This is a genomic window from Bacillus mesophilum (genome assembly GCF_008923265.1).
Lineage (GTDB): Bacteria > Bacillota > Bacilli > Bacillales > Cytobacillaceae > Cytobacillus > Cytobacillus mesophilum.
Genome location: NZ_WBOT01000006.1, coordinates 1 through 57,671 on the forward strand (window position 1 = coordinate 1; position 57,671 = coordinate 57,671).

Below are 57,671 nucleotides of genomic sequence, written 5' to 3' on the forward strand. Positions count from 1 at the left end.
AGGGAACTGTTATGACAACTCGGTAATGGAGAATTTCTTCGGAATTATGAAATCAGAATTCCTCTATCTAAAGGAGTTTGAGAGTGTAGAACATTTTAAAATAGAATTAGAAAAATACATTGAATACTACAATACAAAAAGAATTAAGGCGAAATTAAAAATGAGTCCGGTACAATACCGAACTCATTTTACCCAAGCTGCCTAATGAAATAACCGTGTCTAACTTTTAGGGGTCACTTCAAAATTCATCGAAGGTTTTTTTATTAATTCACTCTTGATCCATGCTCAATCTCCCATAATTTTTCAAAGAATGGCTGTCCTTTTATTAAATTTTCACAGAATCTTTCATGCTTTTTTGACCAGCCATATTTGCTCTCTTCAAAAAGATGATCCCATGCATGTTCAAAATTCATGGCTTGAATGTCAGAATAAATTTCCGGTCTCCATTCGGTATACCAATATCGAATTTCTGCTTCGTTTTTGGAGGAGTGCAGCTGATCCAGCGCCATAAACAATAGCTGCTTAAGCTGTCTTTCTTTTCTTGTTAGCCCCGCCATTAATTCAGGTGATGGTGAAAGGATGTGAAAACCCTTTCCAGCTGATGGTGAAAAAGAGTATGAAATTGTATCTTGATCCGCAATCATTTCATATGCAAGCTGTTCCTGTCTTGGAATAAGACGGCTTTTTCGGATTGGTATACTGTATCCTATTGTATCAACGGCAAGAATGCCTGTCCCATCTGTGACTACAAAGCAATATTCCAATTGAACGCGCTCATGATTCTTTCTCAAATACGCTTTTTGATAAATTTCATCAAGAAGCTGCTGTGGAATGTCTGCGAGATCATTTTCAATATAATTGAATAATACAGAGTCAACCTTCAGCAATGGAACTTGATCCAGAAGCTCAACACCATCGTCCTTACGCCATTCATGAAAATGGCATACATTATATCCGTTCTCTTCTCCTTCAAACCAATTCACCCAAACATCATGAAGATATAACATATACTTACCCCCACTTCACTAACTATTTGTCACTCAGTATGGGCATGTAATAGTAAATTTATTCCTACAATAAATATAGCCATTATAGATTTAACTCAATTTAATTTAATATATTCTGTTGAATTATCTTCTATGACATAACATTGCATATTCTCCTTATCCCTCAGTTAAGATCCTTTTAATCCTATGTATAGGACGTTAATCTTTCCAAATCCCTCCATATGATTATTCTAAGCAAAATCGAAAAGCCCTTTTCAAACAAAAAAACCACTGACATAACACTGTCAGTGGTTTTGATTGCCTATTCTAATGTTTTAGGATCGAGTGCATCTCTCAATCCATCACCGATAAAGTTAACACTTAGTACTGTTAACAGAATCAAGAATCCCGGGAAGAATGGATACCATGGAGCTGTTAGCATTACTGTATAGTTCTGAGCATCCTGAAGCATGTTCCCCCAGCTTGCAGTTGGAGGCTGTATTCCCAATCCTAAATAACTGAGAGCTGCTTCTGATAATATTACCCCTCCAACAAGCAAGGTAGCTGCAACTATGATTGGCCCCATTGCGTTTGGAAGAATATGTGTAAAGATGATTTTATATGATTTAGTTCCTATTGTTTTAGATGCAAGAACAAACTCTCTTGATCTTAAAGATAAAAACTCTCCTCGGACAAGCCTTGCCGTCCCTGTCCAACTGGTTAATGCAAATACAATGATAAGATTTTGTAAGCTAGATCCGAAGATTGTTACAATTGTAATTAGTAGGAAGATACTTGGGATAGAGATGATTACATCTACAAAGCGCATAAGAATGGCATCAACAATTCCTCCAAAATAGCCCGCTAACGCTCCCACTGTAATTCCAATAATAATGGCTCCTAATACCGAACCAAATGCTACTAGAAGAGATACTCTTCCTCCATAAATTAATCTTGTAAAGATATCTCTTCCATAACGGTCAGTTCCAAGCCAGTAATCCGCACTTGGAGGCTGTAGTTTAGCAAGCAAATTTTGCTGATCATATGGGTGCGGAGAAATGATTGGTGCCAGAATTGATATTAAAACGATGGCGAGCAAAAAGATTGCTCCAATTACCGCCAATCTATTTTTCATAAACTTTCTAATAAAGATTTTTGTTAATGTATCAGGTTTTTCCATTAAATTGGGGTTCAGTTCTAACTCTTTTTGTGATATTTCTGGATTAACTTGTGACACTGTAACCCCTCCTTAATACTCTATTCGCGGATCAAAGACCGCGTATAATATGTCTGCTAATAAGTTCCCAATTACAACAAATACTGCTGAAATAACTGTTAATGCCATAATGACTGGATAATCCCTCTGGAAGGCTGATTCAATGAATAAAAGCCCAATCCCTGGCCATGCGAATACTCTCTCCGTAATCGCAGCTCCGCCAATAAAGGAAGGAAGCATCAGACCAAAAATTGTAATGATTGGGATCATCCCGTTTCTAAGACCATGTTTTAAAACTACTTTTTTCTCTTTAAAACCTTTTGACATTGCAGTTCGGATATAATCCTGTTTCAATACATCCATCATTGAAGAACGTGTGTACCTAGTTAGTGCAGCCATATCTGCTACTGCTAACACAAAAGCCGGAAGAATTAAGTGATGAATTCGATCCCATAAACTAAAGTCGGCGTTTAATGTCGCTACCCCACCCGTTGGAAACCAGCCTAATGTTACGGATAAGAACATGATTAACATTAATCCGAGCCAGAAATTCGGTGTTGCAACTCCTAAGAAAGAAGTTACAGTGACTGTATAGTCCAGCTTGGTATAAGGCCTCATGGCCGAATATATTCCAAAAGGTATAGCAATTAAAATTGCCAGAATAGTTGAAACCAGCATCAGTAATAAAGTGTTTGGCAGCCTGTTCATGATTAATTCACTTACAGGAGTTCCCCGCTTAATGATTGAATCTCCAAAATCACCCTGCGCCATATTTCCAAGCCACGTAATATATTGGATATGGATGGGTTCATCTAGTCCATATCTTTCTCGAAACGCTTCTTTATCTGAAGGTTTCATGGATGGATCCATCATTAATGATGTTGGATCTCCTGGTGCAGCTTGAATGATTGCAAATGATAGGATGGTAATTCCAAATAGCAAGGGAATAGCCATTATTGTTCGCCGAATAATATATGAGACCATCGCCTATTCTCCTTCTCTTAATTAATTATTATTTATCCTAAATACAGTTATCACATATAACCTGTAGGGTTTTCAGTATTTAAAAAGCTTGTCCGCATGTTTAAATTAGCAGCTAAATTTTTTTATTTTCCTTTACTCAAAGATAAAGAAAGGGAAGGGTATTTCCATTCCCTTTCTTCAGTAAAACGAATTACTCTTGCTCTAACCACCATTTGTTAATTTTGTAAAGTTGGTTTTTCGCATGGAATTCATAACCTTGTAAGTTTGCAGGCAATGCACGGAATTCTTCAGGGTAGTATAAGAATGTGTATGCTTGATCTTCTGCAAGACCTTGCTGAACTTGACCGATTTGTTCTTTACGCTTTTCTTTATCTAGTTCTTGTAGAGATTGGTCCATAAGAACATCTAGATCAGGATTAGAGTATGCTGTAAAGTTTAATCCTGCTTCAATTTCTTTCGTATGGAAGATTCCGCTTGGATCTGGATCAGTTCCAAGGCTCCATCCTAATACAATTCCTTCAAAGTTCCAAACGCCTGGGTCGATATCAGCGATTAATGAGCTGAATTCAACTATTTGAGGAACGATTTCAATTCCTACTTCTTTTAATTGCTGCTGAAGAATAACAACGATATCTTCACGCACTTTATTACCTTGGTTTGTTTTTACTTCAAAAGAGAATCTTTCGCCGTCTTTTTCTAAGATACCGTCATCGCCAGGAGTCCAGCCAGCATCTGCAAGCATTTGCTTCGCTTTTTCTACATCATATTCAAACTTCGGTACATCTGGATTGTAAGCCCAGCTTAATGGACTTTCAGGTACGTGTGCTACTTCACCATATCCAGCCATAACTGATTCAACAATTGCTTCACGATCGATTGCATGTGTAATTGCTTGACGAACTGATACATCTTGGAACATTTCCATACGCTGGTTAAGTCCTAAGAATGTGTAAGAAAGAGCAAGGCCGCTTTCTAAACGGATACCTGCAGCATCTGCAAAGCTTTCAACAGTTGGTACGTCAGGCTGTGCTACACCAGCATAATAATGAATATCACCAGCTTGAAGCTGTGCTAAAATAGCATTTGCATCTGGAACAATTTTGTATGTTACTGAATCTAAATAAGGACGTCCATCCCAATAATCTTCATTAGCTACAACTTTAACGTATTCTCCATCTCTCCACTCTTCAAACTTGAATGGACCAGAACCGATTGGGTTCTTTGTATTAAATTCATGCTCACCAAGATCAGGAATTGGAACATCACCTAAGATGTGCTCAGGAAGGATACCGAAACCAAGACCAACAACTGGGAATTGAGCATCTACTTTGCTCATGTTGAACTGAACAGTGTAATCATCAATTTTCTCTACAGATTCTACTGCCTCAAAATAAGATTTACGAGGGCCATCATATTCATCGCTTAATGGAATGTTGTATGTGAAAACAACATCATCTGCATTTAATGCTTCACCATCATGGAATGTTGCGCCTTCTTTAAGTTTGATTGTATAAGTTAAACCGTCTTCTGCAGCGTCAACTTCTTCAGCAAGACCGCCGTCAGTTACTGGATTGAACTCTAGATCAGATCCAACTAGAGAATCAAAGATCATACCTTCAATATCAGAGCTTGATGCATCACTTGAATATAATCCGTTAAACATTGTTGGTGCACCAGATGAACCAATGATTAAATCGCCGCCTTGTACAGGCTCACCGCTTGGTTCTGCCGGAGCTTCCGGCTCTTCTTCTGGTTCAGCATCTGCTGCATCATTGCCTCCTCCAGAACATGCCGCAAGAAACATTGATAATACTAAAAGAAAACTAAGTAACCATGCTTGCTTTTTCATTCATCTTCCCCCTAAATATTATTTGTGAATATTGCAAATCTTTCGAAACGGAGTATGCTATTGCAGCAACGCCCCCTTTCAAATATTTTTGAAAACTTATGTTTATTTCCCTAAATAGCGGGAAAATAACTATAGATATTGCGTTCTAAGTAAATTAATACAAATGACATGCAACAAAATGATCTTTTTTCACTTCTCTAAATTCAGGTACTTTCTCTGAGCACATTGCTGTTGCTGCAGGACAGCGTGTATGGAATACACAGCCTGTAGGAGGATTTGCCGGACTAGGCAGATCACCTTTTAAGATAATGCGCTCCCTCGGTGCAGCGCCCTTCTTTCTCGGAGTTGGTACTGCTGATAATAGAGCTTGAGTGTATGGGTGAAGCGGCTCTTCATAAATATCCTTCTTCGGAGCAAACTCCATTATCTTTCCTAAGTACATAACTCCAACACGATCACTAATATGACGGACGACACTTAAATCATGGGAGATAAATACATAGGTTAGTCCCATTTCTTCCTGCAGATCTTTCATCAGGTTAATAATTTGAGCTTGAATCGACACGTCAAGAGCAGATACAGCTTCATCAGCGATAATTAAGTCTGGATTTAGTGTTAATGCCCTGGCAATCCCAATTCTTTGCCTTTGTCCCCCGGAAAACTCATGAGGGTATCGGTTAATGAACAATGGATTAAAACCAACCCGGTCTAATAGTTCATCAAGTTTATCCTCACGTTCTTTTCCCTTATACATGTTATGAGTTTTCATTGGTTCTAATAAAATTGATTTTAATGTCTTCCTTGGATTTAATGATGCATAAGGATCCTGGAAGACCATTTGAATATCTTTACGGACCGTTCTGCGCAATTCAGATTCACTCATTTTACTGATGTTTCTGCCTTTGAAAAAGATATCACCAGCTGTCGGCTCGTATAGTCTGATTAGTGTCCGGCCTGCAGTAGATTTTCCACAGCCAGATTCACCTACAATCCCAATGGTTTCCCCTTTTTTAACCTTGAATGACAATCCATCAACCGCTTTTACAGAACCCACATTACGCTGAAGAATTCCCGCTTTAACAGGGAAGTGTTTTTTAAGATCATTCACTTCTAAAATATAGTCTGAATCTGTAATAATGCTAGAATTAGAATCTTTTTTTGTTAATGTACTCATGAAGTAGCCTCCTTCTCTCCGTGCAAGAAACAACGTACCTTCCGTGAGCCGCCTTCAACATCCATTAATGCTGGAAGTGCGCTTCTGCATTTATCAAATGCATGCGGACAGCGTGGAGCAAATCGGCAGCCTTGTGGAAAATGCTCGGGTGGCGGCACATTTCCTTCAATAGATTGCAGTCTGTCTAAATCATCATCTAATGAAGGGATGGAACCCATTAAGCCTATTGTATATGGGTGTAGAGGTTCATCAAAAAGATCTTCTACCATTGCTTCCTCTACTACCTGTCCACAATACATAACGACTACTTTATCAGCCACCTCTGATACGACACCAAGGTCATGTGTGATCAGCAAAATGGAAGTATCGTATTTTTTGCTCAAATCCTTCATTAAGTCTAAAATTTGCGCTTGAATTGTTACATCCAATGCAGTCGTAGGTTCGTCAGCAATTAGAAGTTTCGGGTTACAGCTCATCGCAATTGCGATCATCACCCTCTGCCTCATCCCTCCACTCAGTCTGTGAGGATATTCGTCGACAAGTGCTTTTGCTCTTGAAAAGCCTACAAGTTCCAGCATTTCCACAGCTTTTGTCCTTGCTTGGCTTTTATTTAATTTCTGGTGATACATTAGCACTTCTATAATCTGTTCCCCGATCGTTAAAACCGGATTTAACGATGTCATTGGCTCCTGAAAGATCATTGAAATGTCATTTCCGCGGATTTTACACATCTGATCGTCTGTAAGTGTAACTAAATCCTGACCATTGAATAGAATTTGACCATCAACAATTTTACCTGGAGGACTAGGAATGAGCCGCATAATGGAAAGAGATGTAATACTTTTCCCTGAACCGGATTCTCCAACGAGTGCTACTGTTTCTCCTTTTTGGATTGTTAAATCAACACCATCAACGGCTGGAATATTGGCCTTTTTTTTCATAAAGTGTGTCTTTAAATTTTTGAGTTCTAATAGTGCTGTCATAATATCCCCCGTCCATCTTAAAAAAATAGACTCCGATAAATATATTAAAATAGCTTTTTTCTATTTTTTCGAATATATTAATTTCGGAAATTTTCAGATTAATTATCTGTATATTATTACAAAAACATTACGAGTTCAAGAAGTTTTTTAAAAATTCTTCTTTTTTCATTAATTTAAAATAAATTTATTATTAAATACATTGCGAATAGACCAATAATGACAACGCTTTCCAAATTAATTGAAAAAAAGGAGAACTTTTTCATTCTCCTTTTTTGTATATTACTCAAATGCTTCTGTATCAGCATTCCAAGCAGTTATAAATTCATCAGCAGGTTTTGTTAGAGAATCTGACAAGGTTATTTGATGATTTTCTGCATATTTGGAAATAATCACATAACCTGCTGCATAACCAAGCATGTCAGGTACGTTTCTTTTACCGAATAATACTTGATCGTGAAGTCTTTCTGTTTTCTTCTTCGTTAAATATGGTTTAATAAACTGTTTCCAGAATGTTTCAATTTCTTTTTCCGTATAATAAGTACACCATGCAGAAAGATAATCTTCCCCGCAGCAGTTCCTTACTGTGTATTCTGCCAAACCTTCCAACACAATTGAATCCAGCAGGGTATACTCGGAAACTGCTTTTTTTAATTTATTCATTCTGCAGACATGATGGTATTCATGCACGAATAAAGCTTCAAGTTCTTTGGGGTCTTCAGCAGGCGATAAAAAAAGAAAAACTTTATCTTTAAAAGAAACGCCTGACTTTCCAAGCTGATGTCTCACAAATAGGGATTGCCTTGCTTCAACTGGAAAAATATAAATGGGGATATCAGGTCCATTCCATTTCCTTTTATATATTTTAAAAAGCTCTTTCACCTGAAGCCATATATCCTGTTTTTGCAATTTCTTAAAATAATCATGGGTTTTGCGGTTAGGGGTATACATGCCAAAGCTCTTTAAGTACTGATATAGCTTTTCAGGCTCATCTTCATGGAAAAGCGGCATAACCTTTTTAATGATGTCTAATGGTTTATCAAAATGCTGTTCCAGCCATTCGTTGGTGTTTATAATCCCAAGTCAATCGTCTCCTTTTCTTTCCTTATTCAATAGGTTATGAAAGAGAGAATGTCTTAGTTCATGTGTACCAATTATGCAAAAAAGCTGACACCCATTTTCAATGGCGTCAGCTTTCGTGTATTTTTAATTGAATTTCTTAAAGACGATGGTTGCGTTATGGCCGCCAAAGCCTAGTGAATTGCTCATAGCTGCTTTAATTTCTTTTTCTCTTGCCTGGTTTGGCACATAATCTAAATCACACTCTGGGTCTGGTGTTTCGTAATTAATGGTTGGAGGAAGAATGTTTTCCTTCATTGCCATCAATGTAAAAATAGCTTCAACACCGCCAGCGGCCCCTAATAAGTGACCAGTCATTGATTTGGTGGAACTTACAGCCAATTTATAAGCATGTTCTCCAAACACTTCCTTAATGGCCAATGTTTCAAACTTATCATTATAGTCTGTACTTGTTCCGTGTGCATTAATATAATCAATATCTTCCGGACTTAAGCCACCATCATTGATTGCCATTTTCATTGCGCGAGCTCCGCCTTCACCGCCTGGTGCTGGTGCTGTTATATGATATGCGTCGCCAGTTGCGCCATATCCAACAATTTCTGCATAAATTTCCGCACCGCGTGCTAATGCATGCTCCAGTTCCTCCAGAACTATAATTCCTGCACCTTCCCCGATAACAAAACCATCACGATTTTTATCAAAAGGTCTGCTCGCAGTCTGCGGATCCGGATTAGTGGACAATGCCGTATTTGCACAGAAGCCCGCAACAGACATTCTAGTAATCGGCGCTTCTGCACCTCCAGTAATCATGGCATCAGCATCTCCGCGCTGTATAACCTTAAAGGCATCTCCAATTGAATTTGTACCTGTTGCACATGCTGTTACGGTACACGAGTTAAAGCCTTTTGCACCTAATGTAATAGAAACCTGTCCTGTTGCCATATCTGGAATCATCATTGGTACAAAGAACGGGCTTACTCTGCGGTATCCGCGATTTAAAAAGGTTTCAAATTGATTCTCAAATGTTTCCATTCCGCCAATCCCTGAACCAATCCATACCCCAATTCGTTCCGCATTCTGATCATTGATGTCAAGCTTAGCATCCTCTACTGCCATTAATGAAGCTGCAATCGCATAATGGGTAAACCTATCCATTTTACGTGCATCTTTACGATCTATATATTCTTCAGCATTAAAATCTTTTACTTCTGCTGCTACCTTTGCGGGATATTCATCTGCATTTAACCTTGTTAATGGTCCGACACCTGATTTACCTTCTTTAACATTGCCCCAAGATGTCTGTGCATTATTCCCGAGTGGTGTTACAGCACCAATTCCCGTAACGACAACTCTCCTCTTGTTCATAAATAATACCGCCCCTTTAAATGTTATTGTGATTAAAATTTATCTTCCCCAGCGAAGTGCAATTGCACCCCATGTTAGACCGCCGCCAAAACCGACCATAACAATCAGATCGTCATCTTTAATTTTTCCGGCCTCCAGCTCTTCTACCATTGCAATAGGAATAGAAGAAGCAGAAGTGTTTCCGTATTTTTCAACGGTCATTGACATTTTTTCAACTGGCAGGTCAAGTCGCTGACGAGCAGCTTCCATAATTCTTATATTAGCCTGATGAGGGATTAAAAAGTCAACATCTTCCTTTGATAATCCTGCTTTTTCTAAGACATTAATACAGCTTTCGCCCATTTGCCTTACTGCAAATTTGAACACCTCACGACCATTCATAACAATATTCTCATCTTGGTAAAGATGCTTTCCGCCAGAACCGTCAGCTCCCAATTCAAAAGATAAAATTCCTCTTCCTTCTGAGACAGGTCCCATTACTGCTGCACCTGCTCCATCTCCAAATAAAACAGCTGTATTTCTGTCATCCCAATCTGTAATTTTTGAAAGTTTCTCTACACCTACAACTAGGACGTATTTATAGGCGTTAGTCTTAATGAATTGCTGCGCTGTGATCATGCCATACATAAACCCAGCACATGCTGCACTAAGATCCATAGCTGCAGCTTTTTTTGCACCCAGACGTTCCTGCAGCATGCATGCTACACTCGGAAAAGGCTGATCTGGTGTTACTGTTGCTACAAGAATCAAGTCAACTTCTTCTGCTGTTATATTCGCATTTTTTAATGCTTCTACTGCAGATTGGTAAGCTAAATCAGACGTATCTGTCTGGTCATCAGCGATCCTTCTTTCACGAATACCTGTGCGTGTTCGGATCCACTCATCGGATGTATCTACCATCTTTTCAAGATCACTATTTGTTAAAATTTTTTCAGGTAATGCTCTGCCGAGACCTAGTACACCTGCATTCATATTTTCCACTCCCAACATAATGGTCATTGCAATTCAATATTTATTATTATTATCAATTATTATGACTTGGTACTAATTTTATCAAAAATGGGACCACTTTTGCAACTAATTGATATGAATGTCCATACACTTTGGAATTAAACACATATACTATGACTAAAAGAATATCTGTATGCAGAATTCTTTAAAACCTTTATATATTTGTAGTGTGTGCTGTTTTCGATTATTTCAGACTTATGGCTAGTAAAAAGCAATGAGTATAGGCGGGGGGAGACTCAAGTGAGTGATAAAGACAAAGAATTTAGACAGGACCCTTTCTCTCAGTTAATGTTTGGGAGCAATATACAAGAGCGTTCTGTAAAGCAGGACTGGATTTTAGGCAGAAGAAAAGTTGAAGACATAGTGGATGAGGAAAAAGAGGATAAGGACGTTAATAGCGCTGCACAGCAAAAGATCGAACAGATCCTTGAAAATGTTGATTTGGATGGGTTAATGAATAATCTTGGCACATTGATGTCATCTGTTGGTGAATTGAAGCCATTGATGAAAAAAGCCGGGCCGCTACTGCAGAAATTATTAAATAAAAAAGACTAATTAAATTAAATTTCTCCTAAAGTAAATTAGAAACCTTAAAAGCAAATATACATCGTTGTAGATTGGCCAGTGCCGGTTATTCTCCAGCAGCAAAAAACCGGCATCAGCCGGTTTTAGTCTTCTTTTAATGCATCTTCTTTTCCTAGCTCGTACGCCTCATTCATAACTTTTGTAAATAACGACATGAATGGCTGAATCATTTCCATAGAAAGCTCTACTCCAGCCTCTTCAAGCTGCTGTTTTGCTTCTGGTAAGTACTTCATTGCGATTGACATAAATTCCATCGTTTTATCATTTGCTTGCATAGTTTAATCCTCCGTTTTACTGCTGCTCATTATTTGGCAGCTTTCCTGTGCTTTTATACTGATCGATTGCTTGGTTTATTTCTTCTTTAAAAACTTGATCCACCACTGGACTAAACTTACCTAATGAAATGACATCATCTTGAAAATCAAAAGATAAATTCCCCGATGGCAGCTCTCCTTTGTTAAACTTATCAGCAACAAGCTCATATAAGACATCGACATGCTGAATGGTACTTGTTAACACCGTCGATTCACCAAGATCACTCTGATCCGAGATATAACCGATCGCGTATTGCCCGTTTTCTTTTATTTTTTCAATTATCGGGACATTGTAGCCATCTCCAGCAGGGTAAATAACATCAGCACCAGTATTATTTAGCTTTCCCAGCATGATATTGGCTGTTTCATGATCGTCCCAGCCTCCAACGTATTCTATTTTAACATTAACATCTTTATTTTGAAATTTTGCGCCTTCAACAAACCCCTTTATTTCAGGCTGCCATTCAAAAGCTGCCAACACACCAATTGTATTTGTTTTTGTCATATGACCGGCAACCATTCCCCCGAAAAAACCCATTGCGTATCCTTCAAATCCCAGGCTTGTCGTATTTTTGTTTCTTGCATCTCCATTAAAGCTGACAAACTGTATATGAGGATAGTCTTCAGAAAAATCATTAAAATATTCTGCATACTCATTTCCATGCCCAAAAATAAGGTTGACACCTTTTTGATCAAATTCCTCTACTGCGCGCTGGACGATCGCTGCCGAGTTCATCCCCTCTTTATAATAAACCTCAATATTATAATGAGATTGAATCTTTAGCATTCCTTTATAGCCTTTTGTTCCCCATACTTGATCATTCACAGTGTCAGGCACTAATAAACCAGCCTTCTGCAATGTGCCTGGCGACATAGCCTGTCCGCATGAAGATAAAAAAATAAGGCACAAAAGAAGGAACCCGAATTTCTTGAATAAAAGATGCATCTCTTCTTTCTCCGCCTCTCATTTGGAAAGCTGCAAAACTTTCAATCTAGGTGAAATTTTCCTGCACTAGTCCTATTTTACCTTGATATGACGCTGTTTGAAAAGAATTTTTTCCAATATCACTCATACAGGCTTCTTTAAACTTGATTTTTCACTGCAGAGTATGCACAGCTATATACCGTTGAATAAAAGATGTTGCTGCTGTTTTTTTATGCCCTCACATTTTTCTTCATCGGATTCGATTTCATAAATGTGCAGGTGTTCTGGAAGCTTTGCTTCTATCTCCGTAAGTCGAATGTATTCTTTTTCAATCTCTAAGAGTGCAGCACAGTGCTGCCATTGCCCAGCAATCTTATTTCGAACGAACCAATCTCCTAATGATCCTTTTTCCAAGATATCCAATATCGCCTTAATGGTATACTGAATATAAATCGCATCCTCTTGCCATTCACGGTCACTGATCGTTAAAGTGCCAGCTTGATCCGCTTTTTTTAAACATGCCTGTTGAAAGGCAAATTCTTCAGGCTGCCATTCACCATAAATAGTCGGCAAAAAGATTAAACATATTTTATTTTCATGGTCCTTAAAAGCTTCTTTTATTTCTGACCTGCAGCTATCTTGATTTATCTCCGTCTGAATAGGCAATAATAGCGTAATCACTGTATCTGCTCCTGCCATAATTTTTGCATGTTCCATCCATTTGCCAAACATCTCTTTAATTACTTTCGTGTCATTGCGCAAGTACAAACTATAAAAGTCCAAAAAAATGTGTTTGGTCTTCTCACTGCCAAATGGTTCTTTTAGGTCATTCCATTCTAAAAAGTTTGCATTTCTCCCTAGCTCAAGACGCTTATTTTCAAGCATATCATCAGCGATTAAGTTTGATCTTACTGATGATATGCTATAACCTTCATCAAGCAGCCCTTTAGTGAGATGAAACCCAATAAAATCAAAACCGCCATATATGATTACAGAATCATTCATATAGATCCTCCCAAGTACATCCTTACTGTAGCGTATGCACAAGTTTCACAGCACTTTCTCATATTTTTTAAAAAAACCGATTATTTGTGTCCCCATCCTCTGCATTTTCTCAGGAACAATATAATAGACAGATATCGGCGCTTCTTCATCCTTCCATTTTACAGAAAGCTGTTTGAGCATATTTGATTGCTTATACGCTTTTCCCCCGGATAATACATGAATGATTTTTACTGGAGATTTTATGTTTTCAATTAAATATTGTTCATCATAGGTATTAACCATTTCAATGACTTTACTGCTTTCCGTTTTATATGATGCCGCAAGTTCTTTTAACAATTTTTTATAAAAGAATTTATGTTCTTTCTCTTGGTTAAGGTGGTTTTTTACAGATAATATAGGGTTTATAAATACCGCTGAACGGATTTTATCCCCCATCACGTCCATTAACTTCAATGCGGCCAAAGCACCCATACCTTCTGCAATTATATGAACTTTATCATTAAGAATTTCAGTCCGTGTCACATAGCCATACAAAGTTTTCGCCATTTGAACCGCATCATCGCTTCCCCAGTTTCTTCCGAATAAATTGGAATAAAAGATCGTATATCCTGCTTCTTCGAGTTTATGAATTAATGCTGCTTTTCCTTCGTTTTGTGTCCAAAAACTGCTGTTTTCATCTACGAAGTGCCTTTCATCCCCGATAATTAATATACCGAAACCACTTGGCTTATCAGGGTAATGAATCATGCTCCATTCAGTATCCATCTTAAAGTTTCGGTGTTTCATTTCCAAAAACTCCTTTTATTTTTCGTTCATATTCAATGTATGCTTGGATAGTTGAATTGGCATGGGATATTACCTATTTTAGGAGAATACCAAAACATCATTAATCTCTCAGCAGCTAGACACTTGAGGTGTCGGGGCTGAGCAAGGCGCTTCCGCTTTTCTCTGTCCAGCTCCAGCGCCTAGCCCCTCGAGGTCTTAAGCCAATCCGTCCAGAAGGTTAAAGGGCAACCTTCTTGCCGTCTTGTCTTAAGCTTGTCGGGGCTGAGCAAGGCGCTTCCGCTTTTCTGTTCACATTCAAGTTTATTATTTTGGGTTGTTATGGTAAGATGTAAAGGGATTCAATTATGTAAGAGGTGAACTATTGATGAAGTATTTGTGGACTTTCATTTGGACATTCCTACTTGTTCAAATGCTATCGTATGTTGCAGGTAATATGCTAGGCGCTTCTTATGAATTTCAAACTAGTGCGATCCTTGCAGTTGCAGCAACTCTATTAATTTATGTTATTCCTGCCATCATTCCAGACGAGCCTGCAGAGAAAAAAGCGATTCATTAATTGTTAAAATATCGTCAGCCTGTTTTCAGGCTGACGATATTTTATTTGATAAGATTTTTTATTTCACGGCTACTGTCAGTTTATTTCCCTCCAGAGCAATGACAACGTCACTTTCTTCTTTTATCGTCCCAGAGATAATTTCCTTTGCCAGTGCTGTTTCTACATTTTTTTGAATATAGCGCTTTAGCGGCCGAGCACCATAAATAGGGTCATAGCCATTTTCAGCAATATATTCAACTGCATGATCCGTTATTCGTAAATTCACTTGCTGATCGGTCAATCTTTCTTGAAGTTCATTTAGCATATTTCTTACAACTCCATGTAAATCGGCAAGTGATAACGGTTTAAATAGAATAATCTCATCTATGCGGTTGATAAACTCTGGTTTAAAGTGATTTCTAAGCTGATGAAGTACTTTATTTCTAGTTTCTTCTATAATATAGTCACTCTCTCGCACTTCATCGCGTTCCAGTAAGAAATTTGAACCTATATTGGATGTCATAATAATCACTGTATTTTTGAAGTCAACCATTCTTCCTTGTGAATCAGTAATTCGTCCATCATCTAACACTTGAAGTAAAATATTAAAAACTTCAGGATGTGCTTTTTCAATTTCATCTAATAAGATGACCGAATATGGTTTTCGTCTCACTGCTTCAGTAAGCTGTCCGCCTTCTTCATAGCCAACATACCCTGGAGGAGCACCAACTAATCTTGACACTGAATGTTTTTCCATATATTCCGACATATCAATACGAACCATTTGATCTTCACTGTCAAATAACACTTGTGCCAGTGCTTTGGCCAGCTCTGTTTTGCCTACTCCTGTTGGTCCCAGAAATAAGAAAGAACCAATTGGACGATGTGGATCCTTAATACCAGCACGTGCTCTAATTACTGCATCAGACACAAGCTGAACTGCCTCATTTTGGCCAATGACTCTTTCTTGTAAGATCTCCTCCAGCCGAAGCAGCTTCTCACGTTCACCTTCTACTAGCTTTGCAACAGGGATGCCTGTCCATCTGGCGACGATCCCCGCAATTTCTTCCTCTGTTACTTCTTCCCGGACCAGCTTATCTGATTGTCCTTCATTAACTTCCTTCTCAAGCATCTTCAATTCTTTTTCCAGCATTGGTATTTTCCCATGTCTTAATTCAGCAGCGCGGTTTAAATCGTATTTATTTTCCGCATCTTCCAGGTCACGGCGATGCTTTTCTAATTGTTCTCTTTTCTCCTGTAATCGTTGAATTCCTTCTTTTTCGAGCAGCCATTTTGTCTGCATGCTTTTTGCTTTTTCTTTTAAAGCAGAAAGTTCTTCTTGTAGGATAACAAGCCGTTCTTTACTTACAGTATCTTTCTCCTTTTGGAGTGCTGCTTCTTCAATTTCCAGCTGCATGACTCTTCTTGTTACCTCATCTAGCTCAGTTGGCATCGAATCCATTTCCGTACGGATCATCGCACATGCTTCATCCACTAAATCAATCGCCTTATCTGGCAAAAATCGATCTGTAATATAGCGGTCAGATAGGGTGGCAGCAGCAATTAGAGAACGGTCATGAATATTTACTCCATGATGAATTTCAAACCGTTCCTTTAGCCCTCTTAAAATGGAGATTGTATCTTCCACATTAGGCTCTTGTACTAAAACTTGCTGAAACCTCCGTTCAAGTGCTGGATCTTTCTCAATATACTTGCGATGCTCATCCAAAGTGGTTGCCCCTATACAATGCAGTTCTCCTCGGGCAAGCATGGGCTTTAGCATGTTTCCGGCATCCATAGCACCTTCTGTTTTTCCCGCACCAACGATGGTGTGTAATTCATCGATAAACAGCAGTATTTTCCCATCGCTATTTTTCACTTCATTTAATACCGCTTTTAGCCTTTCTTCAAACTCTCCTCTAAACTTTGCTCCTGCAATTAAAGAGCTCATATCAAGTGAAAAAATCGTTTTATCTTTTAAACCTTCTGGAACATCTTTTCTGACAATCCGCTGTGCAAGTCCTTCAACAACTGCTGTTTTACCGACACCCGGTTCACCAATTAGTACCGGGTTGTTTTTGGTTTTGCGTGATAATATCCGGATAACATTGCGTATTTCCTGATCACGGCCAATGACTGGATCCACCTTACCTGCTCTTACCTCTTCGACAAGGTCTCTTCCATATTTTTTCAGCACATCATATGTTGTTTCTGGATTTTCCGAGGTCACGCGCTGATTCCCCCTTAATTGTTTAATGATCCCCTCTAATTTACCTTCTTCTTTAATTGATTCTCTCAGCAGTTTCCCTGCTTCCGATTTCTTCACTTTTAATAGTGCTAACAAAAAATGTTCAGCAGATAAATACTCGTCCTGCCACGTTCTCATAAGGTTTTCTGCTTCTGCTAATACTTGTTGCAGTGTATTTGTAATATATAAAGTTCCTGCCTTAATTCCGCTGCCGGAAACTTGTGGTTTTGTTTGAAGCTGATTTTCAATACTATGGATCAGCTGATCTGCATTAATGGATGCTGCTTTTAAGATTGATGAAGTTAATCCTTCTGTTTTTACAATAAGTGAATAAAGCAGATGCAAATCATCAACTTCCTGATGTTCTTTACGAACAGCTAAGTTTTGCGCATTTATTAATCCTTCCCGAACATGCTGTGTCATTGAATTCATATCCATTCGCACATCCCCCTTTGACCATTATTGACCTTTATTTTATTATATCCCATTTTTTACATATGTAAAGCCATTCAACTTTTCATTGAATGGCTTTTGCTGTGTTTTAAGGTTTGCGTTTGTATGTCCATATCCGGTTATGATTTGAGTTTTCAGGAAAATGATCACCCGCTTTTAGTTTGATCATTTGCGGATTGTTGACATTGCTTCCAGTTTCGCCGACTTCTATATAGATCCCATTGTTAGGTGCTGCCTGACCTGCTTTAAATTGTCGATTTTGTCCCAAAAGAATAACCCCCTTATTCAAATAAGTCTTTATTAGTATTGCCTTTACATCTCATTCAATTTAGTTAAATTATTTCCATTGAACTTCAAGCTATTGCTTTACTTATATACTGTTTTTATTGTTTAATGAAATGGTGTCATCTTAATACTGGAGGATAATAGTGTGACTGACTTTATTACTTTGCTTAAATATTTGTTCTTAGGATTACTTCAGGGCTTAACCGAGCCAATTCCTGTTTCATCAAGCGGACATGTTGAAATAGCTGCTTATTTTTTTGATTTAGATATTAAAGGAATGAGTTTTGCAATACTTGTTAATACTGCCTCATTAATTGCTGTCCTTATCATTTACAGAGAAGACATATATAGGCTTGTCAAAAATGGTCTCCTTTATTTAAGAACAAAGGATCAAAAGGCAGAAGCGGACTTTCGTTTTATAATTTATTTAGTTGTAGCTACGATCCCTGCTGGGGTTATTGGAGTTCTCTTTGGAGATTATTTAACAGGCAATATTAAAACCGTGGGGATTACCTTACTGATTACAGGTGTTGCTCTGTGGATCATCAGAAACCTTCGTGGTAAGAAAAATGATGCTACGATTACTTTAAAAGACGCAATTATTGTTGGTCTTGCTCAAACAGTGGCATTAATTCCTGGTATAAGCAGATCAGGAGCTACAATTGTAGCCGCAATGGGATTAGGCATGAAGCAGGAAACTGCCTTGCGTTTTTCCTTTTTAATGTATATTCCTGTTAGTGTTGGGAGTGCAATTTTAGGTTTTAGTGACATGCTGAACGATCCGGATATTTCGACCCTTGCCATTCCATATGCTATAGCGTTTATTTCTTCATTAATCGCTTCTTACTTCTCTTTAAAATGGTTTATGGGCATTATGGCTCGAGGCAATCTGAAGATCTTTGCTTTTTACTGTTTTATCGCTGGAACACTCGTATTAGTATTTTCCTGATTAGACCAAAAAATGCTCATTTCCCTATAATGGAAATGAGCATTTTTTATCAATAAGGTTATAATAGTTCTGATAAAAGTGCTTTCTGAACATGCAGACGATTAGCTGCCTGATTAAATACTGAAGAGTTTGGACCATCAATAACTGCTGCTGTGACTTCTTCACCTCTATGAGCCGGCAGACAATGAAGGAATAATGAATCCTGCTTGGCTAATGCCATTAGTTCTTCATTTACCTGATAATCTTTAAAAATCATTAATCGCTTCTCGTTTTCTGCTTCCTGTCCCATACTAGTCCAGACATCCGTATAAATGACATCTGCATTTTTCACACTCTCCTCAACATCGTAGTTTACAGCAATCTCTGCCCCACTCTTCTGTGCAAATTCCTTGGCCAGCTGTAATACAGTCTGTTGCGGTTCGTAGCCTTTAGGACAAGCAATAGTCATATTTAGCCCTAATTTAGCAGATGCGATTAATAAAGAATGTGCAACATTATTTCCATCACCGACATAAACAAGCTTGATTCCTTTCAGACTTCCCTTCTCTTCAAGGATTGTTAACATATCGGCAAGTGCCTGGCACGGATGGTAAAGATCTGTTAACCCATTTATCACAGGAATAGTTGCATGTTCTGCCAGTTCTTGGATTAATTCATGTGAGAAAGTGCGGATCATAATACCATCAAGGTAGCTCGATAGCACCTTTGCAGTATCAGCAACACTCTCTCCTCTGCCTATCTGTAGATCGCTGCTGTTTAAATAGAGAGCATGCCCGCCTAATTGCAGCATCCCTGCTTCAAAAGATACTCTCGTGCGCGTTGATGATTTCTCAAAAATCATTCCGAGTATTTTACCCTTTAAAGGCGTGGGGTCTTCCCCCGAAGAGATACCTTGCTTTAATTGCTTTGCTTTCAATAGAAGACCTTTAATTTCCTCTGTGCTGTAATCTGCCAGTGTTAAAAAATCTTTGCCTTTCATATTTAAATTGATTTCATCTGCTATAAGACCTGTCATGATACATTCACTCCTTCACTTACTTTTAATCCGCTTCTCAGCAGCCATTCATTCATACTCGTTACTTCCCACTCTGTATTTTTTAACGCCTGTAAAAAAGCTTCCAGTGATTCTTTCTTTGAGAACGTAATCAATCGGTTCTTTACAGCAAGCTCCCTCTCAGCCGCAGCATGATTGCCTTGGTAGGGATTATACAATGCTATAGCTTTATCCTGACTCCAATCAAAAGCATTTGCAGGAACTATTTTTACACCGTAACTACTGCATTCATCCGCAAATTCTTGTATTACGGAAACATCAGCAGAAATGATCACTTTTTCAAATCCAGGTTTTAAACTGGATTCAAATGCCTTTCTTAATGCCTCTGTGATGTCAGAAGCTAAGGCAATCCCTTCACCAGTTGATTTCATTTCCGGGCCAACAAAACTATCCAATCCTTTTAACGCATAATTAGAAAATACAGGATATTTAACACATACAAAGGGAAATTGGCGCGCAGGAAATTGATCTTGTTTCATGACATATTTCCCAAGCAATATTTTTGTCGCAATTTGTACAATTGGAACTCCTGTTACTTTGCTGACAATTGGCACTGTCCGGCTTGCACGCGGGTTTACCTCCAGCAGATACACCTGTTCTCCGTCTATAATATACTGAATGTTCATTAAGCCTTTGTAATTCAGTTTTTGGACAATCTGTTTTGCGTAAGTAAGCATCTTTTCCTGTACTGCTAAAGACAAGGTTTGCGGAGGCAGCAAAGACATACTATCGCCTGAATGAACACCTGTATGTTCAATATGCTCCATGATCGCTGGTACATGGATATGTACTCCATCAGCTGCTAGATCAAGCTCTGCTTCCTTTGCTTCAAGGAAACGATCCACTAAAACTGGATAGACAATCCGTTTAGAATGCAAGTAGTTTTTATAGCTAACCTCATCTCTGATTAACTCCATCCCTTTTCCGCCGATTACATATGAAGGACGAAGCAGGACAGGGAAACCAATCTTATCTATAGCAGTATCCAGCTCTGCTTTTGAATGGACCACATCTCCGTCAATATGAGGGATCTGTAATTCATCGAGCAGCTGGTAAAATAAGTCCCGGTCTTCTAATTTTGCAATTTCTTTTGAGCTTGTGCCTAGTAATGTCACCCCATAGTCTTCAAGCTGTTCCGCCAAGTTCAATGCAGTCTGCCCTCCTAGCTGAACAATAACTTGTTCAATCTGTTCAGCTTCTATTACATTAAGAACATCTTCTAAAATAAGCGGTTCAAAATATAAGCGATCAGCAGTCGTATAGTCGGTACTCACTGTTTCCGGATTATTATTAATCATGATGGTTTCAATTCCGGCATCTTTTAACGCATAAACACCTTGAACGGAGCAATAATCAAATTCGATTCCCTGTCCGATCCGAATAGGACCGCTCCCAATAATAAGCACCTTAGGTTTATCGCTAAAGGTTTGTTCATTTTCTCCATAATAGCTTGAATAAAAGTAATTGGATTGTGCTTCAAATTCAGCCGCACATGTATCAACCATTTTATAAACAGGTAAAACACCGAGTTCTTTGCGCAAAAGGCGAATGTCTGCTTCTTTTTTGTTCCAAGCAAAAGCTAAGAATGTATCAGAGAAACCTTTTTCTTTAAAGAATGCAAGGTCTTTCTCTGTTACGGTTTCAGCTGATGTTCCGTTAATTTGTCCTTCGATCTTCACTAAACGTTCAAATGCAGCTAAAAAGAAATAATCCATGTTGGTTGCTTGATGTAATTCCTCTGTTTTTATACCTCTGCGAAGCAATTCCATCATGATAAAGAAGCGCTGATCATTCTGTTCTTCTAAATATTGGAGTAATAAAGAGGTTTTGCACTGCTGCAGCTCTGGTAAAGATAATCCAATGCAGTCCAGCTCTAATGAATGAACTGCTTTTTGGAGAGCACGTTCAAAATTCCGATCTATTCCCATTACCTCTCCTGTCGCTTTCATTTGTGTGCCAAGTTTTCGATCCACATATGGAAATTTATCAAAGGCCCATTTCGGAAATTTGACAATGCAATAGTCCAGCGCAGGTTCAAAGCTTGCAAACGTATCTCCTGTTACAGGATTAATCAATTCTGATAATTGATAACCAACTGCGAGCTTCGCAGCCATTCTTGCAATTGGGTACCCAGTCGCTTTGGAAGCCAGGGCTGAAGAGCGGCTGACACGCGGATTTACTTCAATAAGATAATATGACTGACTGTTAGGGTCTAGTGCAAATTGGATATTGCAGCCACCAATAATGCCTAATTCCGAAATGATTTTGATTGAGGCAGTTCTCAGCATCTGATATTCTTCATCCGTCAATGTCTGAGAAGGTGCAACGACAATTGAGTCGCCAGTGTGAATACCGACCGGGTCAATATTTTCCATATTGCAGATTGTAATACACGTATTACCCGAGTCACGCATGACTTCGTATTCAATTTCCTTGTATCCTGCAATGCTTTTTTCAACAAGACATTGACCAATCGTACTTTCCTGCAAACCTCCTGCAACAAGGGATTTCAGCACCTCCATACTATCAGCAATGCCTCCTCCAGTTCCGCCAAGTGTATAAGCTGGACGAACAATTATCGGGAAGCCGATCTCCTCAGCAAATTTCATTGCTGCAGCTACATCTGTTACCACTTCACTATCTGGCACAGGCTCATTTAATTTTTTCATTGTTGCACGAAAAGCTTCTCGATCTTCTCCACGTTTAATGGAGTCGATGCTTGTGCCCAATAGCTTAACATTAAATTTGGTTAGTACTCCGTGTTCATGCAGCTGAAAAGCAAGATTCAGCCCCGTTTGCCCTCCTAAGGTTGCAAGCAGGCCATCAGGACGTTCTTTTTCAATAATTTTCGTTAAACTTAGGGCGGTTAGCGGTTCTGCGTAGATCCGATCCGCAAACTTTTCATCAGACATAATGGTTGCCGGATTATTGTTTACGAGGATAACCTTATATCCCTCTTCTTTTAATGCAGCACATGCTTGTGTGCCTGCATAATCAAATTCTGCAGCCTGCCCAATCACAATCGGGCCTGATCCAATCACAAGGATCGACTGGATACTGTTGTTTTTAGGCATTTATATAACTCCTCTTCTTAAGCGTAGTCAATTTCAAAAACTCATCAAAAACGTATTCTGCATCAGAAGGCCCTGGATGTGCTTCAGGGTGAAACTGAACCGTTTGTATAGGCAACTCTTCGTGTACAAGCCCCTCAACAGACTGATCATGTAAATTGATAAATCTTTTCTTAAGACCAGTCCCCTGTAAACTGTCTTCATCCACAACATAACTATGGTTTTGTGAGGACATAAATACCTTTCCTCTTTCCAGATCAGCAACCGGGTGGTTTGCCCCGCGATGGCCAAACCGCAGCTTTTTTGTGTTGGCTCCTAAAGCTAATGCAACCAGCTGATGTCCTAAACAAATTCCCAGCGTGGGATAGTTTTGCACCATTTCCTTAATAACAAGTAGCTTCTGTTCTAATTCTTTTGGATCTCCTGGGCCATTTGAGAGAACTATTCCATCTGGTTTAAGATTATGAATGTCAATAATGGATGCAGAGTATGGAATGGTTGAGACCCGGCAATTTCTTTTCAGCAAACAGTCGACTATTGATTTCTTTGCACCATAGTTAATGACCACAATATGCTTTTCTCCATCTCCAAAATGTTCAATATCAGAGGACACTACCTTCCTTACCTTTTGATCCTTTTCTATCGAGCATTTCTTGTTATCAAGGTCAGAGTCTTGTGTCATAACAGCTCCCATTGTGCCCTGAGCTCTTATTTTTTTGACAATCGCCCTTGTATCCATATGCCCTAATACCGGCACATTCCATTTCTCCAAATATTGTTTAAATGTATATTTGGCTTTGTAATGTGATGGCGTCTCACTCTCCTCATAAATAATAACTCCCGCTGCATGCGGTTTTTTGCTTTCAAAATGTTCTTCATTGATTCCGTAATTTCCGATTAGCGGATACGTAAAAACGATGATTTGATCTTTGTACGAAGGATCGCTGATCACTTCCTGATAGCCTGTCATGCCAGTAAAAAAGACAATCTCCCCTTTTACCTCATGATCCAATGAATGAGACAGCCATTCCCCTTTATAGGTTTCTCCGTTTTCTAAGTGCAGGTAACCTTCCATGTGAACACCTCAAATGATGTATTTTTATTAATAAATATTTATTTTTATGCATTAAAGACCAAAAAATCGGTCTCTGTTTTCCGCAGAGATAAGACGCTGAATTCTTTTTAAACTTTTTCATGCACTTCATTAAATACTGCATTGACAATGTACATTGCTTCATCAATTTGCTCATGAGTAGCCGTTAATGGGGGGAGTATGCGAATCACATTCTCACCGGCTGGAAGCAGCAGTAAACCCTTCTCCCGCAACTGTGCTAAAATCGGTGCAGCTTCTTTCCTTAGCTCTAAACCTGCCATCAAACCTAGCTGCCGAACATCCGCTACAAAAGGATTGCTCAGTAATTTTTTTAATGAATTCTTTAAGTAATCAGCCTTCTCCATTACTTCTTTCAAAAAGCCAGGTTCAAATATAGTCTGCATGGTCACTGTAGCCGCAGCAACCGAAATTGGATTTCCGCCAAATGTTGATCCATGACTGCCAGGTCCAAAAGCTTCATCAAGTTTTTTGCTTCCGATTACAGCACCAATGGGAAAGCCGCTTCCAAGTCCTTTAGCAACCGTCACTATATCAGGCTTCAGATCAAAATGCTGATAGGCAAAAGGTTTCCCTGTTCTTCCCATTCCTGTTTGAATTTCATCTACAATCAGTAATGCTCCATTGCTTTGACATAGATGCTGTAGTTCGTTCAAGAACTCTTTTGTTGCTATATGGATGCCTCCTTCTCCTTGAACAATTTCAAGCATAACAGCAGCTGTACCTTCATCCATTTCTTCCGTTATTCCGGCTAGATCATTAAATGAAAGATGTTTAAATGTCTGAAGCAACGGGCCAAAACCAGTTTGGATTTTTTTCTGACCGGTTGCAGACATGGCTGCAAATGTCCTCCCATGAAATGAGTTTGAAAATGTGATAATTTTATTGCGTCCTGTCGCTTTTCTTGCCAGTTTAATGGCAGCTTCATTTGCTTCAGCACCACTGTTGGAAAAGAAAACAAGGTCGAGACCTGCTGCTTCAGCCAGCAGTTTGGCAGCTTCATCCTGTTTACTCTGAATAAATAGATTGGATACATGCCAAAAGCTATTAAGCTGGCTTTCTACAGCCTTTTGCACATTTGCAGGACGATGTCCTAAGTTGCAGACACCAATTCCAGAAGTGAAGTCTAAATAGTTCTTTCCGCTCTTATCGACTATTCTGCTTCCTTCTGCTGAAATAGGTTCCACTTCCCATTTTGAATATACTGGAAAAAGATAACTCATATTTGCAGCTCCTTCCTATTGCTGATTTCTGTACCAAGCCAATTTTGACCGTCGTAAAATCCTGATTTTCCCGAAACAATACTGATGGTATTTAGTCCTTCTTCTAGAGCTGAAATGGCGGATTTTACTTTTGGAATCATTCCTCCAGTTATTTCTCCGTCTAATATTGAAGAATTGATTTGTTCCACCTCAATTCTTGAGCAGTACTCTCCGCCTATTTTTATTCCTGGCACATCCGTGACAAAAATGCAGCGCTCAGCACCAATTGCAACCGCAACCGCAGCAGCAGCTGTATCGGCATTTACATTAAACTTCACTCCATTTACACCCATAGCTATAGGTGTAATGACCGGAATGATTTGAAGAGCTAATATGTTCTGAAGAAATTCTGTATTTACATTCTCTATGCTGCCGACATACCCCAATTCTTTTTCATTTAAGAATGTTCCCTGCAGCAGACTAACGTCACTTCCATTAATACCTAAGGCTTTAAGGCCGCTTGTTTGCAGAAGAGCTGTCAACATTCTGTTTGTCTTGCCTGACAAGATCATTTCAGCAGTTTCTAATACTTCTTTTGTCGTTTTTCTCAGTCCATTTACAAATACACTTTGAACTTGAACAAGTTCAAGCATTTTATTAATATCTGGACCTCCTCCGTGAACAAAAATAAACTGATAGCCTTCTGATTTTAGTGATTTTACATTTTGCAGAAAAGACGGAGATAACGAATCCAATACACTGCCACCACACTTGATCACAATTTTCCTCATCTGATCATACCTCCTACGTCCGATAGCTGGCATTAATTTTCACATAATCATAGGATAAATCACAGCCCCATGCTTTTCCCTGACCTGTTCCCTGATGGAGATTGACGGTAATTTTCACTTCTTTATTTTTCAAGTAGCCAGTGGCTTCTTCCTCAGAGAAAGGCTGTGGTTCACTTTTTTGCAGCATTTGAATATCCCCAATTGTAATATCAACCATACTGTTATCAATAGATACTCCACTTTGACCTAAAGCGCCAATGATTCTGCCCCAGTTAGCATCAGCTCCAAACATAGCAGTCTTAACAAGGTTTGAACCAACTATTTGTTTAGCCGCTTTTTTTGCATCCGTATCATTAACTGCACCTGTCACTTCAACTTCAATAAGCTTCGTTGCACCCTCACCATCGCGTGCAATTTGCTTCGCCAAATTTTTACATGTCATTGAAAGCAGCTGAACAAAAGCTTGCCATTCTGGATGCTGAGGAGATAAAGGAGAATTCTCTGCGTTCCCGTTAGCCATTACCAGAACCATATCATTTGTTGAGGTGTCTCCATCAACGGTTATCTGATTAAAGCTATGATTGGTTATTTCCTTTAGCGCTTCTTGTAGTGAATCGCTGTCCACCTCAGCATCGGTTGTAACAAATGCAAGCATGGTAGCCATATTCGGATGAATCATGCCAGAGCCTTTCGCTGCGCCTCCCATTGATATCGTTTTTCCGTCAATCATAGTAGTATAACAGCAGGACTTCTGCACTGTATCTGTCGTTAATATCGCTGTTTGAAAGTCCTCTGCACTTCTGCTGGATGAATCTGGTGCTAATTGTTTTATGCCCTGCTCAATTTTATCCATTTGCAGAAATTCTCCAATAACACCAGTAGAGGCTACGGCTACATACTGGGAAGGTATCCCGAGATGTTTTGCTCCGTACTCTCGCATCTGCAATGCATCCTGATAGCCTCTCTCTCCTGTACATGCATTTGCACAAGCACTATTGACAACAACTGCTTGAATTAATCCTTCTGCTGCAATACTGTCTTTGGTCACATGCAGAGGTGCTGCCTGCACCATGCTTGTTGTATATACGGCTGCTGCATGAGCAGGTTTTTCACTATAAATAACGCCTAAATCTTTTTTAGAGTATCTAAGGCCAGCATGGACTCCCGCTGTTTTAAAGCCAATAGGTGAAACAATACTGCCGCCTTGGACCTCACTGATCTTTTCTGCTGATTGTGACAAAGCTTGCATAATACATCCTCCTTATGGATAAATTGGCACAAAATTCAGGCCTGTATCTTCATTCATCCCAAACATAATATTTGCATTTTGGACAGCCTGACCGGCAGCACCCTTCATTAAATTATCGATTACAGAAATAATCGTAATCCTTCCTGTGCGCTGATCTGCATGAAGACCGATATTGCAATAGTTAGAAGCTGCTACCTCCTTAACAGCAGGAAAATGATTTTCAGGAAGAATATGAACGAATGGTTTCCCGCTATATGTATCATGGTAAAGTTCCAAAATATTTTTTGTTTCCAATTCAGATTGAAGCTGGGCATAACAAGTTGCCATAATCCCTCTTGTTATAGGCAGCAAATGTGTCGTAAATGATATTGGCCTCGTGTCCTCATTCCAAATCTGCAGCTGCTTTTCAATTTCTGGTATATGCTGATGCTCATTCATTTTGTACACGCGTAGATTCTCATTTGCTTCTGCATAGCTTGATGTTCTGGCAAATCCTCTTCCTGCTCCTGACACCCCTGATTTGGCATCAACAATAATACTCCCCATATCAACCAAGCCTTCTTTTACAATAGGACCTAATCCAAGAAGAGTTGCTGTCGGATAGCACCCAGGATTTGCAATTAATCGTGCCGTTTGTATTTCATTTTCATTCCACTCACTTAATCCATAAACCGCCTGCTTTATAATAGACGGATCTCCAGCTCTTTTTTTATACCACTTTTCATAGGAATCAGGTTCTAGTCTCAAATCTCCAGATAAATCAATAATCTTAATATCCTTCTCCATCAACTTTTCAGCTAATATGCTTGAAGCGCCAGAAGGTGTTGCTAAAAATACAACATCTGCTTTTGCTGAGATTTCATCAAGATCAATTGGCTGCAGCTTTCCATTCATTACAGGAAACAGATGAGGATACTCCTTCCAGATAGGATCTTCTGATGATGTCGAATGAATAGAATGTATGTCGAATTCAGGATGTTGATGTAATATCCTCAGCAATTCCACGCCGCCATATCCTGTAGTTCCAATAATTGAAGCCTTCATATAGTCTCCTTCCTAACCGTTTTGTCGTTTATATTTACTCATTTTATTGTATATTTATTAATTGGTGTATGCTTATTATAAAAATATTAATTCTGAAAATCAACCAATATCTCAAATGTATTGTTATTTTTTTATATAGTGATAGTATAAATAGTAGCTAAGCATTACTTGCACTTAGAGACATTAATCCATACTAACTGCTGCGACAGTCAATATTTTAAACTAATAATTTTAGCCTTTCTAAATGTGCCAAAAGCGCAGTTATTTTAGAAGAGGAGGCAAAGAATGATGTCTACAACACACCTTTCACCTATACTCCAAAAACTTACTGCTTCAGCTTCGTATAAAGTTAAAATGAATAAGGGAGAGTATCTTTTTCAAGATGGAGAGACAGCAAAGGGACTATACTTACTTCTATCTGGGAAAGTGCAGATTACTAAAATAATTCCTAACGGGAAAGAGCTTACACTTCGAATGAGCGGAAGCGGAGAAATCGTTGGAGATATGTCCATCTTTTGTGCACAATCTCAATATACGCATAGTGCCAAAATTATCGAGAACGGCGAAGCGGCTGTCATTCCTAAAGCTGAATTAAATCAATTACTGAAAAAAGATCATCAACTGACTCTCGAGCTCTTAGAATGGATCAGCCTTCAAAACCAAATAAATCAAACAAAACTTAGGGATCTGGTTCTTCATGGAAAAAAAGGTGCCCTATACTCTACGTTAATACGATTATCTAATAGCTACGGTGTGGCGAGTGGGGAAAATATTCGTCTTGATACAAGTCTAACGAATCAGGATTTGGCAAATTTCTGCGGCACATCACGTGAAGTCATTAATCGCATGCTCAGTGACTTGAGGAAAAATAAAATTATCTCGATCGATAAAGGCTATATAACGATACATAACCTTTCATTTTTAAAAGATGAGATCGATTGTGAAAACTGTCCGATTTCCATATGCAGCATCGAATAAAAGCATCCGGCTTGTTCAATAAGCCGGATGCTTTTGTAATACATATAGAATCATAATGATAAAGAATAAACCTGAATTGATGATTTCATAAATACCAATTCTCATTACTGAGCGTTTTTTCCCATATAGATAGATGGCTCTAAATAAGCTCGGCAGGTAAGCGATCGCAATGAGCGGCTCACCCAAAACGAATATCGCCAAGGGAATGGCGATGTGATAGCCCCAAGATAGCCGCTTATATGTAATATTTGATTTTTCGCGAATCATGGTTTTCACATATAACGTGCTGCCCGTAAAGAAAAGCAGCGTACAAATTGTGATTAATATACTCAAATCTCTCACATACCCATTGATTAATATAGAACCTGCCAGCCCGGAAAGAGAAAAAATCATGATGGCACATAAATCATTTAAAAACCTCCTGTCTTGATTTTTGGATGAAAAATACATATTTAATAGCATAAACGGAATAAAGAAAATACCTAGCCAAACTAGCTTTGGTTCATGAACTACAGGTACGATCAACAAGAGAAATGCACTAGTAAAATAAACAGCTGTCCAAAGCTTATGCTCTTTTTTCTTTTTTCTTTTAAACAGCAATAGAAATGGATACGTCCCTAAATATAAGAAAAACCATCCTGCAAATAGCGGAAGCATTCTCCAATCAGAATCTCCGGCTGCTGCAGCACCCAGCCAAAATGGAATGATGAGCATTGCCCATGCTCCATGCTGTTTTGGTAAAAATAATTTCATCCGTATCTCCCCCCTGTCTCGTTATCATAAACGATTACGGAATGAAGATAAGTGCTGTATATCACAAATCCGGCAGATAAAGCAGAATGTAATTAAATCCGTAAATAGTGTCAGATGCTTTTACAATCAGATAGAAAAACGGAGCTCAATAATCAAAGCCCCGTTTTACCTCCCTCTATTTCATTTAATAAATACGATACTAGACATTCCATACCAGCTTGATCTTTTATATAAAAACCATTCATTTGCAATTTTTTATCCCAATAAAATTGAATCTTAATGTTTGACAAGTCATGGAGCAGCTGGAGATCATCATCCTTGCGAATTAGTACTGCCTTCGGAAACTCTTCATATTTATGTCCTTCAAGCAATATGAGATCTGGATTGAGACAAGTGGCCATTGCAATTTTCTCATCCAGGGACCAATCCTGCTGTTCTGCATGAAGAATCAGCCTTCCGTCTCCTTCTATTAGAGAAGCAGCTGCTCCAGCTTTTACATGCCTGAATGAATCCTTATCTTCATCTAAGGAAGGCATTCCTCCATGGCCATGATGTTTGATGACGACTGTTCTTTTCCCATTCTCTTTAAGACGGCGAATCACTTGCTCTATGAGAGTCGTCTTTCCGCTATTTTGATATCCAACGATCTGAAAAATAAAAGGGGTTTTTTTTACCATGGCCACTCGCTGCCCGTAAATTCCTCAAGCAGCAGGACGTCTACTTCGTCTCCGTTCAAGTAGCCCCTGCTGCCCCCAGGCAGAATCATTAAAGCATTTGCTCCAGCAAGGCTCATAACAATATTAGATTTATCCATACCGCTTGGTGCAGCAACAAGCTTGCCATCTTCCACACTTAAAATCGCCCTGACAAAGCGGGTGAATGGATTAGCTTTTGGGAAATCGGCTGTTAAAATAGCCTTCTCACGTCTTAAATGAGCTTTTTTAGAAAACAAAAATGTACGGATAATCGGACGCACAAATAATTCAAACCCAACATAGCAGGCGGAAGGATTGCCAGAAAGACCAAACAGAAGTTTTCCATCCAGTTGGGCGACAGTTGTTACACTGCCAGGTCTCATTGCGACTTTATTGAACAATACCTCAGCTCCAAGTTTCTCATAAATAGCGGGCAAGTAATCAAAATCACCGACAGATACTCCGCCTGTTGTAATAAGGAAATCACTCTCGTGCAAGGCATTCTCTACAGCAGTAAAACATGTATCAAAGTCATCCGGCAGCTTGCCTAAATACGAGGCATTCCCGCCTGCTCTTTCAATTTGAGCGGTAATCATTAGTGCATTGCTGTTGCGGATTTTTCCAGGTTCAAGGTCATCTTCTACCTCTAATAACTCAGAGCCTGTTGCAAATAAGGCAATTGCAGGTTTTTTCGCAACGGGTACTTGTGCATATCCAAAAGTAGCCAGCACAGCTTGTATACCGGGATTGATTAAGGTCCCTTTATGAATTAATACTTTTCCCGTTTTAGCATCTTCCCCTTTAAAGGACACATTTTCACCTGGTTTTAATTTACGCTTGGTGGACATATAAGTCTTACCATCTTTTTCGAATGTTTTGGATAGTTCAAGCATTAAGACTGCATCACAGCCTTCGGGCATTTGGGCACCTGTCATAATTCGAACCGCTTCAAAAGCTGCTGGTACCTTGTTTGTAACATGACCTGCACCAATATGATCAATAACTTCAAATTCTATTTCATTGCTCTGTGATGCTTGAGCAGTATCCACTGAGCGGACAGCAAAGCCATCATATGGTGCACGATCAAAGTGCGGAACATCGTGTGTAGCCTTTATATCAGCAGCTAAATATCTGCCATTACTTGTATAAATAGAACTATATTCTGCTTCACCTTTTTTCTCATATTTCATTACCCTCGAAACAGCATCAGCAATTTTGATTGGGTTTCTTTTGTCCAGCAAAACAATCAACTCCTATGTAGTAAACATCTGTAGCTTTTCCATTCTAATTACTATTATAAATCTCTTATTGAGTGAACATCATGAATTAACTCACACTTTTTCCTTCTTTTTAGGAAGGATCATAAACTTTTTCATTTTATGTGATATAAATCACTAAATGCAATTGAAAGGATTAGTAAACTAAAAATACCCCATATCAAGGAGGATACACAAATGATTGTATTAAATGAAGAAAGCATTGTAAAAGAAATTGTAAATGAATACCCAAGGACAAGTGATATTTTTAAACGCTATCAGATCGATTTTTGCTGCGGAGGCAACAATTCCTTATTGCATGCAGTTGAGAATAAAGCAATATCACTGGAGCAGCTAATGAGTGAACTACACGAATCTGTACAAAACGAGCAAAACAAATTGGATCAGCCCGATATTTGGACAAACTCGAGCTCTGAACAATTAATTCAGCATATTCAGGAATATTATCATGCTGAGCTAAAGGAAGAGCTTCCGGCACTTAGCCCTTATGTAACAAAAGTTTCCCGTGTTCATGGAGAGCGTAAACCTGAATTGCTAAGAGTTAATGAACTCTTTTACGCATTAAAAAAAGAATTGCTTGAACACACGGAAAAGGAAGAGCAAGAAGTCTTTCCAATTCTCATTCAACTGGAACAAGACCAAGCAAATCCTGCAGATCAATTGCAATCCTTAATGGAGGAGCATAGAGAGGTTGGTCAGATTTTAGCGGAGCTTCGCTCTGTTACATCCAACTTCACACCTCCTCATGATGCTTGCGGAACATACCGGCTGGTTTACAAACGTCTTGAAAGGCTAGAAGAACAGACATTTATGCATATTCATCTTGAAAACAATATTTTATTTCCAAGATATTCATAATAAAAAGTGAGGGGATTTCCATTGATGGAATCCCCTCTTTTCTTATTGCATTATCTTCAGTCTAATTGCCGTCTATCCTCCGATATAGGACATTTCTATTTTTTTGCGATTAGCTGCTGTTTCTGCCGTTCTTTCATCGGAATATCTGTCTTTTCGCCCATCCCAAATGGAAATAACGCGCTGGCGTATCTCTTCATCACTGGCACCAGCTCTCATAAATTCCTTCAAGTCGTGGCCATTGCCATTAAATAAACAAGTAAAAATCTGTCCATTCGCAGATAATCTTGAGCGTGTGCAGCTTGAACAGAATGATTCAGATACAGAAGTAATAAAACCTACATCAACATTTTTATCTTTATATCGATATCGCTTTGCTACTTCTCCAAAATAATCAGGATCAACTGGATCCAGCAAGAAATGTTCACTTAAAAGATTAAATATTTCTTGTTTAGTCACAACATCGTCCATTTTCCATCCATTTGTGCTTCCAACATCCATATATTCAATAAAGCGAAGCTGAAGTCCCTCTTCTTTACAGAACTTTGCCATAGGTACAATTTCTTCGTCGTTTAAGCCTTTTTTTACAACCATATTGATTTTTACACCTAATCCGGCTTCTTTTGCTGAAGTTATGCCTTTTAAGACGGGTTTTATTCCTACTCCCCGGCCATTGATTTCTCCAAAAAGTTCGTCCTTTAGGCTATCAAGACTGATATTTACTCTCTTAAGTCCTGCTTGCTTTAAGGACTTTGCATATTTCGGCAGCAAAACGGCGTTAGTTGTCAGCCCAATATCGTTTAGCCCTTCAATTTTTGAAAGCATTCCCACAAGAACGGGAAGATCCTTCCTCATTAGCGGCTCCCCGCCAGTTAATCTTATTTTTTCTACTCCAAGATCCACAAATATCCTTGCCAGACGATCAATCTCTTCATAGGTTAATAATTCACTGCGAGGCAGGAAGGCAAAGTCAGGTCCAAATATATCTGCAGGCATACAATACGTGCAGCGAAAATTACAGCGATCTATTACAGATATTCTTAAATCACGTAAAGGTCTTTTTAACTGATCTCTTATGATTGTTTTTGTCATTCTAGTCAACTCCATGATTGCATAATATATTCAGGCTTATATTCACTGAATAATTCACACAATTGCTGATTACAATAGCGGATTTCACAAACTATGCTGCTCTACCTGATAGTTATCCTATTGTTATTACAACATAAATTTATTAGAAAAGGTGAAAAACCTTATAATTGTCATAATTTATCCAAAATCATCATCCAAACACACCATTTTTCATGATTTCATAAAGCTTTCACAGCTTTACAAAATAACAACCGTTATAATAAGAAAAGCGGAGGGCGCTTGCCTAGGGGCGACACCTCGAGCCCCTAGCGCCTGTAGCTGGACATTTAGAAAAGCGGAGGGTGCTTGCCCAGCTAAGAAAAAGTATTAGACGAGCCAGATCGATTTGATATTTTATAATAAAGGCGGTATATTATTATGCCTCAAACGGTTAAAGCTACTCATTCCATAGAAATTAAAGAACTTTTAAAGTTAGCTTATAGAACATTTCAAAGTAAAAAAGGGGAATTCCTTTTTCAAGAAGGTATGCCTGCAAAAGAACTATACATCATTAAGTCTGGGCGAATTCAGATTAGCAAGATTACGACAGATGGAAGAGAACTGGCCCTTAGAATATGCGGAGAAAATGATCTGTGCGGTGAGTTGACCTTGTTCACTGACTCTCCTACCTATTTATTAAGTGCACTGGTTTTAGAAGAAGGAGAGATTGCTGTGGTCAGCAGTGATACCCTTGAGAATGAACTGTTTCGCAACAGTGACCTTGCTTTCGAGTATATGAAGTGGATGAGTGATCATTTTCGCCGAACACAAACAAAGTTCAGAGATCTTGTTTTAAATGGCAAAAAAGGAGCTTTATATTCAACACTTATCCGAATGACAAATAGCTATGGTATTAAAAATACTGATGGCAGTATTTTAATTGACTTGCCATTAACCAACCAGGAATTAGCAAAATTTTGTGCAACTTCAAGAGAAAGCACAAACCGTATATTAAATGAATTGAAAAAGGATCATATCATATCCATTAAGAAGGGTAAAATTACCGTTCATAATCTGCATTTCTTGAAAACAGAAATCGGATGTGAACAATGTCCTGCTGTTTATTGCAATATTGAATAAAGCTGAAACGCAGAGTTGCACTTTACCTCTCAAAGTATAAAAAACAGGGACTTTCATCAGCCCCTGTTTTTTTACTTTTAAGATATCGTTATAACCTCATACTCAGCAGCCAATTCAATGAAATGCGGCATGCCGCTAATCTTTCCGGCAATTAACTGATTTTCGAGGTCATAATAATCTACACATGTCTTGCATGCCAGCACGTCTACTCCTTTTGCTTCAATCTCCTTTAAATGTACTGAAACATAAGAGCTTTCCGTTAAGGTTAAAACACCGCTGTTCATACAAAACACCGCTTTAGGAAGGTCATCTCTCTGCTTAATCAGTGTGAAAAAAGTCTCCAGTACCGTTTCTCCAAGTTCCTTCTCACCTTTTCCAAGCTGATCTGAGCTAACTAAAATGACTTTATTCTTCATCATTAGTCACGAACACCTAAAGCAATCTTTGCATATCGGGACATTTTATCCTTTGTCCAAGGCGGATTCCAAACGATATTCACTTCCGTTTCTTTTACTTCAGGAATATCAGCCAGTGCTGCTTTTACTTGATCAACAATGGTTCCTGCCAATGGGCAGCCCATTGATGTTAAAGTCATATCAACCGTAGCTGTTCCGCTTTCATCTAGATTCACATCATATACTAAACCTAGATTGACAATATCTATACCAAGTTCTGGATCCACAACAAGCTCAAGGGCACCCATTAGACTTTCTTTTAATTCATTATCCACTTTATGACACACTCCTTTGGACATCTTTGCCTTCATCATACCAAATCACGAAAGAAATTGACAATCTTACAATTTGAAGACAAAATTATACGAACTTTTTAAACCAATCTACGGTTGCAAGCAAGCCTTCTCTGCTAACCTTATGGCCTGCCCTTTGATCAGTAATAAATTGAAGTTTTTCTGGAAAACTGTCGTACATTGGCAGCAAGGATTCAAAAAATTGATGAGCTGGTGCATATGGAACTGTCTGATCCTTTACTCCATGCCAAAATAATAGCGGTCTTCCATTCAGCTTTTCAGGCTGTCCACTTAAATCAAATTCTTTGATTTGAGAAAATAGCTGCGCAATCTCTGCTTCACTGAGCGGTATTTTTACACCTTTCTGTTTAAGGTGCGAAATTTGCATTTCAGCAAATTTTTCATAATATGGCATGCCCATTAAACTGACAGCAGCTTTAATCCACTGATAAGTACTGAGAGCACCAAGTGTTATAATGCCGCCCATAGATGTGCCTGCAAGCCCAATTTTGTTTAAATCAATTAGTCCTTCATGTTCTAATTCATCTTTTAGAATATTTAATTCACCTATTGTATGTAAAACAATTTCCCAAAAGCGCAAGCTTAGCTCTGCTTCATTATACCCCTGGTGCCGCTCACCATGATAAAGAACATCGGGCATAATAACTCGGTATCCTTCTTCAGCAAGCAAGTATGCATAATGTAAATTGTGTTCCTTTGCACTTGTAAAGCCATGTATAAAAAATACAAGCGGCAATTTTTTTTGTGCAAGATCCTGCTTAGCTACATGTAATGCAGGGATCGTGCTGATTACTCTGTGCTCGACGCAAATCAATTTTCATTCCCCCGAAGTGTTAAGATTATCTAAAAATAATGTAAAAAGTAATTTCTTTTACAAATCTATAATAAAATTGGTAACATAGTAAGAAAGGAAAGCAACTATAAGCTTACATTGTTTAAGATGTTCTATTCTTTACTTACTATAGCTGCTTAAAAAAGTCTACGATAAGTAGTTTATCATGTTTAAAATTTACACCAAAACATTTAGCCTAAAAAATTTTTTACATATTTAAAGGAGATACTATGGCAGAAAAACATTTAATCGCATTAGACTTAGACGGCACATTATTAAAAGATGACAAAACGATTTCAGATAAGACGAAATTGGTTCTTCAAAAAGCCCGTGAACTTGGACATGAAGTCATGATTTCAACTGGCAGACCATATCGTTCAAGTGAAATGTATTATCATGAACTAAACCTTAATACACCAATAGTTAACTTTAATGGCGCGTTTGTGCATCATCCGAAAAAATCAGAATGGGGTGCTTTCCACTCCCCTCTTTCTGTGGATGTAGCAAAGGATATTGTTGAAGCTTGCAGCGATTTTACTTTCCATAATATTATTGCCGAAGTAATCGACGAAGTGTATTTCCATTATCATGATGAAAAGCTTATTGAGATCTTTCATATGGGCAATCCGCAAGTAACAACAGGAGATTTGCGTAATTTCTTAAAAGACTCTCCTACAAGTATGCTGATCCACACAGATGAGGAACATGTAGACACGATCCGCCAGCATTTATCCGATGTACATGCTGAAGTTATTGATCATCGCAGCTGGGCAGCACCGTTTCATGTTATTGAAATTATTAAACATGGACTCAATAAAGCAGTCGGCCTCAAAAAAGCGGCTGATTATCTGCAAATTCCTCAAGAGCGAATCATTGCGTTCGGTGATGAAGACAATGATCTCGAAATGCTTGAATATGCCCGTTATGGGGTAGCAATGGGAAATGGCATTGCTTCAGTTAAGTCGATTGCCAAGGATATCACTTTAACAAATGAAGAAGACGGCGTTGCTGTCTACTTAAATGACTTACTGAATTTAAAAGCACTTTAAAAATATGCAGAAAAAACAGCCTTGAACAAATGGTTCAAAGGCTGTTTTTTCTGTTTTCCTCATAATTCAACCGTTCCAGCATTGTACAAAATTTCATCTATGCCCAACATGTACCCTTTTGAAATAAGGAAAAGAGCATATACTATCTTTTGAAGCATGATGTTAGCTTCTAAAAATGATTTCGGAGGGGATTCTAATGGGCAAACGTAATAAATCAAAACGCTTTGTACAGCAAGGAGTAGATACTGTATCCAAGCATGATGAACGTATCCCTTATCACATGACATATGCCGAAGCTGAGGCAGAAGCAGAACAAGTTAACAATGTGAAAGAATCTTCCTACGGAGGAATATAAAATGGGCAACAGATTATTTCAAGAAGCACAGCGATATGTTGAAATAGCAGAAAATGCGAATTCAGCTGGTAAACAAGAAGCGATTTCACATGCTAAAAATGCACTTAGCTCCGCTTATGCAAACTGTACTAGAGCAGAGCAGGCACAACTTGCTGAATTACAGGCAAAGTTAGATCAATACACTGCTGAATAACAGAAGGATCGGGCGAAATGCTTGCCCGATCCTTTAATACTTTTCATTTGAGATTAATGATTAAACCGTTCCAGCACGACCGGTTGTATTGAATTAATTTCCCCGTCCTTACTTTTTTTATATAAATTTAGCATGAGTGTTGCATGAGTAGGCAATTTACTTTCAGCAATTTCTATGTTGATTTCAAATTGGTGATCCCTTATGGATACCTTTTGTTCCTTTTGGAAAATATGATGCCCATCTTCAACCGTATAATATAGGTCCTCTGCCGAATCTTTCACTTCCCCAGTGACCTTATAGATGCCATTTTCTCCTTCTGTTTGAACATTGAAAGCATTTTTTTCTATTATAGTGAATTGGGATTGCGCTGTTAGTGGTCCAGCACCCTCTTTAAGCTGTCTTCCTGTGAGTGCTGCCGTAATTTTATAGGTACCGGGATTCAGTTCTTTCCCCTCTTTTTGAAAGCTCCACTTTTCAGTCCAATGTTTGCTTTCCCCGGGAGTTAAAGCAAGATTCTGAAGAACCTGTAAAAAGGATTTTCCTTTTGAATACGTATAAATTTCATTGCCAGTTTCATCAGAAATTTCTATTTCATATTTCTGTGATGAATGAAAATCGAAATTAATCGTTTCGTCCCCAATATTTTCGAGCTTTAAATCTATAACAACTTCGCCATTATCTATGGAAGGATTTACATCAAACCGTATATCCTCACTAGTTCCTGCATTCAAACTTAACATCATGGCCGCGCCAATCCAGAGATTTAACATTTAAACACTCCTTTAAGTGGTTTAGTCTTTACGGAAAAAGCCAAAAACACCTGCTGTTTGAACAACGTTTGTAAATGCATTCGGATCAACTTCTTTAATGATCCGCTCCAAGTCAAAAAGCTCATATCGTGTAATAACAATCATAAGCATTTCTTTTGTTTCGTTTGTAAATGCTCCTTTAGCAGGAATAATTGTAATTCCCCTTACAAGCCGATCATGTATAGCTTTCTTCATTTCATCCTGTTTTTGGGTGATAATCATAGCTGTTAATTTTTCATGTCTAGTGTGGATCGCATCGATCACTCTTGTTGACGCATATAAAGTAACAAGTGTGTACAATGCTTTTTCCCAGCCATATAAAACTCCTGCTGTAATAATAATGATGGCATTTAATGTAAAGAAATATGTACCGACTGGCTTATCTTTCAGTCTGGAAAGGACCATTGCGATAATGTCCATCCCGCCTGTTGAAGCACCCCACTTAAGTGTTATACCCACTCCTACAGCTGCTATAACACCTCCAAATACAGCATTTAACAGGATATCTCCTGATAAACGGATAATTGGAATCAGCTCAAGAAATAGTGACATTGAGAAAACACTGATAAAACTATACAGGGTAAACGATTTGCCTACCTTTTTCCACGCTAAGATCGTTACCGGGATATTCAGTATAAACAATAAGATACCTGTTGAAGCAAAGCTGCCAAGCATTCCAGATAACAGCTGCGCTACCCCTGTAAAGCCGCTTGCATAAACATTTGCCGGTATTAAAAAGAAATTCATAGCAATGGCATTTAACAAAGCTCCTGCTAAAACGATGATAATTTTTTTTGTTTCAAGCCAAACCATAGTTACCTCCTAGAATGTTATATTTAAACGTTTCCCCATCCATGCTGTTTTGAATACTATTCATTGTCTTTTTCTGATAAATTCATTAAACTGAATACATATAGTTTCGAAAGCAGGTGAAGAAGATGTCAGTCAAAATACTAGCTGACAGTGCGTGTGATTTGCCCTTAAGTTTCTTTAAGGAAAACGATGTCACACTTTTCCCATTAAAAGTCCACTTAGATGGTCAAGAATACGAAGATTTGCTTACCATCGACTCTACAAAAATTTATGAAGCCATCCGCTTAGGCAATGTACCAAAAACTTCTCAAGTATCTCCGCTTTTGTTTGAAGAAGTCTTCACGAATATGGCTAAGAATGGTGAAGATGGGATTTATATTGCTTTTTCTTCTGAATTATCTGGTACATATCAAACCGCAGTAATGATGCTCGAGCAAGTAAAAGAAAAGTTTCCTGATTTCAACTTGAAAATTATCGATTCTAAATGTGCATCATTAGGAGCCGGATTAGTCGTCATGGAAGCGGTTAAGCTCTCTAAGACAGGCAAATCCTTCTCCGAGATCGAAGAAACGGTGAAGTTCCATTGTGAACAAATGGAGCATTTATTCTCTGTTGATGACTTAGAGTATTTAGCAAAAGGCGGAAGAGTTTCAAAAGCCTCTGCTTTTTTAGGCGGATTGCTGAATATTAAACCTCTTCTAAATGTAGAAGATGGAAAGTTAGTTCCAATTGAAAAACTGCGCGGCAAGAAAAAACTGATGCGCCGTATCATCGAGGTTATGAATGAGCGCGGTGATTCACTACATCAGCAAGTAATTGGGATTAGCCATGCAGATAACGAAGAAATGGTCTCTGAAATTAAAGAGATGATGAAACAGGAACTGAATGTCAGCAATGTTTATATTTCGTCCATTGGCTCTGCTATTGGTTCTCATACCGGCTCAGGCACAATCGCTATATTCTTCCTAAACAAACTTCCTGCTGCTCATTAATCAGAAGGCCTAGTTCCATTATTGGCAATACAATCTATACATACTCCTTTTATTCTGACAAACAATAAGATGAAGATCTACTTTGAGGTTACGATTCCTCAGATCCCAAACCTTATGATAAGAATGAAAGGGGTATTTTATTTATGCCGCATACTTCAGATAATGACAAGAAAGCAAAAGACAACAATGCCCTTCGCCATGAAAAAAACATGATGCGTGAAAAAAACCGTAAAGCAGGCAAACACCAGTATTCGAAGAAAACGGATCATCTATAAGTTACCGGCAATAAGACTGCTTTTATTGTTTTAAGTAATCATTCAGCAATGAAATAACGAGCCAGCTCAGCTTGGCTCGTTATTTTCCTTTTTAACATATGTCCATCCTTCTTCCTGATAGACACGTCCCTCTTTCATTAACCTGCCAAGTGCTCTTTTAAATGAAGCTTTGCTAAGATTAAAACGGTCATTAATATCTTCTGGGGCACTTTTATCCCAATAAGGCATCGCTCCGCCGCGTGACTCTAAATAAGATAGTATAACCTGTGAATCATCGTCCAGTGCTTCTTGTTTACGCGGAATCAATGAAACATTAATGGTGCCATCGTCTTTTACATCAATGACTCTTCCTTCTACCTTTTCTCCTAAGCGCGGCTCTGTTTTTCTCTGTGATTCATGAATAAATCCTTTAAAGCCCTCGGCTGTATAAATCCAGCTGCCCACTTTTGCTGTTCGGTAAATATGTCCATGAATGTTTTTATTGAAATCACTTGCCTCTGCTTTTACAGAGATATCTGTAATCACTGGGTCAGTTGCTGTTTTCACATAGATCCGATAATTCTTGTTGACTCGAAGTGTAATGTACAGCAGATCATCCACTTCCGGCCAAACACTTTCATGCACTGGCAAATCCTCTTCACCAAGCAGCATATCCTTTTGAATGCCAATGTTAATAAAGACACCGATGCCTGGTTTTACATCGCTTACCTTTGCCCAGCCATATGTTCCAACCGTAATTTCCGGCAATATCGTTGTTGCTGCAATTCTATTTTGAGAGTCTATATATAAAAAGACATCTACTTCTTGATCCAGCTCAAGTTCTTCTTGCAATTCATTATTATGTACAAGTACATCTTCTTCTCCATCTGTTAAAAAATATCCAAAATCCGCTTTTCTTGAAACGGTTAAATTCGTAATACGTCCAATAAAATCATGTAAAGCCATCATATTCCTCCTAAAGTTGTTTGGCTTGCTATATTTTACTATAATAAGAATAGAAAGTGAAACGTCTTCTATCAAGCGTTATCATTTATTATAACTGCAGCCGTAGAAATTATGGTTTTTTCTAAGAGCAAGGAGGAGTAGTATGTCAAAGGAAAGTTCATTTGATATTGTATCAAAGGTAGATTTTTCAGAAGTAACAAATGCCATTAATATTGCGATGAAAGAGATTTCAACACGATATGATTTTAAAGGCAGCAAAAGCGATGTAAAGCTTGATAAAGAGGAATTAGTGCTCGTCTCAGATGATGAATACAAGCTGGAGCAATTGAAGGATGTTGTAATCAGTAAATTGATTAAAAGAGGCATTCCTATCCGCAACCTCGACTACAGCAAAATCGAAGGAGCTTCTGGCGGTACGGTCAGACAGCGGGCAAAGCTGATTCAGGGCATTGACAAAGATAATGCCAAAAAGATTAACACACTGATAAAAAACAGCGGTCTAAAAGTAAAAAGCCAGGTTCAGGATGACCAGGTTCGTGTGACGGGCAAAAACCGTGATGACCTGCAGCAAATCATTTCAGCCGTTAAGGACGCAGATCTAACAGTAGATGTACAATTTGTTAATTACAGATAAAAGGTTTACTTCCTGGAGCAGCCATTGGCTGCTTTTTTTGGGGGCAGTAGAGGGTGCATCCCCCTCTACTGCCTGCCATCCGTTTCACTTCACAAATTGATACATCATAATTTCGTCATGATAATGACCATCACTCGTTTTAATGTGTTTAATTTTTCTTCCTTCTTCCTTAAAACCAAGCTTCTTATATAAATAATAAGCTCTATCATTATGGGAAAAGACCTCTAAACATACCTTCTCAATACCAGGCTCTTTTTTTGCCCAATGAAGTAATTCCTCAATGAGTGCAGATCCAAGTCCGCCATTGCAGTATTTTGCTTGAATGGATATGCCAAAATATCCGATATGACGAACCTTCATTCTTTCTTTTGGTGAAAAGTTCAGCATCCCGATTATTTCCCCTGCTTCATTTTCAGCTACAAGCAGCAGGTGCTTCGGATATGAATTATTCAGTATCCATTTCTGTTCCTTTTCAATGGTCATGTCATATTCCTCTGGCTCTGTTAACAAGAAGTCTGTTTCTTCAAACACTATTTTACAATGTTCAATAATGCCTTTAGCATCTTCTAACACAGCTTTTCTAATTGTAATCAATTCTTTTCCCCACCTTTATATATATCTAAGGTTTTTCTTATTTTTATTATAGACTCAATTTTTTGTCTTTTTGCTTTTTTTTAGACTGATTTATTTACTGCTAATAATTTCCATGTTTTTTTCTGATACTAAGTTGGAATGTATTATATATCACAGTTATTATTTGGAGGTATTTAACATGACAAACGATAAGCTTAATATTCCAACAAGTGTACCGGCACAGCATCAAAACGAGCAGCCTGGTGTAGAAGATAAAATGAAGCCTGAACCTATTTATGTTGATCCAGACTATCGAGGCTCTGGAAAGCTGAAAGGAAAAGTCGCTCTTATTACTGGAGGAGACAGCGGAATCGGTAAATCCGCTGCTATTTATTTTGCTAAAGAAGGTGCAGATGTAGCAATCGTTTATTTGGACGAGCATAAAGATGCAGAAGACGCAAAAAATGCGATTGAAGCAGAAGGGCAGCAATGTCTCTTGATTTCCGGGGATATTGGAAAAGAAGATTTCTGTAAGGAAGTAGTGAAAAAGACATTGGATCAGTTCTCGAAAATTGATGTTCTTGTCAACAATGCTGCAGAACAGCATCCGCAAAAGAGTCTTTTGGATATTACGTCCGAACAGCTTGAAAAAACATTCAGAACCAATATTTTCTCATTTTTCTATTTAACGAAAGCTGTACTTCCTCACTTACAAAAGGGCAGTTCCATTATTAACACAGCTTCAGTTACGGCATATGCCGGCAATGAGCTTCTTATCGATTATTCATCCACAAAAGGAGCGATAGTATCGTTCACGCGTTCATTATCCGCTTCACTGGCAGGGCAAGGCATCCGCGTAAACGGAGTAGCACCAGGACCAATTTGGACACCGTTAATACCATCTACATTTGATGAGAAGAATGTTTCGACCTTTGGACAAGATACGCCGCTTGGCCGTCCTGGACAGCCATTTGAGCTCGCACCAAGCTATGTTTATTTAGCATCTGATGATTCTACTTATGTCAGCGGGCAAATGATTCATGTAAATGGCGGGAAAGTGCTTAACGGATAAAAGATAAAACAAAAAAACACAGAGAGTATCTCTGTGTTTTTTTGCTTTACCTCAAGTTCGGTGCTGCACAAGTTGATCTCTCAACAATTTGATGCGGAATGATAATGCGTTTTACAGGTTCTTTCGGATTCTCGATTAGTTGAATAAGACTCCTTGATGCCTCGAAACCTAAATCGAAAATATTAATATCAACCGAAGTAAGCGGCGGTCGCGACATCTCTGCAATAATGACATTGTTAAAGCTTATAATAGACATGTCCTCAGGTACAGCCAGTCCAATTTCGTTTAGAGTATTTAACACGCCTAATGCCATTAAGTCATCCGAGACCACTAAGGCAGTCGGCGGGCGCTCCAGAGAAAGCAAACCTCGTATTGCTTCCTGACCGCCCTCCCGCAAAAATTGCTCATGGACAATATATTCATTAACAAGGTTGATTCCTGCTTCTCTGATCGCTTTTTCGTAACCTAGAAGACGTTCAACTGTTACAACCATATTTAAGCTTCCGCCGACAAAAGCAATTTGCTGATGGCCAAGCTTGATTAAGTATTCTGTTACGTCTTTTGCAGCACGGAAATTATCATTATCCACATGAGTTATTTCTTCTACATTTTTAAATGGTTTTCCAATTACAACAAAAGGGAAATTCCGTTCACGCAAGTAGGATTGAATCTTATCCTCGACTTTGGAATATAAAAGGATTACTCCATCTACCCGGCCACCTTGCACCATTTGCATAACCCCGTCAAAAATTTCCTCATCTGTCTTTCCTGTTGTCATATGAAGGGCATAATGCTTTACATGGGCTCCTTCACTAAGTCCTCTTAAGACTGTGGAGAAGAAGGGATTCTGAAAAACAATATCCGCTGAGCTTGGCATCACAAGACCAATTGCCTGTGTTGACTGGCTTGCGAGACTTCTGGCAATAAAGTTAGGATGATATCCTAGCTGTCTCATCGCCTCTTTTACTTTTTTCTTTGTTTTTTCACTAATGCGCGGGTTATTTGCAATTACTCTGGAAACGGTCGACGGTGCTACATTTGCGAGTTTTGCAACATCCTTAATCGTAACTGCCATGACCATCACCTCCTACTACGTTTTGCCTTATGATCAACAGCATTGATCTCATACTCTCATATATAAAGACCGTGTTTTAATTTGTTTCGGGTTCGTTCTGTTTTGATCTTTTTTTGACAATGAATAAAAATGCAATAAAAGCCACAATAATTCCAATCATAATGGCTATATGTGTAAAATTAATGCCCGTTTTTTCAGCTAATACATAAACCTCAGCTTCTTCACGATCTGTTACAATCGTATAATTTCCATCATTATCACTTCGGACAAGGTCACCATTTAAAAGACCCCTTAGTTCCATGTCAGCAGGAATATCCTCTTCTGTTAATACGACAGTTTGAGTTTCAGATGTATTATTTAATGCTACAATACTTGTTTCATCTTCATAAACTCTTTTATACAGAGCCATTCCCTGGTCTTCGTTCAATAACTCCATTGAACCTCTAGTTAAAGATGGCAGTTCATTGCGTACCTCGCCTAGCTTCGTTATATACTCGATTAACTCTTTGTCCGTGCGGAAGTCCATTTGCTTGCGGTTATCTGGATCTTCCCCTCCATCTAATGCAATTTCACTTCCATAATAAACAATCGGTATTCCAGGCACAGTGTAAAGATAGGAAAGAGCCATCCTCCATCTCGGCCCAGGATGCTGATTTTTAAGAATTGCATCTCTCGTAAACCGGACGGTATCATGGTTGTCCATAAACGTTCCTAATAGATATGGCTGTTCATATATTTGTTTATTATTTTCCCAAGTCTGAAATAACCAGTGCAGAGATTGGTCTGGCTCAGCAAATGCAGTTCTTAAATGATCATTTAAGGGATAATCTACAAAACCATCAATTCCCGTTTCAGCATAATCGGCTATATATTCAGGATCTTCAGCCCAAACTTCTCCAAGCAAATAAAAATCGTCCTTGACACTTTTCACTTCTTTGGAAAATTCAGTCCAAAACGATTTCGGAACATGCTTAACCGTATCTAGGCGATAGCCATCAATATCTGTTTCAGTAATCCACCATTTTGCTGCATCAATTAAGTAATCTCTCACTTCAGGATTTTCCTGGTTTAAGTCAGGCAGTCCGTAAATCCAGCCATTTTCAAGCTCTTCTTGATCTGACCAGTTCGTAATTTCCTTCTCTTCATGGAACCAGTCTGCTTTCTCTGGATCTTGAGCAAATTCATGCTCTGTTCCGGTATGATTGACAACAAAATCAAGAATCACTTTTATATCACGCTTGTGTGCTTCTTTTACAAGTTCTTTAAACTCATCAATCGTTCCAAAATGCTCTTCCGTATTATAAAAGTCATTAATCCAATACCCGTGATAGCCCATATCCTGATTATCAAAAACAGGCGTCAGCCAAATAGCTGTAAATCCCATCTCTTGAATATAATCAAGTTCATCCATCACACCTTGAAAATCACCGCCGTGATAGGCTTTAGGATCCTTTACATCCACTTTAAAGTCATTGGAATTATCTCCATTGCTAAAGCGATCAATCATTAAAAAATAAATTGTTTCATCTTGCCAGCTACGCTCTTCTTTTTCAACTGCTCCTACCGGTAGGGCGCAAAAAAGAAGAAACGGGATTAAGATGAGAGTCCATACTCTGAATTTCATCGCCGCTCCTCCTTCAGTTTCAAGCAAAATATTGCTTGTAAATTGTTCAGCCCTTTAAGATTAGCCTTTTGTTCCCCCAGCCGTCAAACCAGATACAAAATATTTTTGGAAAAACAAGAAAAGAATTGCGATTGGGATCGCGATCAGCACAGAACCGGCTGCAAATTTTGTGAATTCATTCCCGAACTGTTTTGCTACCATCTCATATAACCCAACTGCCATCGTGAACTTTTCATCTGTTCTAAGAATAATTCTCGCAAGAATGAAATCACCAAATGGCGCAATGAATGAAAATAACGCCACAACTGCCACAATTGGTTTAGCAAGCGGCATAATGATTTGGAAAAAGACTCTAAAGTGACTTGCTCCATCCATGCGGGCTGATTCATCAAGCTCTTTCGGAATCGTATCCAAATATCCTTTCATCAGCCAAGTGTTCATTGGTATTTGACCGCCAACATATACAAGAATTAATCCAAGATGTGTATCAATTAAACCTGTTCTTGTTGCAAGAACAAAAATAGCAATAAGTGCTGCAAAGTTAGGAATCATCTGCAGAATTAAAAACGTAAGCAACCCATTTTTTCTGCCGACAAAACGGTATCTTGAAAAAGAGTAAGCTGTCAATGAAACAGTGATGACGGTTAAGATCATGGTCATAACACTAATTTTCAGAGAGTTAAGATACCATTTCACATAATTCGATTCTTCCATATCAAACAAAAATCGATAGTGATCTAGAGTTGGATTTTCCGGAAACATTTTGCTTCCTGATAAACTCTGCCCCGGATTAAATGATGAACCAATTACCCAAAGAAGCGGGTAAATAACAATTAATACGACAAACGCAATAATTAAATAGGATACAGTTAAGCGGACGATTTTATTTTTTTTCATACTCATAGCTACATCATATCCTCTTCTTTAAATGATTTTGTTCGTTTGAATTGCCATAAGGCGATACTTATAACAATTAAAGATAGAATCATCGTAATAGCTGCTGCTTTCCCATATTGAGCAGATGTCATGGTCAATTTATAGATCCATGAAATTAAAATATCCGATCCCCCGGCATTTTGCCCTGGAAGTGCAGGTCCTCCGCCATTAAAGAGGAAGATAACATTAAAGTTGTTAAAGTTAAACGTGTACTGTGTAATAATGATTGGCGCTGTCGCAAATAACACAAGCGGCAAGGTAATTTTTCTGAACTTCTGCAGCATGGATGCTCCATCTACAGTTGCTGCCTCGTAGAGTTCATCTGGTATAGATTGAAGAACACCAGTTGTCATGGCAAAAATGAATGGGAATCCAAGCCATGACTGAATAAAAATAAGAGCAAGCCTCGTCCATCCTTCCTCTGTCATCCAGGGGATTGCTCCAATGCCGATTGCATCAAGCAGGGTTCGGTTAATGACACCAAATGATTCATTAAACATCCCTGAGAATATCAAAATGGAAATAAAGGATGGTACAGCCCAAGGTAAAATTAATACTGTTCTAATAATGGCTTTTCCTTTTAAATCCTTTTGATTGACTAAGATTGCCAGGAAGATACCAAGTGCAACCTGCAATGTAGTTGCTCCAAAAGTCCATACAATCGTCCAGCCAAATACACCAATGAATGTTTCTCTCCAAAGATCCAGCTTGAAAATATCAATAAAGTTTTGAACACCGATCCAATCAACAAGCTTAGCAGGCGGTGAATGATATAAATCATAATTTGTAAAGGAAAGTAAGATAACGAAAAGAATTGGGAAAATAACAACAAATACTAAAAGGAAAAATCCCGGAGAAATCATTAAATATGGAAAACCGCTATCAAGTAAATTATGATACTGTTCTTTTACGCTATTTAACTTTCTGCCTTCATCCCGTTTTCTTCCATTGCTAAGGGCATCATAAATATTAAATGCATAAATAACGAGACCCAAAGCTGTTACAATGAGAGCTATAATTCCATCAATCAATAAGAATATGGAATGATCGAGATTCGGAATTTCACCTAGTGTAAACAGCCCCCAAAACCCCCACGATAATGTATCTGTAAAGGCAATAAAGAAGGAAGCCGTTAAAATGAGAAAGATGATTCCCTTTAAGTATTGTTTATTATAAAACTGCCCTATGCCTGGTAAAATCGACAGCAGAGCAGCATTTCTGCCATGGTTAGTTTTAATAGTATGTTCGGTCATTGCTACATCCCTCCTCCTCTATGAAAGAGAAAGTTTAGTATAATTTAAAAGCGGCAAGGGTCTTGCCGCATCATGCCTTGTCAGTTTAATCAAAGCATAGGGCAATACTCTATTTGAGAGCATTGCCGCTATTTTATGTGCTCTTGATTTTTTTATTAATTAGTTGCCTGGATGGTTTGTTTCAATATTTGTTTTAATTGTTTCAACAGCTTCATCTAAAGCCGCTTTTGGATCAGATTTACCAGTAGCAATTGTCTGCAGTGCAGATGCCATTGGTGCCCAAACTTCTCCCATTTCAGGAATGTTTGGCATTGGAATCGCATATTGAGATTGTTCTGCAACAGCTTTTGCAGCTTCATTTTCCGCTATAATCGGATCATCGATTAGTGATTTCACCGGTGGAATCTCTTGTGTTAATTCAAAGCGAGTTTTTGCATTTTCTTCGTTTGTGATATGCTCAATAAGTTTTGTGGACCAGTAAGGATTTTTCGTAAATTGTGTTACATGCCAGCCTTTAACACCCATAAATGTTTTTACAGGCTCTCCATTTGGAAGCTTCGGCATTGGAGCAACCCCAACTTCAATTCCAGCATCCTTCATACCTTGAAGTGCCCAAGGACCATTCATGACAGAAGCAGCATTTCCTTCGTTAAATAATCCGTCTCTAGCCGCTCCGCCTGTCTCACCGATGATTCCGCTTGGGAATAATCCGTCAGCATACCACTTTTGAATGAACTCAGCGCCAGCGATTGCACCTTCATTATTTAAACCAATATCATTACGGTCTAATGCGCCATCATTATCTTTAAATACATATCCGCCCATTCCGGCAAGATAGCCATGAGCCATATAGAAATCATCTAATACTGCGATAAAGCCATATTGATCACCGCTCGTAAGCTCTTTAGCCTGCTCGTATAACTCATCCATTGTCTCAGGCGCTTGATCCATTAATGCTTTATTATAGATAAATACGGGTGTTTCAGTTGACTTTGGAAGTCCATATAATTTGCCGTCAAACATTTGAGCAGAAATGGATGACTCGCTGAATGTATCTAATACCGCATCTTCTACTTGGATTTCCTGCAGAAGACCTTCTGTTACCACCTGACCGATTTGATCATGAGGTAAAGTAACAACGTCAGGAGCATTTCCAGCCGGACCATCTAATCTTAATTGATCACGAATTTTGTCGGCCATATTTAATTCTACGTATTCTACTTCAATGCCATATTCTTCTTCAAATGACTCAATTGCAGGTTCTAAGGCAATGCCTTTATCTACATCTTCCCAGACAACAAGCTTTTCTGGTTTTGGCTCTTCACCTTGATTTTCTGTATTATTATTTTCGTCTTCTGTACTTTGTTCTCTTGCTTCTCGATCTGGACCACATGCTGCAAGCAATCCTAATAGTAAAACCAGCATCATAAAGATAGATAATGATTTTTTCATGGTATTGCCCCCTCCTAATAGTTATGTTTCTATTGTCATTGTACAACCGTTTGCACAAAAATGTAAGCGTTATTATTGTATTTGTAAAAAATAATTGCTTACCTTTTTATCCACTTACTTTTCACTCTAATATCTGTTTAATTCTCAGTGAAAACGATTGCACAATTTCAATCTTTATTATACAGGCTTTTTTTATTTTGACAATATTTTTTTTATGTTCTTATTGAATTATGCTGATTTAATCTAATTTCTTCTGTAAATATTTTTGCATATTACTGCTCTGTTTCTGCATATATTCAACGATTACATGCCATTCTATATATTTTAAAGCAGCTAAAATTCATTATGGGATTTCGTTTATTGTAAAACTAAAAAAATAGATAATGAATCTTTCTGAAAATATGTTATAATGCAACCGATTGCACTAAAAGGAGTGATATAGATATGGAAAAATCCTCGATTATCCATTTCCCTGCAGATCAATTTGTGTATGCTGCAGACAATAAGACCTTACATATAAAAATTTTCACAAAAAAGGATGATGTTCTGTCCGTCAGTCTGCTCCATGGAGATCAATATATATGGAAAGATGGCAAATGGGTTTACGAACAAACAGAAATGAAAAAAGCGGGCAGTGATCTTCACTATGATTACTGGCTTGCAGCCATTACGCCTCCATACCGCCGCAGCAGATATGGCTTTGCACTTACAAATGAAAAGGAAACAGTGATACTAACTGAAAAGGGATTTTACGAAACACCTCCGGCTGATTCAGGCTATTATTTCAACTTTCCATATCTCCATGAATCTGAAGTCTTTCAAGCCCCAGCTTGGGTGAAAGACACCGTATGGTATCAAATCTTTCCTGAGAGATTTGCGAATGGAAATCCTGCAATAGATCCTGAAGGCACACTGCCTTGGGGAAGTGAAGAACCTACTCCTGCTAATTTCTTTGGCGGCGACTTTGAAGGTGTTATTGAGCACCTTGATTATTTAGTAGAGCTTGGCATTAACGGTATCTACTTTACGCCTGTCTTTAAAGCATACTCGAATCATAAATACGATACCATTGATTATCTAGAATTAGATCCTCAATTTGGCACAAAGGAGACATTAAAGAAACTGGTAACTGAATGCCATAAACGAGGCATACGTGTCATGCTTGATGCTGTATTTAATCATAGTGGGTACTACTTCCCTCCTTTTCAGGATGTATTAAAAAACGGGGACCAATCAAAATATAAAGACTGGTTTCACCCGCACAGCTTTCCACTGGATACAAAGGCTGAACGCCCAAACTATGAAACCTTTGCCTTTGTTGGTGCGATGCCAAAATTGAACACTAAAAATACAGATGTAAAAAAGTACTTATTTAAGGTAGCGAAATACTGGATTGAAGAATTCAATATTGATGGCTGGAGATTAGATGTTGCCAATGAAATCGATCATCAATTCTGGCGTGAATTTCGACAGGCTGTCAAAACCGTTAAACCGGATTTATATATTTTAGGAGAAGTATGGCACAATTCAATGCCATGGCTGCGCGGTGATCAATTCGACGCTGTTATGAATTATCCTTTCACAACCAATGTCCTTAACCTTTTGGCTGCAAAAACCATTACCGCCCAGCAATTTGCTGATAATATGACAGCAGTTCTTCATAGTTATCCATCAACCGTAAATACAGCTGCCTTTAACTTAGTAGGCAGCCATGATACTCCAAGAATTTTAACGGAGTGCGGAGACAGTAAGGATCACTTGAAATTAGTTTTCACTTTGTTATTTACGTTTATCGGCTCCCCTTGCCTTTATTACGGGGATGAAATTGGTTTAAATGGTGAAATGGACCCTGGCTGCCGCAAATGTATGATTTGGGATGTGGAAAAACAGGATCGAGATATGTTTTCGCATGTACAGAAACTTATTTCTCTGCGCAAATCGGAAAAGCTGCTTGCAAATGAAGGAGAGCTTGAGTTTTTAAAAACAGACTTCCCGAATCTTGTTGCGTTTCGGAAATTCACGCCTTCTAAATCCGTGATCGTGCTGGTGAATGCATCGGATGATGAAGTATTTTACACATTGCCTTACTCATTAAAAGGGCAGCTTGTCCGTAATTTATACAGTAATGAAGATTTTGCAGGAGAAGCAGATACTCTCCAAGTTAAACTTGAAGGACTTGATTTTTCTATTTTGTCTATTGACCATGCAAATCCCATCCTTTAAAATTGGAATTTAGTTTAAGTCAACAGTCAGGAGAAAATTGAATGAGTCAAAATCAGAAAAAGCTCACCTTATTTGCCTTAACATGGCCGATTTTTATTGAAGTCCTCTTGCATATGCTTATGGGGAATGCAGATACATTAATGCTCTCCCAGTATTCTGATGATTCTGTTGCTGCAGTTGGAGTGGCTAATCAAATCCTTTCATTGGTCATTGTCATGTTTGGTTTTATAGCGACAGGAACCGCCATATTAATTGCTCAAAACATTGGTGCAAACAGACTTCAGACTGCAGGCGAAATTTCGGTTGTTTCACTTGCTGTCAATCTTGTTTTTGGAATTCTATTAAGTATTTTGCTGTTTTTCACTGGAAAACCTTTATTGCTTTTAATGGATCTGCCAAGCGAGCTGCTGGATGAAGCCTATATTTACTTAGTTATTGTTGGCGGTTTTTCCTTTGTTCAAGCAGTCATTATGACGATTGGTGCAACGGTCAGAAGCTACGGTTTTACAAGAGATATTATGTACATTACGATCGGGATGAACATCCTTAATGTGGCTGGAAACTACCTCTTTATTTTTGGTCCTTTCGGATTTCCCGTATTAGGGGTTGAAGGAGTTGCCATTTCGACTGCTGTCAGCAGATTTATTGGTCTAATCGTATCTATTATGGTTCTCGTTAAAAGAACGAATGGCGAACTTCCTTTCAGAAAGCTGTTTCAGCTACCAAAGGAGCATATACGAAATCTGCTGAAAATCGGAATTCCCTCTGCAGGTGAACAGCTGTCTTATAATGCTTCCCAAATGGTGATTACGATCTTCATTGCTGCTCTAGGCACAGAAGCATTAACGGCTCGAGTATACACACAAAATATTATGATGTTCATTTTTCTTTTCAGTGTCGCAATCAGCCAAGGTACACAAATTTTAATTGGCCATATGATTGGTGCAGGCAAATTTGAAGAAGCTTATAAAAGATGTATGCAAAGCTTGCGTTTAGCGATTGCCATTTCTTTAGGTACAGCCATTTTATTCTCGATCTTTTCCGAGAATCTGCTTGGTATTTTCACATCTAACCCAGAAATCATTGAAACTGGTGCATTTCTGATCCTGCTGACGATTATATTAGAGCCTGGCCGCTCATTTAATCTAGTCGTTATTAACTCTTTGCGTGCTGCTGGAGATGTGAAATTCCCTGTGTATATCGGAATTTTATCCATGTGGGGCGTAAGTGTTAGCCTATCCTATCTGCTCGGAATCCATTTTGGACTTGGGCTGACTGGCATTTGGATTGCATTTATTGCTGATGAATGGCTGCGGGGCATTCTCATGCTTTTCCGCTGGAGATCAGGTGTCTGGAGAAGCAAAGGCTTTGTGACAGCAAAACAGGGTGCATAGTTTGATTTTTTTATTAAAAGATAGACAAAGAGCCACCATTCATATGCTGGCTCTTTGTCTATTCTTAATCAACTATATTAATATTGTAATCTTTTACCCAGAAGTGTATTTGTGCAAGATGAGCAAGCAGCTGCGGGCCTGTCATCAGCTGACCAAACCAAGGCTCTTTAAAAGCTTCCCCTTTTGTTTCAATAATGCTTTTGAGCTTTTTTTCGTCAAAAAGCTCATATAAAACCGAAGAACGATCTTCTAAAATCTCGCTTAGCATATTTTGCACGGCGTTCGTATAAGTAGGATTATGTGTCTTCGGGTAAGGACTCTTCTTCCTATATAGAACCTCTTCTGGAAGAATGCCCTCAAGTGCTTTTCTCAACAGCCCCTTTTCCCTGTTGCCATGCATTTTCATATCCCATGGAATATTCCAGACATATTCAACAAGGCGGTGATCTGCAAACGGTACACGCACCTCAAGACTTGCGCCCATACTCATACGATCCTTGCGGTCAAGCAGTGTTGTCATAAAGTAAATCATATTGATATAGAAAAGCTCGCGGCGCTTCGCATCAATCCCGCTTTCTCCCTCTAATCTTGGAGTCTCGGCAACCGCTTGATTGTATTTCTCAATTGTATAGTCTTTTAGATTTAATTTTGATTGTAAGTCTGCTTTTAATAATCCTTGACGCTCATTAATCGACCTCATCCAAGGAAATCCCTCGCGGTTTAAATCGTCTGGGCGATGGAACCAAGGATAGCCGCCGAAAATTTCGTCTGCACATTCACCAGATAAGCTGACAGTATAATCCTTCTTAATTTCACGGCAAAACCAAAGAAGTGATGAGTCAATATCCGCCATCCCAGGCAAATCTCTTACATGTACAGCTTCGATTAAATGTTCTGCAAGCTCTTCTTGCGTAATGATCGAGCTATGATGCACAGTATTGAATGTTTCCGTCATTTTTTGGATAAATGCGGCATCTGAATTTGGCTGAAAGTCATTTGCTTTGAAAAATACATCATTGCCCTCATAATCAATTGAATAAGTATGAAGTTTTTTCCCTTCTGCCTCATATGTCTTTGCAGCAATGGCCGTAATGGCACTTGAATCTAATCCCCCAGATAAAAAAGTACATAACGGGACATCTGATACAAGCTGTCTATTAACTGCATCTGTAAATAGCTCTCGAACCTTTCCAGCGGTATCTTCAAGCGAATCGGTGTGCTGTGAGCTTTTGACATTCCAATAGCGCTTTATGTTTATGCCTTTCTTTGTAACCGTCATGGCATGTGCTGGACGAAGTTCCTTTATTCCTTTAAACACGCCAGAGCCTGGAGATCTTGATGGCCCAAGACCAAATACTTCGGAGAGTCCTTCCCGATCAATTTCTGTTTTCACATCTGGATGAGCCAGAATGGCCTTTAGCTCCGAACCAAATAAAAGCCCCGCTGAAGTTTCTTTATAGAACAAAGGCTTAACTCCAAGACGGTCTCTCCCGATAAAGAGCTGATTTTTATTGGCATCCCAGATGGCAAATGCAAAGATCCCATTTAAGTGATCAACACAATTTTCTCCCCATTCAATATAAGAAGTCAGCAAAACCTCTGTATCAGAATGACCTTTAAAAGAATATCCTTTTATAAGGAGTTCTTTTCGGATGTCTTCCGTATTGTATAATTCGCCATTATAGCAGATGGTATAGCTGCTATTTCTTTTTTCAATTGTCATCGGCTGTATGCCGCCTTCTGGATCTACAACCACAAGACGCTTATGGCCAAAACCAGCATGCTCAGCTGCCCATACATTTGTATCATCCGGCCCTCTTTTTGAGAGTGTCTCTGTCATTTTCCCAAGGATTTCAGTTTGATTACTTATATTGTTGTTAAAATCAATCCAGCCTGTTATACCGCACATGCAATAATCATCCTTTCTGTCCGTATCATTCTCGGGTGGCCGTTTTAGCAGGGCAATGATATTTACTTCATTCTTTATCCAATTCACCCATTTATTTCGAGTGGATAATTGGGCACCTTCACATGGATTTATTGTATGCAGGAAATGGTCTTTGGTTAATTGTCCTATGCTGAATCATGGGCAGAATTTACAAACCATGTTGATCTTCCACATTAAGCTTATTTAAGCACCTTTAAAAAAATGATACCGTCATTCTTCCATGTTAGAGTGAGTTGTTTGTAATGAGAGGCGTGTAACCCCTGCGGCAAAGGCATACTACCAGCCCGCGGGAGTGTGAATTCTACAATGAAAATATTCTTTTTGACTGAAATTACATTATCAGAAAGGGTATAAAAACGACATTAGATGTCAAAAAAGAATGTTGACGTATTTTTCTTTAATAAGCGTATGGCAAAACACGATGATGAAATCAGCATGAAAGTGGAGGTAGTTTATGAAAAAACAGCAGCGAATAAAATTGATTGAATATCAAACCCGTGCTTTCACAGAAGGCAATGTAGAATATATAAATGATCAATGGATCTTCTTTGACCGGGAAACAGATGAGGCAGCTATGTTAGACGATTATCTCCATATGGAAATAGAGTTAGCACGCCATAAAAGGTGGAAAAAAGGGAAATTGGCTGGTGAAGGAAAGATTGCCTGTTCTGATGAACTAGTGTTTTTAAAGGATCAAGATACTGTCCGCATTCGAAAATCGCTCGTTTTTGCATTAGAAAAACTGCTGGACGAATTAAATGATGATGCTTTTTACCAATTTGTAACCACCCTAAATTCCATGCAGTTTTCGATTTATGATTGCATCTACTGTTACAATCAATTAACTTTTGTACATGATGAAGACAGAAAATCCGGTGTTAATTTCATTATATTCGACAATCAGGAGCATATATGCAGTGTCCAGCATCATTTTAGCTATTATGAGGGTATAAGTGACCGCTTTGAATTCACATTAAATACGGGGAAAAGAATGGTGATTGAGAAGATTTCTTCATAAAAAGGATGCAGCATCCAGCTGCATCCTTTTTATGAATATACTCTTTTGGGAACTTAGTAATTTTAGATGGAAACTCCTTTAATATCTTTTTCGAAATCTGCCGACTTTAAGGGTTTGTGATAGAAAAATCCTTGTGCATAGTGACATTTCATTTCCTTTAGCAGTTCTATTTGCTCTTCCGTTTCTACACCTTCAGCTACTACTTGAACATCTAAGCCTTGTCCCATTGTAATAATCGCCTTGACTATGGCGACATCCGATGTATCCAGCTTTAAATTATTAATAAACGAGCGGTCAATTTTCAGCGTATTAATTGGCAGGTTCCTTAAATAGGATAAAGAAGAATAGCCTGTCCCAAAATCATCAATTGACACCTTTACTCCAAGTTCCTGCAATGACTTCATGACTTGTATACT

57 protein-coding genes (1 of these 57 running past the window's edge) are annotated in these 57,671 nt (G+C 38.5%); 17 read left to right on the top strand and 40 right to left on the bottom strand.

Annotated features, from left to right (window positions below; all coding sequences use genetic code 11):
• Nucleotides 1-205, top strand: a 205-nt coding sequence (locus tag F7732_RS16765) for an IS3 family transposase (protein WP_151575141.1), incomplete at its 5' end; no start/stop codon positions are given.
• A 58-nt stretch (nucleotides 206-263) separates the two neighbouring features.
• On the opposite strand, the gene F7732_RS16770 is transcribed toward F7732_RS16765, so the two are convergent.
• The 9 genes from F7732_RS16770 to F7732_RS16810 form a co-directional block, all read right to left on the bottom strand.
• A complete protein-coding gene (locus tag F7732_RS16770) occupies nucleotides 264-1,007 on the bottom strand; it encodes a YjbA family protein (RefSeq protein WP_151575142.1) in 744 nt (247 codons plus the stop codon).
• Nucleotides 1,008-1,308: 301 nt separating this feature from the next.
• Nucleotides 1,309-2,223, bottom strand: coding sequence for an oligopeptide ABC transporter permease (opp4C, locus tag F7732_RS16775; RefSeq protein WP_420837699.1), 915 nt, complete (start codon nucleotides 2,221-2,223; stop codon nucleotides 1,309-1,311).
• Between the two features lie 12 nt (nucleotides 2,224-2,235).
• Nucleotides 2,236-3,186: an ABC transporter permease gene (locus tag F7732_RS16780; protein ID WP_066447539.1), complete on the bottom strand. Its 951-nt coding sequence runs from the start codon at nucleotides 3,184-3,186 to the stop codon at nucleotides 2,236-2,238.
• A 190-nt stretch (nucleotides 3,187-3,376) separates the two neighbouring features.
• Nucleotides 3,377-5,035 carry a peptide-binding protein gene (locus tag F7732_RS16785; protein ID WP_151575143.1) on the bottom strand — a complete coding sequence of 553 codons (1,659 nt, stop codon included), beginning with the start codon at nucleotides 5,033-5,035 and terminating at the stop codon, nucleotides 3,377-3,379.
• A 154-nt stretch (nucleotides 5,036-5,189) separates the two neighbouring features.
• Entirely contained in the window at nucleotides 5,190-6,209 is a 1,020-nt protein-coding gene (locus tag F7732_RS16790) for an ABC transporter ATP-binding protein (RefSeq protein WP_151575145.1), read from the bottom strand.
• Nucleotides 6,206-7,192: an ABC transporter ATP-binding protein gene (locus F7732_RS16795; protein ID WP_151575147.1), complete on the bottom strand. Its 987-nt coding sequence runs from the start codon at nucleotides 7,190-7,192 to the stop codon at nucleotides 6,206-6,208. Before F7732_RS16795 ends, F7732_RS16790 begins: the two co-directional genes overlap by 4 nt.
• Nucleotides 7,193-7,471: 279 nt before the next feature.
• A complete protein-coding gene (locus F7732_RS16800) occupies nucleotides 7,472-8,200 on the bottom strand; it encodes a DUF2268 domain-containing putative Zn-dependent protease (RefSeq protein WP_151575149.1) in 729 nt (242 codons plus the stop codon).
• Between the two features lie 195 nt (nucleotides 8,201-8,395).
• Nucleotides 8,396-9,634 carry a beta-ketoacyl-ACP synthase II gene (gene fabF / locus F7732_RS16805; protein ID WP_151575151.1) on the bottom strand — a complete coding sequence of 413 codons (1,239 nt, stop codon included), beginning with the start codon at nucleotides 9,632-9,634 and terminating at the stop codon, nucleotides 8,396-8,398.
• A 39-nt stretch (nucleotides 9,635-9,673) separates the two neighbouring features.
• A complete protein-coding gene (locus F7732_RS16810; protein WP_151575152.1) occupies nucleotides 9,674-10,606 on the bottom strand; it encodes a beta-ketoacyl-ACP synthase III in 933 nt (310 codons plus the stop codon).
• Between the two features lie 279 nt (nucleotides 10,607-10,885).
• Here F7732_RS16810 and F7732_RS16815 point away from each other — a divergent pair, with 279 nt between their 5' ends.
• A complete protein-coding gene (locus F7732_RS16815; RefSeq protein ID WP_151575153.1) occupies nucleotides 10,886-11,200 on the top strand; it encodes a hypothetical protein in 315 nt (104 codons plus the stop codon).
• 113 nt (nucleotides 11,201-11,313) lie between these two features.
• On the opposite strand, the gene F7732_RS16820 is transcribed toward F7732_RS16815, so the two are convergent.
• The 4 genes from F7732_RS16820 to F7732_RS16835 all read right to left on the bottom strand — a co-directional run bounded on the left by F7732_RS16820 (nucleotide 11,314) and on the right by F7732_RS16835 (nucleotide 14,260).
• Nucleotides 11,314-11,505 carry a ComZ family protein gene (locus F7732_RS16820; RefSeq protein ID WP_151575154.1) on the bottom strand — a complete coding sequence of 64 codons (192 nt, stop codon included), beginning with the start codon at nucleotides 11,503-11,505 and terminating at the stop codon, nucleotides 11,314-11,316.
• Nucleotides 11,506-11,521: 16 nt separating this feature from the next.
• Nucleotides 11,522-12,490, bottom strand: a complete 969-nt coding sequence (locus F7732_RS16825; protein ID WP_151575155.1) for a BMP family ABC transporter substrate-binding protein — start codon at nucleotides 12,488-12,490, stop codon at nucleotides 11,522-11,524.
• Nucleotides 12,491-12,661: 171 nt separating this feature from the next.
• On the bottom strand, nucleotides 12,662-13,474 hold the full coding sequence (locus F7732_RS16830; RefSeq protein WP_151575156.1) for a hypothetical protein: 813 nt from the start codon (nucleotides 13,472-13,474) through the stop codon (nucleotides 12,662-12,664).
• A 45-nt stretch (nucleotides 13,475-13,519) separates the two neighbouring features.
• Complete coding sequence (locus F7732_RS16835; RefSeq protein ID WP_151575157.1) at nucleotides 13,520-14,260, bottom strand: lipase family protein; 741 nt, start codon at nucleotides 14,258-14,260, stop codon at nucleotides 13,520-13,522.
• Between the two features lie 364 nt (nucleotides 14,261-14,624).
• Between F7732_RS16835 and F7732_RS16840 the strand changes: the two genes are divergently transcribed.
• Nucleotides 14,625-14,816 (top strand): YjzD family protein, encoded by a 192-nt coding sequence (locus tag F7732_RS16840; protein ID WP_151575477.1) that lies wholly within the window; start codon nucleotides 14,625-14,627, stop codon nucleotides 14,814-14,816.
• Nucleotides 14,817-14,874: 58 nt separating this feature from the next.
• On the opposite strand, the gene clpB is transcribed toward F7732_RS16840, so the two are convergent.
• Together clpB and F7732_RS16850 are read right to left on the bottom strand one after the other, a co-directional pair.
• Nucleotides 14,875-17,481, bottom strand: coding sequence for an ATP-dependent chaperone ClpB (gene clpB, locus F7732_RS16845; RefSeq protein WP_151575158.1), 2,607 nt, complete (start codon nucleotides 17,479-17,481; stop codon nucleotides 14,875-14,877).
• A gap of 103 nt (nucleotides 17,482-17,584) precedes the next feature.
• On the bottom strand, nucleotides 17,585-17,770 hold the full coding sequence (locus tag F7732_RS16850; RefSeq protein ID WP_180320287.1) for a YjzC family protein: 186 nt from the start codon (nucleotides 17,768-17,770) through the stop codon (nucleotides 17,585-17,587).
• Nucleotides 17,771-17,926: 156 nt separating this feature from the next.
• Between F7732_RS16850 and F7732_RS16855 the strand changes: the two genes are divergently transcribed.
• On the top strand, nucleotides 17,927-18,730 hold the full coding sequence (locus F7732_RS16855) for an undecaprenyl-diphosphate phosphatase (RefSeq protein WP_240056670.1): 804 nt from the start codon (nucleotides 17,927-17,929) through the stop codon (nucleotides 18,728-18,730).
• Between the two features lie 58 nt (nucleotides 18,731-18,788).
• Here the strand turns inward: F7732_RS16855 and argF are convergent, their stop codons facing one another.
• The 7 genes from argF to argC form a co-directional block, all read right to left on the bottom strand.
• Nucleotides 18,789-19,745: an ornithine carbamoyltransferase gene (gene argF, locus F7732_RS16860; RefSeq protein ID WP_151575160.1), complete on the bottom strand. Its 957-nt coding sequence runs from the start codon at nucleotides 19,743-19,745 to the stop codon at nucleotides 18,789-18,791.
• Nucleotides 19,742-22,858 (bottom strand): carbamoyl phosphate synthase large subunit, encoded by a 3,117-nt coding sequence (locus tag F7732_RS16865; protein ID WP_151575162.1) that lies wholly within the window; start codon nucleotides 22,856-22,858, stop codon nucleotides 19,742-19,744. The genes argF and F7732_RS16865 overlap by 4 nt, the downstream gene beginning before the upstream one ends.
• Nucleotides 22,851-23,930, bottom strand: a complete 1,080-nt coding sequence (locus tag F7732_RS16870) for a carbamoyl phosphate synthase small subunit (RefSeq protein ID WP_151575164.1) — start codon at nucleotides 23,928-23,930, stop codon at nucleotides 22,851-22,853. Before F7732_RS16870 ends, F7732_RS16865 begins: the two co-directional genes overlap by 8 nt.
• A 107-nt stretch (nucleotides 23,931-24,037) precedes the next feature.
• Nucleotides 24,038-25,189 carry an acetylornithine transaminase gene (locus F7732_RS16875; RefSeq protein WP_151575166.1) on the bottom strand — a complete coding sequence of 384 codons (1,152 nt, stop codon included), beginning with the start codon at nucleotides 25,187-25,189 and terminating at the stop codon, nucleotides 24,038-24,040.
• Nucleotides 25,186-25,959, bottom strand: coding sequence for an acetylglutamate kinase (argB, locus tag F7732_RS16880; protein WP_151575168.1), 774 nt, complete (start codon nucleotides 25,957-25,959; stop codon nucleotides 25,186-25,188). Before argB ends, F7732_RS16875 begins: the two co-directional genes overlap by 4 nt.
• A gap of 13 nt (nucleotides 25,960-25,972) precedes the next feature.
• Nucleotides 25,973-27,208, bottom strand: a complete 1,236-nt coding sequence (argJ, locus tag F7732_RS16885) for a bifunctional ornithine acetyltransferase/N-acetylglutamate synthase (RefSeq protein WP_151575170.1) — start codon at nucleotides 27,206-27,208, stop codon at nucleotides 25,973-25,975.
• A gap of 12 nt (nucleotides 27,209-27,220) precedes the next feature.
• The gene (argC, locus tag F7732_RS16890) at nucleotides 27,221-28,252 is read right to left on the bottom strand and encodes an N-acetyl-gamma-glutamyl-phosphate reductase (protein ID WP_151575172.1); all 1,032 of its coding nucleotides are present in this window, start codon (nucleotides 28,250-28,252) and stop codon (nucleotides 27,221-27,223) included.
• Nucleotides 28,253-28,537: 285 nt separating this feature from the next.
• Between argC and F7732_RS16895 the strand changes: the two genes are divergently transcribed.
• Complete coding sequence (locus F7732_RS16895; protein WP_151575174.1) at nucleotides 28,538-29,230, top strand: Crp/Fnr family transcriptional regulator; 693 nt, start codon at nucleotides 28,538-28,540, stop codon at nucleotides 29,228-29,230.
• A gap of 15 nt (nucleotides 29,231-29,245) precedes the next feature.
• On the opposite strand, the gene F7732_RS16900 is transcribed toward F7732_RS16895, so the two are convergent.
• From F7732_RS16900 to F7732_RS16910, 3 genes are all read right to left on the bottom strand, one after another.
• Nucleotides 29,246-29,983, bottom strand: a complete 738-nt coding sequence (locus tag F7732_RS16900; protein ID WP_151575176.1) for a YwiC-like family protein — start codon at nucleotides 29,981-29,983, stop codon at nucleotides 29,246-29,248.
• Nucleotides 29,984-30,135: 152 nt separating this feature from the next.
• On the bottom strand, nucleotides 30,136-30,660 hold the full coding sequence (gene mobB, locus F7732_RS16905) for a molybdopterin-guanine dinucleotide biosynthesis protein B (protein ID WP_240056672.1): 525 nt from the start codon (nucleotides 30,658-30,660) through the stop codon (nucleotides 30,136-30,138).
• Nucleotides 30,654-31,919 (bottom strand): molybdopterin molybdotransferase MoeA, encoded by a 1,266-nt coding sequence (locus F7732_RS16910; RefSeq protein WP_151575180.1) that lies wholly within the window; start codon nucleotides 31,917-31,919, stop codon nucleotides 30,654-30,656. Before F7732_RS16910 ends, mobB begins: the two co-directional genes overlap by 7 nt.
• Nucleotides 31,920-32,132: 213 nt before the next feature.
• Here F7732_RS16910 and ric point away from each other — a divergent pair, with 213 nt between their 5' ends.
• Entirely contained in the window at nucleotides 32,133-32,813 is a 681-nt protein-coding gene (gene ric, locus F7732_RS16915) for an iron-sulfur cluster repair di-iron protein (protein WP_151575182.1), read from the top strand.
• 72 nt (nucleotides 32,814-32,885) lie between these two features.
• On the opposite strand, the gene moaA is transcribed toward ric, so the two are convergent.
• A complete protein-coding gene (moaA, locus tag F7732_RS16920; RefSeq protein ID WP_151575184.1) occupies nucleotides 32,886-33,902 on the bottom strand; it encodes a GTP 3',8-cyclase MoaA in 1,017 nt (338 codons plus the stop codon).
• Between the two features lie 417 nt (nucleotides 33,903-34,319).
• On the opposite strand from moaA, the gene F7732_RS16925 reads away from it, so the two are divergent.
• Nucleotides 34,320-35,021 (top strand): Crp/Fnr family transcriptional regulator, encoded by a 702-nt coding sequence (locus F7732_RS16925; protein WP_151575186.1) that lies wholly within the window; start codon nucleotides 34,320-34,322, stop codon nucleotides 35,019-35,021.
• A gap of 77 nt (nucleotides 35,022-35,098) precedes the next feature.
• Here the strand turns inward: F7732_RS16925 and F7732_RS16930 are convergent, their stop codons facing one another.
• The 3 genes from F7732_RS16930 to F7732_RS16940 all read right to left on the bottom strand — a co-directional run bounded on the left by F7732_RS16930 (nucleotide 35,099) and on the right by F7732_RS16940 (nucleotide 36,604).
• Nucleotides 35,099-35,437 carry a DsrE family protein gene (locus F7732_RS16930; RefSeq protein WP_151575478.1) on the bottom strand — a complete coding sequence of 113 codons (339 nt, stop codon included), beginning with the start codon at nucleotides 35,435-35,437 and terminating at the stop codon, nucleotides 35,099-35,101.
• Between the two features lie 2 nt (nucleotides 35,438-35,439).
• Nucleotides 35,440-35,751, bottom strand: coding sequence for a metal-sulfur cluster assembly factor (locus F7732_RS16935; RefSeq protein WP_151575188.1), 312 nt, complete (start codon nucleotides 35,749-35,751; stop codon nucleotides 35,440-35,442).
• An 85-nt stretch (nucleotides 35,752-35,836) separates the two neighbouring features.
• A complete protein-coding gene (locus F7732_RS16940; protein WP_151575190.1) occupies nucleotides 35,837-36,604 on the bottom strand; it encodes an alpha/beta fold hydrolase in 768 nt (255 codons plus the stop codon).
• 248 nt (nucleotides 36,605-36,852) lie between these two features.
• Between F7732_RS16940 and F7732_RS16945 the strand changes: the two genes are divergently transcribed.
• From F7732_RS16945 to F7732_RS16950, 3 genes are all read left to right on the top strand, one after another.
• Nucleotides 36,853-37,671, top strand: coding sequence for a Cof-type HAD-IIB family hydrolase (locus tag F7732_RS16945; RefSeq protein WP_151575192.1), 819 nt, complete (start codon nucleotides 36,853-36,855; stop codon nucleotides 37,669-37,671).
• 196 nt (nucleotides 37,672-37,867) lie between these two features.
• On the top strand, nucleotides 37,868-38,026 hold the full coding sequence (locus F7732_RS22875; RefSeq protein ID WP_192913046.1) for a hypothetical protein: 159 nt from the start codon (nucleotides 37,868-37,870) through the stop codon (nucleotides 38,024-38,026).
• A 1-nt stretch (nucleotide 38,027) separates the two neighbouring features.
• Nucleotides 38,028-38,219, top strand: coding sequence for a DUF3813 domain-containing protein (locus tag F7732_RS16950; protein WP_151575194.1), 192 nt, complete (start codon nucleotides 38,028-38,030; stop codon nucleotides 38,217-38,219).
• Between the two features lie 53 nt (nucleotides 38,220-38,272).
• On the opposite strand, the gene F7732_RS16955 is transcribed toward F7732_RS16950, so the two are convergent.
• Together F7732_RS16955 and F7732_RS16960 are read right to left on the bottom strand one after the other, a co-directional pair.
• The gene (locus F7732_RS16955; protein ID WP_151575196.1) at nucleotides 38,273-38,989 is read right to left on the bottom strand and encodes a BsuPI-related putative proteinase inhibitor; all 717 of its coding nucleotides are present in this window, start codon (nucleotides 38,987-38,989) and stop codon (nucleotides 38,273-38,275) included.
• Nucleotides 38,990-39,010: 21 nt separating this feature from the next.
• Nucleotides 39,011-39,841, bottom strand: a complete 831-nt coding sequence (locus F7732_RS16960) for a YitT family protein (protein WP_151575198.1) — start codon at nucleotides 39,839-39,841, stop codon at nucleotides 39,011-39,013.
• A gap of 125 nt (nucleotides 39,842-39,966) precedes the next feature.
• On the opposite strand from F7732_RS16960, the gene F7732_RS16965 reads away from it, so the two are divergent.
• Both F7732_RS16965 and F7732_RS16970 read left to right on the top strand, forming a co-directional pair.
• Nucleotides 39,967-40,833, top strand: coding sequence for a DegV family protein (locus F7732_RS16965; RefSeq protein WP_151575200.1), 867 nt, complete (start codon nucleotides 39,967-39,969; stop codon nucleotides 40,831-40,833).
• 143 nt (nucleotides 40,834-40,976) lie between these two features.
• Nucleotides 40,977-41,108, top strand: coding sequence for a DUF3941 domain-containing protein (locus F7732_RS16970; RefSeq protein ID WP_075981472.1), 132 nt, complete (start codon nucleotides 40,977-40,979; stop codon nucleotides 41,106-41,108).
• A gap of 66 nt (nucleotides 41,109-41,174) precedes the next feature.
• Here F7732_RS16970 and F7732_RS16975 read toward each other — a convergent pair whose 3' ends face one another.
• Nucleotides 41,175-42,053, bottom strand: a complete 879-nt coding sequence (locus tag F7732_RS16975) for a CvfB family protein (RefSeq protein ID WP_151575202.1) — start codon at nucleotides 42,051-42,053, stop codon at nucleotides 41,175-41,177.
• Nucleotides 42,054-42,195: 142 nt separating this feature from the next.
• On the opposite strand from F7732_RS16975, the gene F7732_RS16980 reads away from it, so the two are divergent.
• Entirely contained in the window at nucleotides 42,196-42,687 is a 492-nt protein-coding gene (locus F7732_RS16980; RefSeq protein ID WP_151575204.1) for a YajQ family cyclic di-GMP-binding protein, read from the top strand.
• An 84-nt stretch (nucleotides 42,688-42,771) separates the two neighbouring features.
• On the opposite strand, the gene F7732_RS16985 is transcribed toward F7732_RS16980, so the two are convergent.
• On the bottom strand, nucleotides 42,772-43,281 hold the full coding sequence (locus F7732_RS16985) for a GNAT family N-acetyltransferase (protein ID WP_151575206.1): 510 nt from the start codon (nucleotides 43,279-43,281) through the stop codon (nucleotides 42,772-42,774).
• Nucleotides 43,282-43,459: 178 nt separating this feature from the next.
• Between F7732_RS16985 and F7732_RS16990 the strand changes: the two genes are divergently transcribed.
• Nucleotides 43,460-44,332, top strand: coding sequence for an SDR family oxidoreductase (locus tag F7732_RS16990; protein WP_151575208.1), 873 nt, complete (start codon nucleotides 43,460-43,462; stop codon nucleotides 44,330-44,332).
• Between the two features lie 46 nt (nucleotides 44,333-44,378).
• Here F7732_RS16990 and F7732_RS16995 read toward each other — a convergent pair whose 3' ends face one another.
• The 5 genes from F7732_RS16995 to F7732_RS17015 all read right to left on the bottom strand — a co-directional run bounded on the left by F7732_RS16995 (nucleotide 44,379) and on the right by F7732_RS17015 (nucleotide 50,672).
• Nucleotides 44,379-45,407, bottom strand: coding sequence for a LacI family DNA-binding transcriptional regulator (locus F7732_RS16995; RefSeq protein WP_151575210.1), 1,029 nt, complete (start codon nucleotides 45,405-45,407; stop codon nucleotides 44,379-44,381).
• 76 nt (nucleotides 45,408-45,483) lie between these two features.
• Nucleotides 45,484-47,031 carry an alpha-amylase family glycosyl hydrolase gene (locus F7732_RS17000; protein WP_151575212.1) on the bottom strand — a complete coding sequence of 516 codons (1,548 nt, stop codon included), beginning with the start codon at nucleotides 47,029-47,031 and terminating at the stop codon, nucleotides 45,484-45,486.
• A gap of 60 nt (nucleotides 47,032-47,091) precedes the next feature.
• Nucleotides 47,092-47,934 (bottom strand): sugar ABC transporter permease, encoded by an 843-nt coding sequence (locus F7732_RS17005; RefSeq protein ID WP_151575214.1) that lies wholly within the window; start codon nucleotides 47,932-47,934, stop codon nucleotides 47,092-47,094.
• Between the two features lie 2 nt (nucleotides 47,935-47,936).
• Nucleotides 47,937-49,220: a carbohydrate ABC transporter permease gene (locus tag F7732_RS17010; protein WP_151575216.1), complete on the bottom strand. Its 1,284-nt coding sequence runs from the start codon at nucleotides 49,218-49,220 to the stop codon at nucleotides 47,937-47,939.
• A 159-nt stretch (nucleotides 49,221-49,379) separates the two neighbouring features.
• Entirely contained in the window at nucleotides 49,380-50,672 is a 1,293-nt protein-coding gene (locus F7732_RS17015) for an extracellular solute-binding protein (RefSeq protein ID WP_151575218.1), read from the bottom strand.
• A 444-nt stretch (nucleotides 50,673-51,116) separates the two neighbouring features.
• On the opposite strand from F7732_RS17015, the gene F7732_RS17020 reads away from it, so the two are divergent.
• Both F7732_RS17020 and F7732_RS17025 read left to right on the top strand, forming a co-directional pair.
• Nucleotides 51,117-52,895 (top strand): glycoside hydrolase family 13 protein, encoded by a 1,779-nt coding sequence (locus F7732_RS17020; RefSeq protein ID WP_151575220.1) that lies wholly within the window; start codon nucleotides 51,117-51,119, stop codon nucleotides 52,893-52,895.
• 41 nt (nucleotides 52,896-52,936) lie between these two features.
• Nucleotides 52,937-54,289: an MATE family efflux transporter gene (locus F7732_RS17025; RefSeq protein WP_151575222.1), complete on the top strand. Its 1,353-nt coding sequence runs from the start codon at nucleotides 52,937-52,939 to the stop codon at nucleotides 54,287-54,289.
• A 64-nt stretch (nucleotides 54,290-54,353) separates the two neighbouring features.
• Here the strand turns inward: F7732_RS17025 and asnB are convergent, their stop codons facing one another.
• Entirely contained in the window at nucleotides 54,354-56,198 is a 1,845-nt protein-coding gene (gene asnB, locus F7732_RS17030) for an asparagine synthase (glutamine-hydrolyzing) (RefSeq protein WP_151575224.1), read from the bottom strand.
• A 493-nt stretch (nucleotides 56,199-56,691) separates the two neighbouring features.
• On the opposite strand from asnB, the gene F7732_RS17035 reads away from it, so the two are divergent.
• Nucleotides 56,692-57,255, top strand: coding sequence for a DUF2777 domain-containing protein (locus tag F7732_RS17035; protein ID WP_151575226.1), 564 nt, complete (start codon nucleotides 56,692-56,694; stop codon nucleotides 57,253-57,255).
• A gap of 62 nt (nucleotides 57,256-57,317) precedes the next feature.
• Here F7732_RS17035 and F7732_RS17040 read toward each other — a convergent pair whose 3' ends face one another.
• A protein-coding gene (locus F7732_RS17040) for a bifunctional diguanylate cyclase/phosphodiesterase (protein ID WP_151575228.1) crosses the window boundary here: on the bottom strand, nucleotides 57,318-57,671 show its end. It continues 2,550 nt past the right edge of the window; only the last 354 of its 2,904 coding nucleotides appear in the window; the start codon falls outside the window, past its right edge; its stop codon occupies nucleotides 57,318-57,320.

Excerpts from the sequence above, each read along its gene's own strand:
- F7732_RS16770 (WP_151575142.1), bottom strand. The coding sequence starts at position 1,007 with ATGTTATATCTTCATGATGTTTGGGTGAATTGGTTTGAAGGAGAAGAG.
- F7732_RS16780 (WP_066447539.1), bottom strand. The coding sequence starts at position 3,186 with ATGGTCTCATATATTATTCGGCGAACAATAATGGCTATTCCCTTGCTA.
- F7732_RS16785 (WP_151575143.1), bottom strand. The coding sequence starts at position 5,035 with ATGAAAAAGCAAGCATGGTTACTTAGTTTTCTTTTAGTATTATCAATG.
- F7732_RS16790 (WP_151575145.1), bottom strand. The coding sequence starts at position 6,209 with ATGAGTACATTAACAAAAAAAGATTCTAATTCTAGCATTATTACAGAT.
- F7732_RS16795 (WP_151575147.1), bottom strand. The coding sequence starts at position 7,192 with ATGACAGCACTATTAGAACTCAAAAATTTAAAGACACACTTTATGAAA.
- F7732_RS16800 (WP_151575149.1), bottom strand. The coding sequence starts at position 8,200 with ATGCCGCTTTTCCATGAAGATGAGCCTGAAAAGCTATATCAGTACTTA.
- fabF (WP_151575151.1), bottom strand. The coding sequence starts at position 9,634 with ATGAACAAGAGGAGAGTTGTCGTTACGGGAATTGGTGCTGTAACACCA.
- F7732_RS16810 (WP_151575152.1), bottom strand. The coding sequence starts at position 10,606 with ATGAATGCAGGTGTACTAGGTCTCGGCAGAGCATTACCTGAAAAAATT.
- F7732_RS16820 (WP_151575154.1), bottom strand. The coding sequence starts at position 11,505 with ATGCAAGCAAATGATAAAACGATGGAATTTATGTCAATCGCAATGAAG.
- F7732_RS16825 (WP_151575155.1), bottom strand. The coding sequence starts at position 12,490 with ATGCATCTTTTATTCAAGAAATTCGGGTTCCTTCTTTTGTGCCTTATT.
- F7732_RS16830 (WP_151575156.1), bottom strand. The coding sequence starts at position 13,474 with ATGAATGATTCTGTAATCATATATGGCGGTTTTGATTTTATTGGGTTT.
- F7732_RS16835 (WP_151575157.1), bottom strand. The coding sequence starts at position 14,260 with ATGAAACACCGAAACTTTAAGATGGATACTGAATGGAGCATGATTCAT.
- F7732_RS16840 (WP_151575477.1), top strand. The coding sequence starts at position 14,625 with ATGAAGTATTTGTGGACTTTCATTTGGACATTCCTACTTGTTCAAATG.
- clpB (WP_151575158.1), bottom strand. The coding sequence starts at position 17,481 with ATGGATATGAATTCAATGACACAGCATGTTCGGGAAGGATTAATAAAT.
- argF (WP_151575160.1), bottom strand. The coding sequence starts at position 19,745 with ATGACAGGTCTTATAGCAGATGAAATCAATTTAAATATGAAAGGCAAA.
- F7732_RS16865 (WP_151575162.1), bottom strand. The coding sequence starts at position 22,858 with ATGCCTAAAAACAACAGTATCCAGTCGATCCTTGTGATTGGATCAGGC.
- F7732_RS16870 (WP_151575164.1), bottom strand. The coding sequence starts at position 23,930 with ATGGAAGGTTACCTGCACTTAGAAAACGGAGAAACCTATAAAGGGGAA.
- F7732_RS16875 (WP_151575166.1), bottom strand. The coding sequence starts at position 25,189 with ATGAGTTATCTTTTTCCAGTATATTCAAAATGGGAAGTGGAACCTATT.
- argB (WP_151575168.1), bottom strand. The coding sequence starts at position 25,959 with ATGAGGAAAATTGTGATCAAGTGTGGTGGCAGTGTATTGGATTCGTTA.
- argJ (WP_151575170.1), bottom strand. The coding sequence starts at position 27,208 with ATGCAAGCTTTGTCACAATCAGCAGAAAAGATCAGTGAGGTCCAAGGC.
- argC (WP_151575172.1), bottom strand. The coding sequence starts at position 28,252 with ATGAAGGCTTCAATTATTGGAACTACAGGATATGGCGGCGTGGAATTG.
- F7732_RS16895 (WP_151575174.1), top strand. The coding sequence starts at position 28,538 with ATGATGTCTACAACACACCTTTCACCTATACTCCAAAAACTTACTGCT.
- F7732_RS16900 (WP_151575176.1), bottom strand. The coding sequence starts at position 29,983 with ATGAAATTATTTTTACCAAAACAGCATGGAGCATGGGCAATGCTCATC.
- mobB (WP_240056672.1), bottom strand. The coding sequence starts at position 30,660 with ATGGTAAAAAAAACCCCTTTTATTTTTCAGATCGTTGGATATCAAAAT.
- ric (WP_151575182.1), top strand. The coding sequence starts at position 32,133 with ATGATTGTATTAAATGAAGAAAGCATTGTAAAAGAAATTGTAAATGAA.
- moaA (WP_151575184.1), bottom strand. The coding sequence starts at position 33,902 with ATGACAAAAACAATCATAAGAGATCAGTTAAAAAGACCTTTACGTGAT.
- F7732_RS16925 (WP_151575186.1), top strand. The coding sequence starts at position 34,320 with ATGCCTCAAACGGTTAAAGCTACTCATTCCATAGAAATTAAAGAACTT.
- F7732_RS16930 (WP_151575478.1), bottom strand. The coding sequence starts at position 35,437 with ATGAAGAATAAAGTCATTTTAGTTAGCTCAGATCAGCTTGGAAAAGGT.
- F7732_RS16945 (WP_151575192.1), top strand. The coding sequence starts at position 36,853 with ATGGCAGAAAAACATTTAATCGCATTAGACTTAGACGGCACATTATTA.
- F7732_RS22875 (WP_192913046.1), top strand. The coding sequence starts at position 37,868 with ATGGGCAAACGTAATAAATCAAAACGCTTTGTACAGCAAGGAGTAGAT.
- F7732_RS16950 (WP_151575194.1), top strand. The coding sequence starts at position 38,028 with ATGGGCAACAGATTATTTCAAGAAGCACAGCGATATGTTGAAATAGCA.
- F7732_RS16955 (WP_151575196.1), bottom strand. The coding sequence starts at position 38,989 with ATGTTAAATCTCTGGATTGGCGCGGCCATGATGTTAAGTTTGAATGCA.
- F7732_RS16960 (WP_151575198.1), bottom strand. The coding sequence starts at position 39,841 with ATGGTTTGGCTTGAAACAAAAAAAATTATCATCGTTTTAGCAGGAGCT.
- F7732_RS16965 (WP_151575200.1), top strand. The coding sequence starts at position 39,967 with ATGTCAGTCAAAATACTAGCTGACAGTGCGTGTGATTTGCCCTTAAGT.
- F7732_RS16970 (WP_075981472.1), top strand. The coding sequence starts at position 40,977 with ATGCCGCATACTTCAGATAATGACAAGAAAGCAAAAGACAACAATGCC.
- F7732_RS16975 (WP_151575202.1), bottom strand. The coding sequence starts at position 42,053 with ATGGCTTTACATGATTTTATTGGACGTATTACGAATTTAACCGTTTCA.
- F7732_RS16980 (WP_151575204.1), top strand. The coding sequence starts at position 42,196 with ATGTCAAAGGAAAGTTCATTTGATATTGTATCAAAGGTAGATTTTTCA.
- F7732_RS16990 (WP_151575208.1), top strand. The coding sequence starts at position 43,460 with ATGACAAACGATAAGCTTAATATTCCAACAAGTGTACCGGCACAGCAT.
- F7732_RS16995 (WP_151575210.1), bottom strand. The coding sequence starts at position 45,407 with ATGGCAGTTACGATTAAGGATGTTGCAAAACTCGCAAATGTAGCACCG.
- F7732_RS17000 (WP_151575212.1), bottom strand. The coding sequence starts at position 47,031 with ATGAAATTCAGAGTATGGACTCTCATCTTAATCCCGTTTCTTCTTTTT.
- F7732_RS17005 (WP_151575214.1), bottom strand. The coding sequence starts at position 47,934 with ATGAGTATGAAAAAAAATAAAATCGTCCGCTTAACTGTATCCTATTTA.
- F7732_RS17010 (WP_151575216.1), bottom strand. The coding sequence starts at position 49,220 with ATGACCGAACATACTATTAAAACTAACCATGGCAGAAATGCTGCTCTG.
- F7732_RS17015 (WP_151575218.1), bottom strand. The coding sequence starts at position 50,672 with ATGAAAAAATCATTATCTATCTTTATGATGCTGGTTTTACTATTAGGA.
- F7732_RS17020 (WP_151575220.1), top strand. The coding sequence starts at position 51,117 with ATGGAAAAATCCTCGATTATCCATTTCCCTGCAGATCAATTTGTGTAT.
- F7732_RS17025 (WP_151575222.1), top strand. The coding sequence starts at position 52,937 with ATGAGTCAAAATCAGAAAAAGCTCACCTTATTTGCCTTAACATGGCCG.
- asnB (WP_151575224.1), bottom strand. The coding sequence starts at position 56,198 with ATGTGCGGTATAACAGGCTGGATTGATTTTAACAACAATATAAGTAAT.
- F7732_RS17035 (WP_151575226.1), top strand. The coding sequence starts at position 56,692 with ATGAAAAAACAGCAGCGAATAAAATTGATTGAATATCAAACCCGTGCT.